Raw genomic sequence first — 57,671 nt, forward strand, 5'->3', positions numbered from 1 at the left:
TTGAAGTCCAGGCCGTAGACGGACTTCAGGCCCACCAGGCCCTGCTGCCGGGTCTGGAACTCCGGGGAGCCCCCGATCACCAGGTCCTTGGCGACGGCCTTCAGATCGGCGGCGCTGGACCGCGCGGTGAGGTGGTACTTCCGCGCCGTCTCCGCGTTGACCGCCAGGGTGTCCTTGTCCTGCGCCGACGAGGGATCCAGCAGCGTCAGCTTGGAGGCGAGCTTGGCCTTGATCGCCGCCGTGGTCTCCTCGGCGCTCTTCGGCGTCGCCTTCGGGTCGAGATAGGCCAGCAGCGCCCCGTTGTACTCGGGCAGTACGGCGACGGAACCGTTCTTCAGCAGACCGTAGGTGGTCTCGCGGCTGCCGATGTTCGGCTTGTACGTGACGTCGATCCCCTTGGCCTTGAGCGCCTCGCCGTAGATGTCGGCGAGGAGGTTGCTCTCGGGGAAGTTGTTGGAGCCGACGACCACGCCGCCGGACTTGGCGGAGCAGCCCGCGAGCAGGGCCGTCGCCATCGCGAGCGCGACCGCCGCCGCCGCGCCCCTGTTCCTCCGTATGGACCTGCTGATCTGGCTTGTTGAAGTCACTACCTGATCCAATCCACGGGCTCGACGCCGAGTCAACGGCGCGCCCGGCTCTTGTAACGCATTCTTGATGAAGGGAAACGAAGGGGAACGCGGCCCGCCCGTCAGGTACTTCTGCGTACACCGCGTGACACGGTGACCCGGGCGGCCGCCCAGAACAGCAGGAGGGTCACCAGGGCGAGCCCGGCGACCAGCGCGGCGCCGCCCACGACCTTCTCGTAGTCGCGCTGGTAGAGGCCGTCGATGATGTAGCGGCCGAGGCCGCCGAGCCCGACGTACGCCGCGATGGTGGCGGTGGAGATGATCTGCACGGCCGCCGTGCGCAGCCCGGAGAGGATCAGCGGCAGCGCGACCGGCACCTCGACCCGGAACAGCACCCGCGCCTCGGACATCCCCATGCCCCGGGCGGCGTCCACCGGGGACGGATCGACGGTGCGCACCGCCTCGTAGGTGGTGACCAGGATCGGCGGTACGGCGAGCACCACCAGCGGGATCATCACCGGCAGCAGCCCGAGCCCGATCCACAGGACCATCAGCACCAGCAGCCCGAAGCTGGGCAGCGCCCGCCCCGCGGTGGCGATCAGCGCGAGCGCGTTGCCGCCCCGGCCGTAGTGCCCGGTGACCAGGCCGACGGGCAGCCCGATCACGGCGGCGATCAGCAGGGCCTCCAGCGAGTAGCCGATGTGCTCGGCGAGCCGGGTCGGTATGCCGTCGTAGCCGTGCCAGTGGGCGCCGTCGCCGAAGAAGGCGTGGACGAGGTTGAGTACGTTCACCGGGCGCCCTTCCTCGGCATCCAGGGTGTCAGCAGTCGGCGCACGAGGACCAGCAGGGCGTCGGCCAGGACGCCCAACACCGCTGTGGTCAGTACCGAGTTAACGGCCAGGGCGGGCCGGTGGTAGGTGTTGGCGTCGTAGAGCATGTTGCCCAGGGCGCCCTGGTTGCCGATGAGCATGCCGACGCTGACCAGGGACAGGCTGGAGATGACCGCCACCCGCAGGCCCGCGATGATCGCCGGTGCGGCGATGGGGAGTTGGACCTGGAGATAGCGGCGCAGCGGGCCGAAGCCCATCGCCTCGGCGGCGGCCAGCGTCTCCTGGGGCACCGAGCGGACGCCGTCCACGATGCCGGGGACCAGCACCACCAGGCTGTAGACCGCGAGCGGGATCATCACCGTGGTCTCGCTCTGCCCGAAGTAGTCGATGAGGACGACGAAGAAGGCGAGCGAGGGGATGGAGTAGAGCACGGTGGTGAGGCCGAGCACGGGCGGGTAGATCCAGCGGAAGCGGGCGCACAGCTGGGCGATGGGCAGCGCGACGATCAGCCCGGCCAGCACCGGGATCAGCGCCTCGCGCAGATGCAGTCCGACGAGTCCGAGGTAGCTGTACTGGAGGTCGCTCGGCAGATCGAAGAAGCCGTTCATCGGGCGGCCTTCGCCTCGGCGCCGGCCCGGCCGTGCGCGGCGCGGATCGCCTCCCCGACGGCCTGCTGCGACACGACGCCCACGGCGCGCCCGTCGCCGTCCACCGCGACCGCCCACCCGGTCGGTGACAGCACGGCCCCGTCCAGGGCGGTGCGCAGCGAGTCGGTGCCGGGCCGGAACGGCCGCCCGTGGTCAAGGAGCCGGTCCCGGTCGAGGGGCGCACCGGGCTCGGCCCAGCCGAGCGGCCGGCCGTCGGCGTCGGTGACCAGGAGGTAGGGCGCGTCGGCAGCGGCGGCGAGCCGGTCGGCGTCCGCGTCGAGCGGGACGAGCGGCGCGGTCGCGAGCTCCAGTGCGTCGGACGGGAAGAAGGACAGCCGCCGGATGCCCCGGTCGGCGCCGAGGAAGTCCTCCACGAAGGCGTCGGCGGGTGCGCTGAGCAGCTCGGCCGGCGGGGCGAACTGGGCCAGCCGGCCGCCCTCGCGCAGTACGGCGACCATGGTGCCCAGCTTGATCGCCTCGTCGATGTCATGGGTGACGAAGACGATCGTCTTGCCCAACTCGTCCTGGATCCGCAGCAGTTCGTCCTGGAGCCCCTTGCGGACCACGGGGTCGACGGCGGAGAACGGCTCGTCCATCAGCAGCACCGGCGGATCCGCGGCGAGTGCGCGGGCCACCCCGACGCGCTGCTGCTGGCCACCGGAGAGCTGGTACGGATACCGCTTGGCCAGCGACGCGTCGAGGCCGACCCGCGCCATCAGTTCCGCGGCCCGCCCGCGTGCCTTCTGCTTGGTCCAGCCGAGCAGCCGGGGCACGGTGGCGATGTTGTCGAGGATGGTGCGGTGCTGGAAGAGCCCCGCGTTCTGGATGACGTAACCCATGGACCGGCGCAGGGAGTTGACCGGCTGCTGCCGGATGTCCGCGCCGTCCAAGAGGATGCTGCCCTCGGTGGGCTCCACCATCCGGTTGATCATCCGCAGGGTCGTCGTCTTGCCGCAGCCGGAGGGCCCGACGAGGACGGTGATCGCGTGGTCCGGTATCTCAAGCGACAGCCGGTCGACCGCGACCGTGCCGTCGTCGTACCGCTTCGTGACTGCATCTATCCGTATCAAAACGCCGAACACCCTCCGGGTCTGACAGCTCTCCGCCCGCCCGCGGCCACGGCACGGCCGACGACGCGCGGGCCGCTGCCGCGAGAGTCTAGACGGCAACGGCCCGGTTCATCCGGCCTGTTCGAGGCGTGTCAGCCCGCCTCGGGCTCCAGCCTCAGTGAGATCGAGTTGATGCAGTACCGCTGGTCGGTGGGGGTCGCATACCCCTCCCCCGCGAAGACATGCCCGAGGTGCGAGCCGCAGCGGGCGCAGCGCACCTCGGTGCGGACCATCCCGTGGGAGCGGTCCTCGATCAGCTCCACGGCGTCGGTGTCCTTCGGGTCGAAGAAGGACGGCCAGCCGCAGTGCGAGGCGAACTTGGTCTCCGAGGTGAACAGCTCGGCACCGCAGGCGCGGCAGGAGTAGACGCCCTTGGCCGTGGTGTCCGTGTACTCGCCGGTGAAGGCGGGCTCGGTCGCGGCCTGGCGCAGCACCGCGTACTCGTTCGGACTCAGCTCCGCACGCCACTGCTCGTCCGGCTTCTCGATGTCGTACGACATGGGTCTCAGCCCCTTACTGCTGCGACAGGCGGTCCAGGATCAGCGGGCCCAGGTCGGTCACATCGCCCGCGCCCATGGTGAGAACGAGATCACCGGGCCCGGCCATTCCCGCGATCACGGCCGGGATCTCCGCCTTGTCGTGCACCGCGGTCACCTCGGCGTTCGCGGTCCGCGCGGAGTCGATGATCAGCTCGCTGGTGACACCCGGGATCGGGTCCTCGCGGGCCGGGTAGATGTCCAGGACCACCGAGGCGTCGGCGAGCGCCAGGGCCTGGCCCATCTCCTTGCCCAGTTCCTGGGTGCGGGAGAACAGATGCGGCTGGAAGACGACGAGGATCCGGGCGTCCCCGGCGGCGGCCCGCATGGCCTCCAGGTCCGCGGTCATCTCGGTGGGGTGGTGGGCGTAGGAGTCGATCACCTGCACCCCGGCGGCCTCGCCCTTGAGCTGGAGGCGCCGCTTGACCCCGGTGTAGGCGGCGATGGCGGGCGCCAGCTCGGCGGCCGGGATGCCGAGGGCCGCGCCGGCGGCGAGCGCGGCGACGGCGTTGAGCGCGTAGTGCCGGCCGGGCACGGAGACCGCGAAGGTCAGCTCCTCGCCGTCGACCACGGCGGTGACCAGGCTCTTCAGGCCCTGCGGGACGATGGCGGTGACCCGGACATCGGCGTCCGCGGCCTCGCCGTACGTCACCGTCCGCACCGATCCGGCCAGCCGCCGGGTCAGCTCGCGGGCGCCCTCGTGGTCGGCGGAGATCACCAGGGTGCCGCCGGGCACGATCTTCCCGGCGAAGGTCTCGAAGGACTCGTAGATCTCGTCCATCGAGGCGTAGTTGGCGTGGTGGTCCAGCTCGACGTTGAGGACGATGGCGACCTCGGGCGCGTACTTGTGGAAGCTGCGGTCCGATTCGTCCGCCTCGGCGACGAAGATGTCGCCCGCGCCGTGCAGCGCGTTGGATCCGGGCGCGTCCAGGTCGCCGCCGATGGCGTACGAGGGCTTCAGGCCCAGTTCGCCGAGCGAGACGGCCAGCATCGAGGTGGTGGTCGTCTTGCCGTGCGTGCCTGCCACGGCGATCGGACGCAGCCCCTGCATCAGCGCGGCCAGCGCGTCCGAGCGGTGCACGACCGGGATGCCCAGCTCGGCGGCGCGGGCCAGCTCCGGGTTGTCCTCGCGGATCGCCGAGGAGACGACGACACAGCTGGCGTCGTCGGCGAGGTGCCCGGCGGCGTGCCCGAGGTGCACGGTGACCCCGAGCGCCCGCAGCGCCTGCGCGGTCGCCGAGTCCTTGGCGTCGCTGCCGGCGACCTCGGCACCGCGCTGCGCGAGGATCTTCGCGATCCCCGACATCCCGGCGCCGCCGATGCCGATGAAGTGCGGTCGGTCCATGGCGGCAGGAAGGCCGGGTGCCATGTGTTTCTCCCCAGAGACGGTACGAGCTGAAGCGGGGCCTAGCCTATGCGCTCGGCCCCCGCCTTCGGTGAAGCCCCTACGCCTTGCTGTGCGAGAACAGCTTCAGCACCGGCACCCCCACCTTGTGCCGGGCCCGCGAGGCCCAGTCCCGGTGGAAGAACTCCTCCACATAGTGCGGGTCGGTGAGCACGATCACCTCGTCCGCGCCCACCTCCGCCACGATCGCCTTCAGCGCGTCCAGCGGATGGTCCTCGACCAGCCGTCCGTCGGCGACGCTGCCGGAGGCCCGCAGGGCGGCGACGGAGACGTCCAGGGCCTGCCGGCCGACGCTGCGCGCGTCCTCCCCCTCCGGGGTCTCGTGCTCGCGCACCGCCTCGTCCAGCTCGCCGAGCGCGATGTCGTCGATGGCCCGCAGCAGGCGGTCCGCCTGGTCGCCGCGCGGCTGGAGAAGCACATGGAAGGCGACCGGCTCGTCGCCGTGCAACGTGGTGACGAACTCGACGTCCGCGGACGTCATTGCCTTCTCGATCATCAGAACGCTTGTGAACACCAAACGCCTCTTCTCCTCCGTGGGCCGTGGCCGGACCCCTGCGGAAACCATTTTCCCCCGCGCCTGCACGGGTACTGCGGGTCTAAGTGTGCCCGCCGAAGACCAAACGGAACGGCAGATTCCGCTGATTTCAGGGCCGACGGTAACGACCGAACAGAAATCCGTCCTCCTCCAGGAGGGACACGAGTTCGAAGCGGCGCGGCACGGCGACCGACGGCCCCCCGGCGACCCGCTGCGCGTCCCCCGCCGTGAGCGTCGGCGACAGGGTCAGACACAGTTCGTCCAGCACCTCGGCGGCGATCAGCTGGCCGAGCAGCCGGGGCCCGCCCTCGGTGAGCAGCCGGTGGTGGCCGAGCCCGGCGAGGGCGCGCACGGCGCGTTCGGGGTCGACGCCCATGCCCTCACCCGCCACGACCACCCGGGCGCCCGCCTTCTCGGCGGCGGCGACCTTCTCGGGCGCGGCCGCGGCGCCGGTCAGGATCAGCGTGGGCACCAGGGGCGAGGCGAACAGCGGGAGCGAGAAGTCCAGGTCCAGGCTCGCCGTGACGACCGCGATCGCCGGCGCGGGGCCCTGGCCTGCCGCCTCACGCGCCGCGGCGAAGTCCGCCCGGGCGCGGGCCGGGCGGTAGCCCTCCTGCCGTACCGTTTCTGCGCCGACGACCACGACATCCGCGAGCGCCCGCAGCGTGCCGAAGATCCGCATGTCGGTGGCGCTGGAGATGGGCTGGGAGTGGCCGTCGTGCTGGGCGGCGCCGTCCAGCGAGGACACCATGTTGCCGCGCAGCCAGGGGCGCTTCGCCGGGTAGGCGTAGGCGGCGGCCAGCTCGGCGAGGCTCCACTCGCGGTCGGCGCCCGCCGCGCCCCTTTCGCCCCCGCCGGAAGCCTGGGCTGGTGTTTCGTAGGTCACAGGGAACAGGCGTCGCATGTCGTGCAGTGTGACACGGCGCTTAGCATGGGTAATCGTGTCGTCCTCCACCACCGCCCCCGGATCCAGCGCCCTGACCGAAGCGGGCCCCCTCTCCCTCTGCGAGCGCGAGCCGCACGTCCCCGCGGACCGGCTGGTCGCCGAGATGGTGCCGCCGCCGCGCTTCGACTCGGTCCGCTTCTCGACGTACATACCGGACCCGAACCAGCCCAGCCAGACCGAGGCCGTCACGGTCCTGGAGGGCTTCGCGGCCGGGCTCGGCGGGGCGCACGCCTCCGGCGCGGGCCGGCGCGGCTTCCTCGGCCTCGGCCGGGCGAAGGCGCCCAAGACCCCGGCGGGCCCCCGCGGTGTCTATCTCGACGGCGGTTACGGCGTCGGCAAGACCCATCTGCTCGCCTCCCTGTGGCACGCCACCCCCGCCGAGCCCTCCCGCAAGGCGTTCGGCACCTTCGTGGAGCTGACCAACCTGGTCGGCGCCCTCGGCTTCCAGCAGACCGTGCGGACCCTGTCCGAGCACCGGCTGCTGTGCATCGACGAGTTCGAGCTGGACGACCCGGGCGACACGGTGCTCGTCTCGACGCTGCTCGGCAAGCTGGTCGAGGCCGGGGTCGCGCTCGCCGCCACCTCCAACACGCTGCCCGGCAAGCTGGGCGAGGGCCGGTTCGCGGCCGCCGACTTCCTGCGCGAGATCCAGGGACTGTCCGCCCACTTCCGAGCCCTGCGCATCGACGGCGAGGACTACCGCCACCGGGGTCTGCCCGAGGCGCCCGCGCCGTTCACCGACGAGCAGGTGACCAAGGCGGCGTACGCCACCGAGGGCGCCTCCCTCGACGACTTCCCGCGTCTGCTGGACCACCTGGCCAAGGTGCACCCGAGCCGGTACGGCGCGCTGACCGACGATCTGAAGGCGGTCTGCCTCACCGATGTGCGCCCGGTGCCGGACCAGTCGACGGCGCTGCGCCTGGTGGTGCTCGCGGACCGGCTCTACGACCGCGAGGTCCCGGTCCTGGCGTCCGGACTGCCCTTCGACAAGCTGTTCAGCGAGGAGATGCTGAACGGCGGCTACCGCAAGAAGTACTTCCGCGCGATATCCCGCCTCACGGCGCTCGCCCGGGACGCGAAGGGGCTCGTCGGTTCCTGACCGGAAGGGTCTCGTCGGTTCCCGACCAGAGGGCTCCATCCCCCCATAGGGTGAATTTCCGCCCATGGGGGGCTTTGCCGCGCTAATGTCTTTCTTGACCTTCCATTGACCATTGGTTGGCTCGGACGAGAGGCATGGATGGCCCCCTATGCAGCCCCTCATCGACAACGCCCGTAGTTTCGGCGACCGCCCCGAGGAGTTCGCCCGGCACGGCGCCGGACAGTCCCCGCAGGTCCTGTTCATCACCTGCTCCGACTCCCGGGTCGTCCCGGCCCTGATCACCGGCGCCCGCCCGGGCCAGCTGTTCGAGCTGCGCACGGCGGGCAACATCGTCCCGCCGCACACCTCCGCCCACCCCACCAGCGAGGCGGCCACCATCGAGTACGCCGTGGAGGTGCTCGGCGTCCGCGACATCGTGGTCTGCGGCCATTCGCACTGCGGCGCCGTCGGCGCGCTGGTGCGGGGCGACGACCTGACGGCCGTACCGGCCGTGCGCGACTGGCTGGCCCATGCCGCGCCCCGCCCCTCCGGCGCGCCGGAGGATCCGGAGGTCGCCGAGGCCGTGCAGTGCCATGTGCTGACCCAGCTGCTGCGGCTGCGCTCGTACCCCTGCGTGCAGCGGGGCCTCGCCGAGGGCCGACTGGGGCTGCACGGCTGGTACTACGAGGTGCACACCGGCGCGGTGCGGGCCCATCGAGCGGAGACCGACACCTTCGAATCCCTCTGATCCACCGGGCACGGATCCCGCATGGCCAAAATAGGCATATCGTGGCATTGACGGATGAATCAGACCTCTGGTGAGGAGGTCGTCATGCTCCAGGAGCTGGTGGGGGCGATCGTCGCGCTGGTCTGCGTCGCCCTGGTGTACACGGGGATGGCGGCCCGCGTGGTCAAGCAGTACGAGCGCGGGGTGCTGTTCCGGCTCGGCCGGGTCGCCGGTGAGGTACGGCCGCCGGGCCTCACGCTGATCATTCCCTTCGTGGACCGGCTGGCGAAGGTCAATATGCAGATCGTCACGCTGCCGATCCCCGCCCAGGAGGGCATCACCCGCGACAACGTCACCGTGCGCGTGGACGCGGTCGTCTACTTCCGGGTGGTCGACGCGACGAGCGCGCTGGTGAAGGTCGAGGACTACAAGTTCGCCGTCTCACAGATGGCGCAGACCTCGCTGCGTTCGATCATCGGCAAGAGCGACCTGGACGATCTGCTCTCCAACCGCGAGCAGCTCAACCAGGGCCTGGAGCTGATGATCGACAGCCCGGCCGTGGGCTGGGGCATCCAGGTGGACCGGGTCGAGATCAAGGATGTCTCGCTGCCCGACACGATGAAGCGGTCCATGGCCCGCCAGGCCGAGGCGGACCGGGAGCGCCGGGCCCGGATCATCAACGCCGACGCCGAACTCCAGGCGTCCAAGAAGCTCGCCGAGGCCGCCCAGCAGATGTCCGGCACCCCGGCCGCGCTCCAGCTGCGCCTGCTCCAGACGGTGATGGCCGTCTCCGCGGAGAAGAACTCCACCCTGGTCCTGCCGATCCCGGTGGAACTGCTGCACTTCCTGGAGCGCGGCAACCGGCCGGACACACCGCCCACCGAGGGCACGGCACACCAGACCCCGGAGCAGCCCCCCAAGGAGATCACCCCCGAGGAGACCACCCCGAACGGCGACCTGACACAAGCCCCGGATCTGAACGGCGCCCCCGGCCCCGAGATCGGCCGCCACCACCTCACGCCGAACCCCGGAGGAGGCTCGCGCAGCGACTAGCGTGCGGGCATGCGCAAGAGCTCGGTGACGGCGGCGACCGTCCTGACCGCCGCCACGGGCCGCGGAGGCGGCACCGGCGACGCGACCGGTGCAGCCTCCCCCACCGGCAGGACGGTCACGACGACCCCGGCCGCCGCCCGCCGCTTCACCTATGACGGCGCGGACGTCTCGCCCCCGATCGACCTCGCCGGAGTACCCGCGGACACCCGCGCCCCAGGGCGGTGCGGGATCTCGACGCGCCGGGCGGCACCTTCACCCACTGGCTGCTCCGAGACCCCGACGCGGGCACCCGCCGACTGCCCGCCGCACGGCGACCGCCCGCACCGCCACGTCCTCACGGTCTACGCCACCGACCGCCACCCACCCCTCTCCCCCGACGCGTCCTCCGGCGCCTCCCTCGACGACCTGCGGCGCGCCCTGGTCGGCCACAGCCTCGCCACCGGCACCCTGACCGGCCGCCACGGACGCTGAACGGACCCCGGGCTGGCGTGTCGGGTGCCCGGCGACGCACCATCGAAGGACGCCGAGCCGGAAGGGACGCCCGTGGCGAAACGAGATCTGCGGCGCCTGCTGCGCCTGTCACCGGGCGAGACCGTCGACCTGGCCGCACACGACCCGGCGGCCACCCCGGGCGCCCCCGGCGACAAACATGCCTCGCTCGCCGACGCCGAACGCATGGGCGAGGAACTGGCCGAACTCCAGGAGCGGCTGTGGGCGGCGGGCACCGCGGGCGACCGGCGCCGGGTGCTGCTGGTGCTCCAGGGGATGGACACCAGCGGCAAGGGCGGCACCGTCAAGCATGTGATCGGCCACCTCAACCCCTCGGGCTGTCGTATCCGGGCCTTCAAGGCACCCACCGCCGAGGAGCTGCGGCACGACTTCCTGTGGCGGGTGCGGCAGGCGCTCCCGCAGCCCGGCGAGATCGGCATCTTCGACCGCTCGCACTACGAGGACGTCCTGGTCGCCCGCGTCCGGCGCCTGGTGCCGGCCGCCGCGATCGGCAGCCGCTACGGCCTGATCAACGACTTCGAACGCGCCCTCACCGAGGAGGGCGTGACCGTGGTCAAGTGCTTCCTCCATCTGTCCTACGAGGAGCAGCGCCGCCGCCTGCTGCGCCGCCTCGACCGCCCGGACAAACGCTGGAAGTTCGCCCCCTCCGACATCGACGAGCGCGCCCTGTGGCCCGCCTACCAGCAGGCGTACGAGCTGGCCCTCGAACACTGCGCCGCCCCGCCCTGGTATGTGGTCCCCGCCGACCACAAGTGGTACCGGAACTGGGCCGTCGGCCGCCTTCTCCTCGAACACCTGCGGGAACTGGACCCCGAGTATCCGCAGTCCCCGTTCGATCTGGCCGAGTGCCGGGAGCGGCTGCTGAAGGAGACGTGAGCCGACCCCGGCCCGGGGTACCCGGCCGCCATGCGCAAGGTCACCGAGTCGTACTGGCTGGACACCGCACCTGGTCCCGCCCATCCCGCCCTCGCCGAGGACATCGAGGCCGACGCGGCCGTGATCGGCGCCGGGATGGCCGGGATAAGCACCGCGTACGAACTGGCCAGAGCCGGGCTGCGGGTCGTCGTACTGGAGGCCGGGCGGGTGGCGGCCGGGGTCACCGGGCACACCACGGCCAAGCTGACCGCCCAGCACACCCTGATCTACGACCGGCTGCGGCACACCCGCGGGCCCGAGGGGGCGCGGCTGTACGCCCGTTCGCAGTCCGAGGCGATCGCGCACGCGGCGGACCTGGTGGCCGAGCTGGGCATCGACTGCGAGTGGGAGACCCGGGACGCGTACACCTATGTACGGGACCCGGAGCGGGCGGACGAGGTGCGGACGGAGGCACGGGCCGCGCGGGAGGCGGGCCTGGACGCGTCGTTCACGACCGAGACAGGGCTGCCGTTCCCGGTGGCGGGCGCGGTGCGGGTGACCGGGCAGGCGCAGTACCACCCGGTGAAATACCTGCGGGCGCTCACCGAGGACCTGATCGCGCGCGGCGGCCGGGTGTACGAGGGGACCCGGGTCGTCGGCCTGGACGAGGGCGGCACCTCCGGACCCTGCCGGCTCACGACCGAGACGGGCCGTACCGTCACCGCCCGGGATGTCGTCGTCGCCACGCACTACCCGGTGTTCGACCGCGCCCTGCTGTTCGCCCGGCTGCATCCGCGCCGGGAACTGGTCGTCGCCGGGCCGCTGGGCGAGGGGCCCGACCCCGGGGGCATGTACATCACGCCCGAGGAGAACACCCGTTCGGTGCGGACAGCGCCGTACGACGGCGGGCGGCTGCTCGTGGTCACCGGGCAGCACTTCACGCCGGGGACCGGAGATCCGGGCGCCGCTCTCGACGGGCTCGCCGCGTGGGCCGAGCGGCACTTCCCCGGGGTGCGCCTCGACCGTGCCTGGGCCACCCAGGACAACGACGCCACCGACACCGTGCCACTGGTCGGCCCGCTGCACCCGGGCGCCCGGCACACCTATGTGGCCACGGGCTTCGGCGGCTGGGGCCTGAGCGGCGGCATCATGGCCGGGCTGCTGCTCACCGCGCTGATCACCGGCCGGGACAGCCCCTGGCGGGAGCTGTACGACCCCCGGCGCCTGAAGTCTGTGGTGCGCGAGGCGCCCGCGCTGCTCAGGACGCAGGCCGAGGTGGCCCGGCACTTCGTCGGCGACCGACTGAAGCCGCCGGTCGACCTCGACGAACTGGAGCCGGGCGACGGCGCGCTGGTCCGGGCCGGTGAGCAGCGGCTCGCCGTGCACCGCGACGACGCGGGCGCGCTGCACGCCGTCTCGGCCCGCTGCACCCATCTGGGCTGCCTGGTCGCCTTCAACCGCGCCGAACGCGCCTGGGAATGCCCCTGCCACGGCTCCCGATTCGATGTCGACGGGCGGGTGCTCCAGGGGCCCGCGGTACGGCCGTTGGAGCAGCGGGACCTCGAATCGACCCCGAGCGTGGCGGCGGACGACCCGGAGCGGGACGCCGAGTGAGCCCCGGGGCGCCCCTGAGCCGACCGCCGCGCGGGTGACCGTACCGCCGCGCCACGGGACATATCGCCATACAAACGATCAAACAGTCCTACGTTCGTACGGTGATCCCACTAGTACGCCGTATGACCGCCGTTTGTGCTCTGGGCGCGGCTCTCGCCGCCTGCGGAACCGCGGGCCCCACGGGCAGCACCCGCCCGGCCCCGGCCAAGTCCCCCGTCTCCGCCTCCCCGTCCGCCACCCGCCCGCCCGTGCTCTCCCCGGGCCCCGGCGGCATCACCCCGGTCTTCGAACACGGCCCGCGCGACAAGGGCAAGATCGTGGCGTTGACCTTCGACGCCGACATGACCGCCGACGAGGGGCCCCGCGCCGCCTCCGGCGAGCACTTCGACAACCCCGGTCTGATCGGCGCCCTGCGAACGCTGAAGGTGCCCGCGACCATCTTCATGACCGGCCGGTGGGCCGAGGAGTACCCGGACGAGGCCCGCAGTCTCGGGGACGACCCGCGGTTCGAGGTCGCCAACCACTCCTACAGCCACTACGCGTTCACCCCGAGCTGCTACGGACTGCCGACCATGGACGCGGAACACGGCCGCGCGGACGTCGAGCGGGCGTACACCGCCTTCCGCAAGGCGGGCCTGCGCAACGCGCTGCCGTACCTCCGTTTCCCCGGCGGCTGTTACGACCAGCAGACGCTGCGCGCGTTCAGCGGGCTCGGGGTGACCGCGATCCAGTGGGACGTGGTGAGCGGGGACGCGTTCGCCACGGACGCCGACGCGGTGACCAAGCAGGTGCTGGACGGGGTGCGGCCCGGCTCGGTGGTCATCATGCACTGCACCCGCAGCGCCGCCCCGACCACCGAGCAGGTCGTCCGTACCGTCGTACCGGAGCTGCGCAAGCGCGGCTACACGTTCGTGAAGGTCTCCCAGATGATCGCCGCGAGCCAGGGCCACCGCTGACGCTCAGGGTGTTCTGCGGGCGGTGAGCGCGCAGGCCGCGGCGAAGGCCGCGGCCGCGAGCAGGGCCGCCCCGGCGAGCGGCAGCAGCGGCACCGGCACCCGGCCGGACTGCGAACCGGTGACCAGGCCGCTGACCGCGGCCTGCGCCGGGGAGCCCGCGAGCACCGTCGCCATCAGCGCGCCCAGCAGCATCGCGGGCACCGCGCGCCCGGCGGAGCGCAGCAGCGGCCAGTGGGTGAGGGCGCCCACGGCCGCGCCGAGCAGCGCGCAGGCGTACGCGGCCGCAAGACCGGCCGCGCCGGCGCCCAGGCGATCCACCCTGACCCGGGCGCCGTTGCTCGCCGGGTCGCTGATCAGGGTGACGACGAGCGTCGCCGCCGTACCGAGGACGGCCGCGGCGAGCAGCGCCGTCAGCAGACACGCGAGGTGCGCCCGCGCGGGTCCGTGCGGCGCGGCCACGACGGCACGGGCGGCGGGCGGCTCCCCGGTGACACAGATCCGCACCAGCCAGGCGGCCACCGGCAGCAGCCCGGCGGCCGCGTACCCGAGCGAGTCCAGCACCGGCTGCCCGCCCTGCACCCCGACCCCCAGGAACGCGGCGTACAGGATCACCGGAGCCAGCCACCGCTGCGAGCGCAGCAGCAGTTCGACGTGATAACGCAGGAGTGCGCTCATACCCGGCTCCGGGGGTCGAGGGGTGGCCCGGCGGTGCCGGCGGGTGGTGCGACGCTGACGACATGCCAGGGCGGGCTGGTCGCGAGCAGGGTGCGCAGCAGGACGTCGGAGTGGGAGGCGGGGACGGTCAGCCGGTGGCGGCCGGGACCTGTCTCCTCGGCGGTGGTGACGAGCCGTGCCGCGTCGGGCGGCAGCTGCCCGCCGCCTTGTACGACGATGACGGCGAGCGCCCCGGCAGCCGGACCGCCGCCACCCGCACCGGACTTGAGCCCGCCTTCGATCACGGTGTACGTCGCGTCCGGCGCCCCCGCGAGCCGTCGCGGGTCGTGGTCCACGAAGACGACGGCGCCGCCCGCGGCGGTCCGCTCGGCCACCGCCCGCTCCAGCTCGTCCCGCGCGTCCGCGTCGAGCCCGGTCCACGCCTCGTCCAGGACCAGCAGCTCGGGATCGGCGAGCAGCGCCTGTGCGACGGCGATCTTCTGGCTGCTGCCCTTGGACAGCCGCGCCATCGGCGTGCCGGCGTACGCGGCCGCCCCGAACCGCTCCAGCCAGGCCCCGGCGGCGCGGGCGGCGGAGGCGCGGGACAGGCCGTGGACGGTGCCGAGCCGGGTCAGGTATCCGGCGGCCGTGAAGGGCAGCGCGGACGGGAACCGCTCCGGCACATAGGCGGTGCGGGGGCGGCCGGTGATCCGGCCCTCGGTGGGCGCGTCGAGCCGGGCGAGCAGGCGCAGCAGGGTCGATTTCCCGGTGCCGTTCGCCCCCTCTATCCGGGTCAGGGTGCCGGGGGCGATGGTGAGGTCGACGCCTCGTAACACCCAGGGGCCGCGGACGCCGTAGCGGCGGCCCACGGCGGTCAGTCGCAGGTCACGGTGCATGGGGCCATTCTTCTTCAGGCGTCATGCCGGGCGGGGAGGGTCCTCGCGATGTGGGACGCGCGCCGGTCGTACGCCGGTCGCACGCTGTAGGACGTGCATTCCGGGGCGCGCGTTGATCGGGACGCGGGCGGCTTCGTAGGGTGGCCCCTCGTGAGCGATGTTCCGATCCCCGCCGAGAGCCCCCTTCCGTCCCCGCGCGACGAGGCCCCGCAGTACGTGCTGCCCCTCGTCGTCCGCCTCGAACGCGATGCGCCGCCCGCCCGCACCGACGCCCTGGAGACGTCCGCGCGGGCGGTTCTGACGCTGCTCGGCGACGAACGGGCCCTCGGCGAGGGTGAGTGGGCCGAGGCCGTACGGAACTGGGAGGACGCCCGGATCCGCAAGGTGGTCCGGCGGGCCCGGGGCGCGGAGTGGCGGCGCGCCGGGACGCTGCCCGGGATCACGGTGACCGGCAGATCCGCGGAGGTACGGGTCTTCCCGCCGATCCCTCTGGACGGCTGGCCCAAGGACCTGGCCAAGCTCCAGGTCTCCGGCACCGAACTGGCCGACCCCGAGCCCCCGTCCGACCCCGACCGCACCGCCCCCGTCCTGTGGCTCAACCCGGACCTCGCGATGTCCGCGGGCAAGACCATGGCCCAGACCGGCCACGCCGCCCAACTCGCCTGGTGGGCCCTGCCCGACACGGCCCGCACCGCCTGGCGCGCCGCCGGCTACCCCCTCTCCGTCCGCACCGCCACCCCCGCCGAATGGACCCGCCTCACCCACAGCGGACTGCCGCTGGTCCGCGACGCCGGTTTCACGGAGATCGCTCCAGGTTCGTGCACGGTGGTGGCGGATCATCCGGCGTTGCGCTGACATGGGGACCACGACCGGGTCGTCGAAGGCCGAGGCACCGCGGGCCGAGGCGTCCAAGACCGTCGGCACCCCCCTGGAACTCCCCGCGTTCCGGCGGTTCGTGGTGGCGCATCTCATTTCGGTGAGCGGGTCCGCGATGGCGCCGCTGGCGCTCGCGTACGCGGTGATCGAGGGGGGCGGCGGGGCCGGGTCACTGGGGGTCGTGCTCGCGGTGAACACCGTCCCCACGATCCTGTTCCTGCTCATGGGGGGCCTGTTCGCGGATCGTTGGTCGCGCAGCCGGATCCTGTTCGTGGGGAATCTGGTGGCGGCGGGCGCGCAGGGGGTACTGGCCGGCACCGTGGCCACGGGTCATGCGACGACGGTGTCGATCGCGGCGTGCGGTTTCGTGTCGGGGACGGCGGCGTCGTTCATCGTGCCGGCCACCCAGGGTGCCGTCGCGCAGATCGTCCCCGCGGAACACCTCCAGCAGGCCAACGCGCTACTCAGGCTGCCGAGCAACGCGGTGAAGGTGCTGGGCCCGGTCGTCGGCGGCTTCGTCGTCGCGCTGAGCGGCGCGGCCTGGGCGCTGGCCTGGGACGCCTGCACGTTCGCCGTGGCGGCCGTCCTGCTGCTGGGCCTGCGCCTGGCCGCACCGCCCGGCTCGGCCGGCGGTGTCCTGGCCGACCTGCGGGCCGGCTGGACGGGGTTTTGGTCGCGTACCTGGCTGTGGACCTACACCGCCGCCGGAACCGTCCTCGTCGCCGCGTGGCTGGCCGGCTTCCAGCTGCTCGGCCCGCTCGTCGCCGCCCGCCGGTACGCCGGGGCACGCGACTGGGGCCTGGTCCAGGCGGCCTTCTCCTGCGGGCTGCTGGCGGGGACCCTGGTGTGTCTGCGCTGGAAGCCGTACCGGCTGCTCGCGGTCGCGGTCGTCGCGGGCGGCGGGCTCGCGCTGCCGCCGGCGGCCATGGCCTGGGGCCTGCCGCTGCCGCTCGTCCTCGTGGCCGCCTTCCTTGCGGGGGTCGGGCTCGATGTCGCGATCGTCGCCTGGACCACCGCGTTCCAGCAGCATGTGCCCGCGGCGGAGCAGGGCCGTATGAGCGCGTTCAACGGTGTCGGCGAACGGCTCGCCATCCCCCTCGGCTATCTCATCACCGCCCTCGCGGTGCACGCGTGGAGCAGCCAGGGCGTGCTCCTGGCCTGCGCCGCGCTGATCGTCGCGGCGACCGTGCTCAACCTCTGCGTCCCGGATCTGCACCGCGTCAACCGCGTCCGTCGGGAAGCCGACCCGGCCTGAGGCCCGGCGAGGAGCTTCGCGTGCGGCCCGGCCGGAAACCCGGTTCGAAGCCCGGCCAGAAACCCGGCGCGAACCTCAAATGTTGCTCTGAAGGCGGCCGGGAGGGGGTTCGGGGCGGGCCGCCGGGGTCATGTACGACGCGTACGCCGGGGGGCGAGGAGGGGGACAGGTCATGGGGAGACTGGGGACGGGGATCGGCTGGCGGCCGGAGATCGCCGAGGCCGTGGAGCGGATGCCCGGGATCGACTGGGTGGAGGTGGTGGCGGAGAACTTCTGCCCCGGCCATCTCCCCGAGTCGCTGGAGCGGTTGCGGGCGCGCGGGGTGACCGTGGTGCCGCACGGTGTCTCCCTCGGGCTCGGCGGCGCGCAGCGACCGGACGCCGGCCGGCTCACGGCACTCGCCGAACGCGCTCAGGCGCTCGGGTCGCCGCTGGTCACCGAGCACATCGCGTTCGTCCGGGCGGGTGGCACGCTCACCGCGTCGCCGCTGCTGGAGGCGGGCCATCTGCTGCCCGTGCCACGCACCCGGGACGCGCTCGACGTGCTCTGTGAGAACGTGCGCATCGCCCAGGACGCGCTGCCGGTGCCGCTCGCCGTGGAGAACATCGCCGCGCTGTTCTCCTGGCCGGACGAGGAGCTGACCGAGGGGCAGTTCCTGTACGAGCTGGCCGAGCGGACCGGCGTACGGCTGCTGATCGACGTGGCCAACCTGCACACCAACCACGTCAACCGCGGCGAGGACCCGGCCGAGGCGCTGGCCGGGCTGCCGCTGGAGGCGATCGCCTACGTCCATGTCGCGGGCGGCGTCGAGCGCGACGGCGTGTGGCACGACAGCCACGCGCACCCGGTGCCGGACGCGGTGCTCGGCATCCTGGCCGACCTCGCCGCCCGGGCCGCCCCGCCCGGCGTCCTGCTGGAACGCGACGAGAACTTCCCCGAACCGGCCGAGCTGGAGCGGGAGTTGGCGGCGATCCGGAAGGTGGTGGAGGGCGGCCGACGGGAGGACGTGGAGGTGCGGCCCGTCCCGCCGGTGCGCACGGACCCGGGCGACACCGAGGGCGCCCGTCAGCGGCTCGGGGTCGCGCAGACCGCCGTACTGTCCTCGCTGGTGGCCAGGACGCCCGTGCCCGAGGGGTTCGACCGGGTACGGCTGGGCGTGCAGGCGCGGGCGCTCGCGGCGAAGCGGGCGGACGTGGTGGCGAAGGTGGCGCCCGAGCTGCCGGTGCTGCTGGGGGCGTCGTACCGGGAGGCGTTCCTGGAGTACGCGCGGGCACGGCCGATGCGTGGCGGGTACCGGCGGGACGCGCTGGACTTCGCCGGGTTCCTGCTGGACGGAGAGCGGACGGACCTCCCGAGGCGGGAGCTGCGGGAGTGGTGGCTGGACCGCTCCGGCCCGGCGCCACGCGGGCGGGTGGCGCGGGCGGCGCGGAGGGTGCTGCCGGGGCGCGCCCGAAGCACCGCCCGTACGCGCCTGAGGCACCCCGTCCGCATCGCCTGAAGCGCGCCGTCCGCATGTGAAAATTCCTGGCGGCCGCCCCCTCCGCTGACATACAAAGCACCTCATGTTCTGGCTCCTCCTCCTGCTCCTCGCCTGGGCGTTCACCGGCACGGCCTGCGTTCGTCTCTGTCTCGCGGCGATGCGCGCCGCGGCCACGGACCCGGGCCCGGACCCCGGAGGAGTGGTCGAAGACCATGATCTGACCCTGTACGAGGCCGCGTTCCTGTCCGGCGGACCCCAGCGCGTCGCCGATGTCACCCTCCTGTCGATGGCCCGCCAGCGGCGCCTGCACCTCGCCCACACCGGCTGGGCCACCGTCGTCGACCCGCTCGGCCGGGACGAGATCGAGCGGTCCGTCATAGGGGCGATCGGCCCCGAGGGCCAGTCCCGCATCGCGCCTGTGCGGACCCGCGCCGCCCACACCGACGCCGTCCGGCGCCTCGCCGACCGCCTCGTGCGCAGTGGCCTCGCCGTCCCGGACGCCGCGGGCCCCACCATCGGCGCGGCCGTGCGCCAGGTCCGCGCCGCCGCGCTCGCCGTGGCGACCCTCGCCGTCGCCGCGCTGCTGATACCGATCCAGGCCGACACCTCACGGCTGATGGTCGGCCTGTGGTTCCTGCTGCCGTTCACGCTGTCGCTGAGCTGTCTGGCCATCGCCCGCTTCGAGGTGCACCCGTACTCGCCATGGGCCTCCCCCGCCGGGCAGCGCGTGCTGGGCGCGCTGCTGCGGCGCCGCCCCGGTGACGAGCCGTCGTTCCTCACCTCCGTCGCGCTGCGCGGCATCCGCGCGATCGGCGAACCGGAGCTGCGCGCGGCCTTCACCCACCGCGACGCGCCACACCGGGAGTAGGGGGCGCATCGGGGCACGCACGCCGACACCCGTCGGGCGGTGCTTGCCTTCCCCGGCGGGGGAACGAAACATCCCTGGTGTCCGCCTCGGTGACCGAAGGGATGCTGGATGAAAGCCGTCGCCCTCTGCTCGGCCGCCGCCTCGCTGCTGCTGACCGCCCTGGCCACCGCCCCGGTGGACGCCACGCCGAGCATCCCCGCCCCGCCGAGCCTCCCCGGTGTGCCGTTCCCCTCCGGCGCCGCCGAACTCCGCGGCACCATCGTCGCCGCCCTCCGCGCCCGCGCCACCGGCCTGCGCTACGGCACCTGTGACCCCGCCGAGGTGCCGCCGGTCGCCCACTCCCCCGCCGGACTGCGCTGCGGCACCGTCTCCGTGCCCCTCGACTACGCCCACCCCGACGGCAAGCAGATCGCACTCACCGTCAGCCGGACCCCCGCCACCGGGAAGGACGGCAAGCGGACGGTCCCCCGGCAGGGCGCCCTCGTCTACGACCCCGGCGGCCCCGGCGCCTCCGGCATGTACTTCGCGCTGGCCGGCACCCTGCCCGTCTGGAAGCGGATCGCCGCCGCGTACGACCTGGTCGGCTACGCCCCGCGCGGGGTGGGCCGCTCCGCGCCGCTGTCCTGCGAGGACCCGAAGCAGTTCGGCAAGGCGCCCACCCCGGCTTCGACGCGGCCCTCGGAGTCGTACAAACGCGAGCGCGTGGCGGAGGCGAAGGCGTACGCCCGCGGCTGCGCCCGGCGTTCGGGCCCCGGGCTGCGCTTCTACAACTCCCTGAACAACGCGCGGGACCTGGACGTCCTGCGGGCCGCGCTGGGCGAGGACCGGCTGACGTTCCTGGGCGCGTCGTACGGCACGTACTACGGCTCGCTGTACGCGGCGATGTTCCCCTCCCATGTGCGCCGGATGGTGCTGGACGCGGCGGTGAACCCGGATCCGGGGCAGATCTGGTACCGCGGCAACCTCGACCAGTCGGCCGCGTTCGAGAAGCGCTGGGCGGACGTGCGGGACTGGATCGCCCGGCACGACGCCGTGTACCGGCTCGGCGCCACGCCACAGAAGGTGCAGGGGAGTTACGACACCGCCGCCGCGCGGCTCGCCCTCGGACCGGCGGGCGGGAAGGTCGGGCCGGGCCAGTTGCAGAACGCGTTCCTGACGGCCGGGTACTACGACTCCGCCTGGCCGAGCCGGGCCGCCGCCCTCTCCGCCTATCTGCACGGCGACCCGAAACCGCTGGTCGCACTGGCCGCGCCGGACCCCGCGTCGGCGGCCGCGGCGGAGAACGGCACCGCCGTGTACACGGCCGTCGAGTGCAATGACGCGCCTTGGCCGACGAGTTGGGCGGTGTGGGACCGGGACAACACCCGGCTGGCCCGCATCGCGCCCTTCGAGACCTGGGACAACGCGTGGATGAACCTGCCCTGCGCGTACTGGCCCGCGCCCCGGCAGCGGCCCCTGGACGTCCGCACCGCGCCCGGCGCGCTGCCCCCGGTGCTGATCCTGGCGGCCGAACGGGACGCGGCCGCGCCGTACTCGGGGGCCCTGGAGATGAACCGGCGGCTGGCCGGCTCCCTGCTGGTGACCGAGCGCGGCGCGGGCACGCACGGCATCGGCGGCGGCCCCAACAAATGCGTCAACGCCTATATGGACGACTATCTGCTGACGGGCCGCCTCCCGGTGCGGAACGCGTCCTGCGCGCCCCGCGCCGAACCCGTCCCCGGCCGGGGACGGACGGCGGGCTGAGCCTTACGCCAGCCCCGCCACCAGGTCCGCCACGTCCTTGCGGCGGCCCGTGTAGAACGGGACCTCCTCGCGGACGTGCATCCGGGCCTCGGAGCCGCGCAGATGGCGCATGAGGTCGACGATGCGGTACAGGTCGTTCGCCTCGAAGGCGAGGATCCACTCGTAGTCGCCCAGCGAGAACGAGGCGACCGTGTTGGCGCGCACGTCCGGGTAACCGCGCGCCATCTTGCCGTGGTCGGCGAGCATCCGGCGGCGGTCCTCGTCGGGCAGCAGGTACCAGTCGTACGAGCGCACGAAGGGGTAGACGCTCACATAGTCGCGGGGCGTCTCGTCGGCGAGGAACGCCGGGATGTGCGAGCGGTTGAACTCGGCCGGGCGGTGCAGCGCCATGTTGGACCACACCGGCTCCAGCGTGCGGCCCAGCTTGGTGCGGCGGAAGAGGCTGTACGCCTCCTGGAGCTGGTCGCTGGTCTCCGCGTGCCACCAGATCATCACGTCGGCGTCGGCCCGCATACCGGACAGGTCGTACGTGCCGCGGATCGTCACGTCCTTGGCGGCGAGCTGGTCGAACAGCTCCTGGACCTCGTCGGCGTAGCCCGCGCGGTCGGCCGGCAGCACGTCCTTCAGCTTGAAGACCGACCACAGGGTGTAGCGGATGACATCGTTCAGGTCCTTGGCCAGCTTGCCCTTGTTGGGGATCCTGCCGGACTCGGTGGTGGGGGCGTCGTCACTCATGGTTCCTATTCTCCTGCTCCGCCGTGAAGGCTCTGCACCGGGTGGGCCGTCAGCTCCTCGACCCCGCGCAGATCACCGGACAGCTGATCGACGGCCGCGTTCGCGCTCGCGACACACGCGGGGATGCCCACGCCGTCGTACTGCGCGCCGCAGACCGCGAGGCCCGGAAGCTTGGCGATGTGCCCGCGGATCCGGGCCACCCGGCCGTGGTGCCCGACCGGGTACTGCGGCAGTCCGTCGGTCCAGCGGGTGACCCGGGTCTCGACCGGCGCGGCCTCGATGCCGACGGCCTCGCAAAGGTCGTGCCGGGAGACCTCCACCAGGTCGGCGTCGTCCCGGCCGAGGACCGCCGTCTCGCCGTACCGCCCCACCGAGGTGCGCAGCACGACCGTGTCCGGGTCCTGCTCGGCGATCCAGCCCCACTTCTGGGAGGCGAACGTGGCGGCCTTGATGGTGCGTCCGTCGAACGGCGGCACCAGGAAGCCGCTGCCCTCGGGCAGGGACACCTCGGCGCGCCGGTAGGCGAGGGTGATCAGGGCCATCGAGGCGTACTCGACGGCGGCCAGTTCGGCGGCGGCCGCCGGGGACTCGGGGCGCAGCAGCCGGGCGGCGGCCGGGGCGGGTACGGCGACCACCACGGCGTCGGCGTGCAGTTGCCGCCCGGCCGCGGTGATCCGCCAGCCGCCCGAGGGGTCCCGGCGCAGCTCGGTGACGGCTGCCCCGGTGCGGATCTCGCCGCCGCGCGCCCGGACGGACTCGGCGACCGCGAGCGGCAGGGTGCCCACGCCGCCCTCGATGCCCATGAACACGGGCCCGGTCTGCTGCGCGGCCGCGGCCCTGGCCTGGATCTCGCGGACGCCCTCGGTCAGGGAGGCGTGCGCGCGGGCGGCCTGGAAGAGCTGGGGGACGGCGGAGCGCATCGAGATGCGGTACGCGTCGCCCGCGTACACCCCGCCGAGCAGGGGTTCGACGAGGCGGTCCACGACCTCGCGGCCGAGGCGCGCCGCCACGTACTCCCCCACCGCCACGTCGTCGCCGACCTCGGTGCGGGGCAGGACGGCGTCCTGTTCGATGCGGGCCAGGCCGTCCTCGGACAGGACACCGGCGAGGGCGGCGGCGGTGCCGGGGACGCCCATCACATGGCCCTTGGGCATGGGGCGCAGCGCGCCGCGGGTCCAGATCGCGGCGCTCGCGATCGCCGGGGGCCGGAGCCGGCCGTCGAGGCCGACCTCGCGGGCGAGGGCCACGGCCTCGGGGCGGCGGGCGAGCATCGACTCGGCGCCGAGGTCGACCCGGACGCCCGCGATCTCGCCGGGCAGCAGCTTGCCGCCGACCCGCTCGGACGCTTCGAGGACCGTCACCCGCGCGCCGCGCTCCAGCAGCCGGTGGGCGGCGGCCAGACCGGCGACACCGGCTCCGATGACGACGGCGTGCCCCGAACTCGTACCCGTTGCGCTCATGGTCCCCACTCTCTCAGACCCCACTGACAGCGCTGATAGGGCCGTAGGTCCCGCGCGCCGCGTCGCGACCCGGACCCTCTAGCGTGTCCTCATGAGCATGCATCAGGGGCGGGAGCGGCTGGTCGTCGTCGGCGGGGACGCGGCGGGCATGTCGGCGGCGTCGCAGGCGCGGCGGCTGAAGGGGCCGGAGGAGCTGGAGATCGTGGCGTTCGAGCGCGGTCACTTCACCTCGTTCTCGGCGTGCGGCATCCCCTACTGGGTGGGCGGCGCGGTCCCCGAGCGGGACGACCTGATCGCCCGCACGCCCGAGGAGCACCGCGCCCGGGACATCGACCTGCGGCTGCGTACCGAGGTCACCGAGCTCGACGTGGCGGGGCGACGGGTACGCGCGCGGGACGTGGAGTCCGGCGCCGAGTCCTGGACGTCGTACGACAAGCTGGTGATCGCCACGGGGGCCCGGCCGGTCCGCCCGGAGCTGCCCGGCGCGGACGCCCCCGGGGTGCACGGCGTGCAGACCCTGGACGACGGGCAGGCGCTGATCGACACGCTGACCCGGGCGAAGGGCCGCCGCGCGGTGGTCGTGGGCGCCGGATACATCGGCGTGGAGATGGCCGAGGCGCTGATCGACCGTGGCTTCGAGGTGACGGTCGTCAACCGCGGCGAGCAGCCCATGTCCACCCTCGATGCGGACATGGGCCGCCTGGTGCACCGCGCCATGGAGGGCCTCGGCATCACCATGGTGAACGGCACCGAGGTCACCGAGATCCTCACCGGCGAGGACGGCCGGGTCCGCGCGGTGGCCACCCGGCACGCCGAGTACCCGGCCGACGTGGTGGTCCTCGGTATCGGCGTCCTTCCCGAGACCGCCCTCGCGCGCGCCGCCGGGCTGCCGCTGGGCGCCCATGGCGGGCTGCTCACCGACCTGGCCATGCGGGTGCGCGGCCACGACAACATCTGGGCGGGCGGCGACTGTGTGGAGGTGCTGAACCTGGTCTCGGGGCAGGAGCAGTACGTCCCGCTGGGCACCCACGCCAACAAGCACGGCCAGGTCATCGGCACCAACGCGGGCGGCGGCTACGCGACCTTCCCGGGTGTGGTCGGTACGGCGGTCAGCAAGGTCTGCGACCTGGAGATCGCCCGCACCGGTCTGCGCGAGAAGGACGCGCGCCGGGTGGGCCTGGAGTTCGAGGCGGTCACCATCGAGTCCACCAGCCGGGCCGGCTACTACCCGGGTGCCTCCCCGATGACCGTCAAGATGCTCGCCGAGCGCCGCACCGGGCGGCTCCTCGGTGTGCAGATCGTGGGGCGGGAGGGCGCGGCCAAGCGGGTGGACATCGCGGCGGTGGCGCTGACCGCGCGGCTGACGGTGGAGCAGATGACCGCCCTGGACCTCGGCTACGCGCCGCCGTTCTCGCCGGTGTGGGACCCGGTCCTGGTGGCCGCGCGCAAGGCGGCACGGAAGGTGCGCGAAAGCTGACCGGCGCGCGACCGTTCGGCGGGAGCGGTCGATTGACCGCGGGCTCGCCGGGCACTACTCCTTCGTGGTCATCCCCGTCCATGACATCAATCCGGTGCGCCGCACCCCCTGGGTGACGTACGCGCTGATCGCCGCGAACGTCCTGGTGTTCCTGGCCACGCCCGGCATGCCCGGCTCCCTGACCGGCGGCGAGAACCTGGCGCAGCTGTGCCATCTGGAGGCCTTCATGGACCGCTTCGCGGCGGTCCCCAGCGAGCTGATCCACGGCCGGGTCCCGCGGCTGGTGCCGACGGGCCAGGTGGGCGTCGGCCCGCACGGCCCCGGCTGTGTGGTGGCCCCGCGCGGCTTTTACAAGTCGCCGCCGCTGTCGGTGTTCACGGCGATGTTCGTGCACGGCAGCTGGCTGCATCTGCTGGGCAACATGCTGTTCCTGCTGATCTTCGGCAACAACGTCGAGGACCGGATGGGCCACATCCGCTACGCCGTCTTCTACCTCGTCTGCGGCTACGCGGCCGGATACGGCTTCGCGCTGCTCAACGCCGGTTCGGGTGACCCGCTGATCGGCGCGTCGGGCGCGATCGCCGGGGTCCTCGGCGCCTACATCGTGCTGTGGCCCAGTGCCCGGGTCTGGGTGCTGGTGCCGTTCCTGGTGTTCCTGCCGCTGCGGCTGCCGGCCTGGCTGGTGCTGGGCTTCTGGTTCGTGCTCCAGGCCGTGTACTCGTCCGGGCAGGGGGTGTCCGACGCCGGAACGGTGGCGTACGTCGCCCATGTGATCGGCTTCCTGGTGGGCCTGCTCATCGCCCTGCCGCTGAAGCCCGGCACCCCGCCCCCGCCGGAGCCGCCCGGCCTGCTGTTCGGCAGGCGCGCGCGGCCCTCCCACCCCAACTGGTGAGCGTCAGCGGGCGCTCGCACCGTGGACGTACTCCACCAGGCGGGTCAGCGCGTCCGGGTCGGTCTTGGGCATCACGCCGTGGCCGAGGTTGAAGACATGGCCCTCCAGACCCGCGGCGGCGTCCAGCACCTCCTGGGCCTTGGCCTCGACGACGTCCTTGCCCGCGAACAGCACGGTCGGGTCCAGGTTGCCCTGGAGCGCCTTGCCGGGGCCGACCCGGCGGACGGCCTCGTCCAGCGGGACGCGCCAGTCGACGCCGACGACGTCCGCGCCGGCCTCGCCCATCAGGCCGAGCAGCTCGCCGGTGCCCACGCCGAAGTGGATGCGCGGCACACCGTGCTCCGCGACCGCGTCGAAGACCTTGGCCGAGGCGGGCAGCACCGAGCGCCGGTAGTCGGCGGGGGCGAGGGCGCCGGCCCAGGAGTCGAACAGCTGCACCGCGGAGGCGCCGGCCTCGATCTGGACCTTCAGGAAGGCGGCCGTGATGTCGGCGAGGCGGTCGAGCAGGTCGGCCCACAGCTGGGGGTCGCCGTACATCATCGCCTTGGCGTTCTCGTACGTGCGCGAGGGGCCGCCCTCGACCAGGTAGCTGGCCAGCGTGAAGGGGGCGCCCGCGAAGCCGATCAGCGGGGTGGCGCCCAGCTCGCGGGTGAGCATCCCGATGGCCTCGGTGACATACGGGATGTCCTCGGGGGTCAGGTCGCGCAGCCGGGCCAGGTCGGCGCGGGTGCGGATGGGCTGCTCGACGACCGGGCCGACGCCGGGCTTGATGTCCAGGTCGACGCCGATGGCCTTGAGCGGGACGACGATGTCGCTGTAGTAGATCGCCGCGTCCACGCCGTGCCGGCGTACCGGCTGAAGGGTGATCTCGGTGACCAGCTCGGGCCGCGCGCAGGACTCCAGCATCGGAATGCCCTCGCGCACCTTGCGGTACTCGGGCAGCGAGCGGCCGGCCTGGCGCATGAACCACACGGGGGTGTGCGGCACGGGTTCGCGCCTGCACGCCTTGAGGAAGGCGCTGTCGTACGTCGCGGTCGGCTGCTTGCCCGAAGGGGCGTCGTTGGCGGTCACGGGAAAAGTCTCGCATGCGGTGTGGACGGGCCGTGCACAGGCGGCGAGCAAGCGCACGTCGCGGGGTGTCTTGCCTGCGCAGAGGCCCGATTCCCCTTACTCTTCCCCGCATGGCTGCGGCTCACGGACACAGGTCGGAAGGCGCTGACGGATTGGGCGACGTGAAGGACACCGAGGAGGCGGACCGGCACCCGGGTGCCGCGGGTCCGCCGGCGTTCCGGGCCGCGGTCGAAGCCCTGCGCGGCTGCCGGCTTCGCCCGCAGATCGAGGTGGAGCCGACCCCCGCGCCGCAGCGGCTCGCGCCGTACGCGTACGCGCTGGAGGCGGTGGTGGTCGACGGCGAGCAGGAGCTGGCCGACGGCCGCCTGGTGCTGCTGCACGATCCGGCCGGCCACGACGCCTGGCGGGGCACGTTCCGGCTGGTGACGCTGGTACGGGCGGAGCTGGAGCCGGAGATGGCGGCCGATCCGCTGCTGCCGGAGGTGTGCTGGTCCTGGCTGACCGGGGCGCTGGGGGCGCGCGGCCTCGGCTACGGCGAGCCGAGCGGCACCGTCACGCGCGCGAGTTCGCACTACTTCGGCGGTCTCGCCGACCGGCCCGCCGCCTCGCAGATCGAGATCCGGGCCTCCTGGACGCCGCGCGAGGGCCGCGGCGGGGTGCCGGACACGGCCGCCCATCTGATCTCCTGGTGCGATCTGCTGGCCCAGGTCGGGGGGCTGCCGCCGGCCGGTCCTGGGGACACCTCGGTGGTGACGCTGCCGCAGCGCAGGGGTCCGCAGTCCCGGTGAAGTGACGGCGCGTGACGGGCGCCGCCATCCTCCGGGGCGCCTTATTGACCATCTCTTTGTCGATACGGCCACATTGTGAACTCGAATCGCATCCGCTCGGACCGATTCGATCTTCGGGTGATCGAGCGCATGTCCGAATTGCACGGATTGTTACTCACTAGATCGTGATCACTCTCTAAAGGCGGACACGTTTGCTGCCGAAGACGACTGTGACCTTGAAAGCACGGTTCGTCCCGGCTTCTTCCCCACAAGCCGGCCCCGTCCCCCCACCCAGGAGGCCTGGTGTCCGTTCTCCTTGAGCAACCCGCAAGCCTGGTCGCCTACCGCCCGAACAAGCCGACCGCCATGGTGGTCGTGGCCGACCCGCGCGTGCGTTCCACCGTCACCCGCCATCTGTGGGCGCTCGGTGTGCGCGATGTGATCGAGGCCTCGTCCATCGCGGAGGCTCGTCCCCGCATCGGCAACCCCCGCGACATCTGCGTCGCCGACGTCCACCTGCCCGACGGCTCCGGCCTGACCCTGCTCTCCGAGACCCGCGCCGCGGGCTGGCCCAACGGTCTTGCCCTCTCCGCCGCCGACGACATCGGCGCGGTGCGCAACGCCCTGGCCGGCGGGGTCAAGGGCTACGTCGTCACCGGCACCCGTACCAACATCGGGCTCCCCGCCCGGCCCGGTGCCGCCCCCCTCGGCGGCGCCGCGCGCATGCACCGCCGCCCCCCGGGTGCCCCGAGCCACCCGGGCGGCTACCGCGAACTGTCCGGACGCGAGGTCGAGGTGCTGCGCCTGGTCGCGGAGGGCCAGTCGAACAAGGCGATCGGCGTGTCCATGGGCCTGTCCGCCCTCACCGTGAAGAGCCACCTCGCCCGCATCGCCCGCAAGCTGGGCACCGGCGACCGGGCCGGCATGGTCGCCGTCGCCCTGCGCACCGGAATCATCCACTGACCCTTCCGCTACTCCCCTCCCCACCGACCCCTTCCGGAAAACGGCCGTTTCACTCCTCTGAACCGGCGATTTCACCAGGCTGACTGGTTTACGACCCCTCGGTGCCCGTCGACGGAACGTTCCGGCGACGGGTGCTGTCCACGCATGGATACCCTTGACAGGTGACCGACGCCCAAGACACCGCAGCAGACAGCACCCGGCGCAGCAATGGAGACACCTCTCCCGACGACGCCGGATCTTCTGTGACGGAGGCGCCGACACCCCTTCTCGAACCCCGCGAGGGCATTCCGCCCGTGGTCGCCGACGAGGCGGCGCTCGCCGAGGTGGTCGCCGCCTTCGCCGCCGGCTCCGGGCCGGTCGCCGTGGACGCAGAGCGCGCCTCCGGGTATCGCTACGGCCAGCGCGCGTATCTGGTGCAGCTGCGCCGCGAGGGCGCCGGCACCGCACTGATCGACCCCGTCGGCTGCCCCGACCTGTCCGCGCTCGGCGAGGCGCTGTCCGGCGTGGAGTGGGTGCTGCACGCGGCCACCCAGGACCTGCCGTGTCTGCGCGAGATAGGCATGCTCCCCACCCGGCTGTTCGACACCGAGCTGGCCGGCCGGCTCGCCGGGTTCCCCCGGGTGGGCCTCGGCGCCATGGTGGAGAACGTCCTCGGTTTCGTCCTGGAGAAGGGGCACTCCGCCGTCGACTGGTCCACCCGCCCGCTGCCCGAGCCCTGGCTGCGCTATGCCGCGCTGGACGTCGAACTCCTCGTGGACCTGCGTGACGCCCTGGAGAAGGAGCTGGACCGCCAGGGCAAGCTGGAGTGGGCCCTCCAGGAGTTCGACGCGATCGCGAGCGCCCCGCCGGCCGAGCCCCGCAAGGAGCCCTGGCGCCGTACGTCCGGGATGCACAAGGTACGGCGCCGCCGTCAGCTGGCCGTCGTACGGGAGCTGTGGGAGACGCGGGACCGTATCGCGCAGCGGCGCGATGTGTCGCCGGGCAAGGTGCTGCCGGACGCGGCGATCGTGGAGGCGGCGCTGGCCGTGCCGGGCAATGTGCACGCGCTGGCCGCGCTGACCGGGTTCGGGCACCGGACCGGGCGCCGGCAGCTGGAGCAGTGGCAGGCGGCGGTGGACCGGGCGAAGGCGCTGCCGGAGTCCGAACTGCCGCAGCCGGGACAGCCGGTGACGGGTCCGCCGCCGCCCCGGGCGTGGGCCGACAAGGACCCCTCGGCGGCGGCGCGGCTCTCCGCGGCGCGGGCCGCGGTGACGACGCTGGCCGAGCAGCTGTCCATGCCGCAGGAGAACCTGATCTCCCCGGACACGGTCCGCCGGCTCTGCTGGCAGCCGCCCGCCGCGGTCGACGCGGGATCCGTCTCGACGGCGCTCGCCGGATACGGCGCGCGTCCCTGGCAGGTGGAACTGGTGACGCCGGTCCTGGTGACCGCGCTGTCGGGAAAGGACGCCTGAGCGCCGCGGCCGGTCGGCGAGGTGCGCGGACGGTCGGCGAAGTACGGCGGCTGCGGGTCTTCGTGGGTTGCTCGCGCGGTTCCCCGCGCTCTTCGGGGCGCGTCCGGGGTCGTAATCGCGCCAAGATGGCGGCTGTCGGTGTGACCTTCGCCGCTCCCCGACGGTGGACTGGGCAACTACATTACTCGCAAGTAGCATGGGCTTAAGCAAGCGCTCAGCGTCCCGCACCATGGAGGAGAGCCATCGTGCCTCGTACCGTCAGGGACGTCGTCTTCGTCGACGGCGTCCGCACCCCGTTCGGCAAAGCGGGCCCGAAGGGCATCTACCACGAGACTCGCGCCGACGACCTCGTCGTCAAGGCGATCCGGGAGCTGCTGCGCCGCAACCCCGGGCTGGACCCGAAGAAGATCGACGAGGTCGCCATCGCCGCGACCACGCAGATCGGTGACCAGGGTCTGACCCTCGGCCGCACGGCCGGCATCCTCGCCGGACTGCCGCAGTCGGTGCCGGGTTACTCCATCGACCGCATGTGCGCCGGTGGTCTGACCGCCGTCACCTCCGTCGCCGGCTCCATCGCCTTCGGCGCGTACGACGCCGTCATCGCCGGTGGTGTCGAGCACATGGGCCGCCACCCGATGGGTGAGGCCGTCGACCCCAACCCGCGTTTCGTCAGCGAGAAGCTGGTGGACGAGTCGGCCCTGTTCATGGGCATGACCGCGGAGAACCTGCACGACCGCTACCCGAGCCTCACCAAGCTGCGTGCCGACCAGTACGCGGTGCGCTCGCAGGAGAAGGCCGCCAAGGCGTACGCCGACGGCAAGATCCAGCAGGACCTGGTGCCGATCTCGGTGCGCCGCACCACCCCCGTCGGCGGCGAGACCGGCTGGGGCCTGGTCACCGCCGACGAGCCGATGCGCCCGGGGACCACCCTGGAGGGCCTCGCCAACCTGAAGACGTCGTTCCGCGTCCACGGTCGCGTCACCGCCGGTAACTCGGCCGGTCTGAACGACGGTGCCACCGCGTCGATCGTCGCCAGCGAGGACTTCGCCCGCGAGCACGGCCTCCCGGTCAAGATGCGCCTGGTCTCCTACGCCTTCGCCGGCGTGGAGCCCGAGGTCATGGGCTACGGCCCGATCCCGGCCACCGAGAAGGCGCTCGCCAAGGCGGGCCTGTCCATCTCGGACATCGGCCTGTTCGAGATCAACGAGGCCTTCGCCGTCCAGGTCCTGGCCTTCCTCGAGCACTACGGCATCGCGGACGACGACGCGCGCGTCAACCAGTACGGCGGCGCCATCGCCTTCGGCCACCCGCTCGCCTCCTCCGGCATCCGTCTGATGACCCAGCTGGCCCGCCAGTTCGAGGAGCAGCCGCACGTCCGCTACGGCCTGACCACCATGTGTGTCGGCTTCGGCATGGGCGCGACGGTCATCTGGGAGAACCCGCACTTCGAGGGGGACAAGTGAGCACCACCGAGCTTCTGAAGCAGGCTTCGGGCCTGTTCCCCGACGAGGTCGTCACCAGTGCGCACGTACGCCACTTCGACCTCCCCTTCGGCGCCGGCCGCTTCGCGCTGATCACGCTGGACAACGGCCTGGACCACACCAAGCCGACCACCTTCGGACCGGCCTCGCTCGCCAACCTGAACGCGGCGATCGACCAGGTCGAGCAGGAGGCGGCCGAGGGCGCGATCGCCGGTATCGGCATCACCGGCAAGCCGTTCATCTTCGCCGTCGGCGCCGACCTCAAGGGCGTCGAGCTGCTGAAGGAGCACGAGCACGCGCTCGCCATCGGCAAGGGCGGCCACGAGGTCTTCAAGCGCCTCTCGGGCCTCGCCGTGCCGACCTTCGCCTACTACAACGGCGCGGCCATGGGCGGCGGTGTCGAGGTCGGTCTGCACTGCACCTACCGCACCGTCTCCAAGGCGATCCCGGCGTTCTCGCTGCCCGAGGTCTTCCTCGGTCTGGTCCCCGGCTGGGGCGGCTGCACCCTGCTGCCGAACCTGATCGGCGCCGACAAGGCCGTCTCGGTCATCATCGAGAACTCGCTGAACCAGAACAAGCAGCTCAAGGGCAAGCAGGTCTTCGAACTGGGCATCGCCGACGCCCTGTTCGAGGGTGCCGACTTCCTGGAGCAGTCGCTGCTGTGGACCGCCCAGGTCCTCAAGGGCGACATCACCGTCGAGCGCCCGGAGATCGACCGCGGCGAGGCCTGGGACCAGGCCGTCGCCAAGGGCCGCTTCATCGCCGACTCCAAGGTGCACGGCGCCGCCCCGGCCGCATACCGCGCCCTGGAGATCATCGAGGCCGCCAGGAACGGCGACCTCCAGCAGGGTTACGACGCCGAGGACCAGGCGCTCGCCGACCTGATCATGGGCGGCGAACTGCGCGCCGGCATCTACTCGTTCAACCTGGTGCAGAAGCGCGGCAAGCGCCCCGTCGGCGCCCCGGACAAGAGCCTGGCCCGCCCGGTCACCAAGGTCGGCGTCGTCGGCGCCGGTCTGATGGCCAGCCAGCTCGCGCTGCTCTTCCTGCGCCGTCTGGAGGTGCCGGTCGTGCTGACCGACATCGACCAGGAGCGTGTCGACAAGGGTGTGGGCTATGTCCACGGCGAGATCGACAAGCTGCTCGGCAAGGGCCGTATCCACCAGGACAAGGCCAACCGCCTCAAGGCGCTGGTCACCGGTGTCCTGGACAAGGCCGAGGGCTTCGCGGACGCGGACTTCATCATCGAAGCCGTGTTCGAGGAGATGAGCGTCAAGCAGAAGGTGTTCGCGGAGGTCGAGGCGGTCGCCCCGGCGCACGCGGTCCTCGCGACCAACACCTCCTCGCTGTCGGTGTCGGAGATGGCCGCCAAGCTCCAGCACCCCGAGCGGGTCGTGGGCTTCCACTTCTTCAACCCGGTCGCGATCCTGCCGCTGCTGGAGATCGTGCGCGGCGAGCAGACCGACGACGCCTCCCTGGCCACCGCCTTCGCGGTGGCCAAGAAGCTGAAGAAGACCGCGGTGCTGGTCAAGGACGCCCCGGCGTTCGTCGTGAACCGCATCCTGACCCGCTTCATGGGCGAGATCCAGAACGTCATCGACGAGGGCACCCCGGTCGAGGTCGCCGAGAAGGCGGTCGAGCCGCTGGGCCTGCCGATGTCCCCGCTGGTCCTGCTCGAACTGGTGGGCCCGGCGATCGGCCTGCACGTCTCGGAGACCCTCAACCGGGCCTTCCCGGACCGCTTCACGGTCTCCCCGAACCTGAAGGCCGTGGTCGAGGCCGGCAAGCGCGGCTTCTACGTCTACGACAGCGGCAAGCCGGAGCTGGACCCCGAGGTCGCGGCGCTCCTCAAGCAGGGCGATGTCGTCCTGACCGAGGACCAGGTGCGCGACCGCGTCCTGGACGCGGTGGCGCAGGAGATCGGGCTGATGCTGGACGAGGGCGTCGTCGCCGAGGCGCAGGACATCGACCTGTGCCTGATCACGGGCGCCGGCTGGCCCTTCCACCTGGGCGGCATCACGCCGTACCTGGACCGCGAGGGCGTCTCGGAGCGCGTGAACGGCAAGCCGTTCCTGGCCCCGGGCGTGGCGAGCGTCCCGGCGTAACCCCGGCAGCGTGAACGCGAAGGGCCCCCGCCTCGGCGGGGGCCCTTTCGTATGCGTTCGTCCGCGCTCGATACGGTCGTACCGCTCTCGACCCGCTCAGACCGCTCGCCACGCCTCCAGTGCGAGGCCCGGTTCGGCCTTGCGGCGGGTCAGGAGGAGTTGGCCGATCGACGGGGAGAGGGTCGCCGCGACCACCCGGCCGTCCTGGTCGGTTGTGAGGCACACCCGGGCGTCCACCGTCAGCCGGGGGCCCGACTCGGTCCACCAGGCGCCCGCGGACTCCAGTTCGGTCGGGTAGGCGGCGAAGGCGACGCGGCCGGCGGCGGAGCGCTGGGCCAGCAGGGTGCAGTCATGGCCGTCGAGGTCGCAGCGGACGGCGCCGACCGGGCCGTGGCCGGCGGCCGTCAGCAGGGTGACCGGTCTGCCGCCGGGCCGCCAGGCGCGTAGTTCGCCGTCGGTGCCGGTGTAGTAGAGCGTCGTGTTCTCGGCGGACGTGGCGAGGGCGTACAGGGTCCCTGGGCGGACCGGGGCCTTCAGGGTCTCCTGGAGTACCGGCTGGGCGCCGGGGGCCTCCTGACGCCAGTACAGAACGCCCTCGGGGCCCGCCGCGTACAGCTCGACCCTGCCGGACTCCCCCGTCACCGCGGCGAGTCCGTCCTGGACGCCCTTTCCGCCGAGGTCCCGCCAGGGCTCCCAGCCGCCCTTCTCCTTCTGCGCGAGCATGCTGACGCCGCCACCCTTGTTGCGCACGAAGACATGGGCGCGGCCCTGGGCGTCCACGGCGACGGCGGGCTGTCCGGTGCGGTCGCCCTTCTTGTCGGGGTGGCCGACCGGGCTCCAGTCCAGGGCGGCGAGGTGGGCGCGGTAGTGGGTGGAGTGCACGAGGCCCGACTCGCCCTTGCCGGTGGGCCGCCAGGACACCAGGTGGGTGTAGCCGTCCGCGCCCTGGCCGAGGGCCGGGACGGGGTGCAGTCTCTGTTCGCCGCCGACCTTGCGCGGACCGGTCCAGGGGCCGCCGGGGGTGCTCTCCGCCCGGCACAGGACGGCGTCGCCCGCCGACTGGTAGACGCTGAGCCGGCCGTCGCGGCCGCGCAGGAGCCAGTCTCCGTTCACCCGGTCACTTTAAGCCGGAACCCTGTGCGTCCGGCGAGCGGGCACCATGGCAGGCATGACGAACGATCTGCCTCTGCTCATCGTCGACGGCGCCAATGTGGTCGGCTCGGTGCCCGACGGCTGGTGGCGCGACCGGCGCGGGGCCGCCGAACGGCTGCGCGACCGCCTGGTGGCGTACGCCGCCTCCGGTACGGCGGAGCTGCCCGGGCCGCTCGAACTGGTGCTGGTGGTCGAGGGCGCCGCGCGCGGGGTGGCGTCCGTGCCGGGGGTGCGGGTGGCGGAGGCGCCCGGCAGCGGGGACGACCGGATCGTGGAGCTGGCCGGGGAGGCGGCGGGCCGTACCTGTCTGGTCGTCACCGCGGACCGCGAGCTGCGGCGCCGGGTGACGGCGCTGGGGGCGGGGGTGACCGGGCCGCGCGCGGTGCTCGGCTGAGCCGGGCCCGCCGCGGGGCCCCGCGTCACCGGGCCGGTCACGAGATCGGCGGCGCGGGCTCCGGCTCCGACGGCTGCTCGGGGTGGGCGAGCCGGCTGTGCGAGCGGCCGTAGAGGAAGTAGACGGCGAAGCCGATCACCATCCAGATGGCGAACCGCAGCCAGGTCTCGGCGGGCAGATTGAGCATCAGCCAGAGCGTGGCGCACACGGAGACGATCGGAACGACCGGAACCCAGGGGGTACGGAAGGCGCGGGGCAGGTCGGGGCGCGTCTTGCGCAGAATGATCACGCTGATCGCCACGACCACGAAGGCGAACAATGTGCCGATATTGACCAGTTCGGCAAGCTCGCTGAGGCTGGTGAAACCGGCGACGATCGCGATGATCACTCCGAGCAGGATGGTCGGCCGGTGCGGGGTCCGGAACCGGGGGTGCACCCGGGAGAAGAAGCGCGGCAGCAGCCCGTCGCGGCTCATCGCGAAGAACACCCGGGTCTGGCCGAGCAGCAGGATCAGGCACACGGTGGTCAGTCCGATGGCGGCGCCGAAGCTGATCACGCCCGCGTACCAGGGGTGCCCGATGGATTTGAAGGCGTCGGCGAGCGGGGCGTCCACGGACAGCTGGGTGTAGTTCTGCATGCCGGTGACGACGACGGAGACGGCCACGTAGAGCACGGTGCAGATGATCAGCGAGCCGAGGATGCCGCGCGGCACGTCCCGCTGCGGGTTGCGGGTCTCCTCGGCGGCGGTGGCCACGATGTCGAAGCCGATGAAGGCGAAGAACACCACCGAGGCGGCGGTGAAGATGCCCATCACGCCGAAGTTGGCGGGCGCCCAGCCGAACATCAGCTGTACCAGCGGCGCCTTGAGGCTGGCACCGGCGGGCACCGGCTGGGCCGGCGGGACGAAGGGGTGGTAGTTGCGGGACTGCACGAAGAACGCGCCCGCGATGATCACAATGAGCACGACGGCCACTTTGATCGCGACGACCAGCGAGGTGATCCGGGCCGAGAGCTTCATGCCGAGGACGAGGATCGCGGTCAGGACGAGCACCAGGAGCGCGGCGAGGATGTCGAAGCCGAAGCCGTGGGCGCCGTCGCGTCCGGAGAGGTACCCCGGCAGGTGCCAGCCCGCGTTGTCGAGCAGCGAGCGCATGTAGCCGGACCAGCCGACCGCGACCACCGCGGTGCCGAGCGCGAACTCCAGGACCAGGTCCCAGCCGATGATCCAGGCGGGCAGCTCGCCCAGGGAGGCGTAGCTGAAGGTGTACGCCGAGCCCGCCACCGGGACCGTGGACGCGAATTCGGCGTAGCACAGGGCGGCGAGGGCGCAGACCACGCCGGCGGCGACGAAGGCCAGGGCGACCGCGGGTCCGGCGTTGTTCTTCGCGACCTGTCCGGTCAGAACGAAGATACCGGTACCAATGATCACGCCAACGCCGAAAACGGTCAGATCGAGCGCGGAGAGCGACTTCTTGAGCGCATGCTCCGGTTCCTCGGTGTCCCGGATCGATTGCTCGACGTTCTTCGTCCGGAAGAGCGAGCTGCCCACGTTGCTGCCTCCCACGCTTGTCGTCCTCGACCTGGTCGACTTGATCGAGAGGACCGGGACGCGAGTGCCCCGTGACAGGCAGGCTTACGCACGCGGGCCGGTTCCGCCACCGCAAGGAGGGGCGGAACCGGCCCGGTTGGGAGCGCCGGTCCTAGTCGCGCGCGGTTTCCACGGAGTCCACCGGGTCCGCCGTACGGTCGAACCGGCCGTCCAGCCTGGCGACCAGACCGGTCACCTGGCGGGCGATGTCGGGCGCGGTGAGCCCGATCTCGGTGAGCACCTCGGCGCGCGAGGCGTGGTCGAGGAAGCGCGGCGGGATGCCGAAGTCGCGCAGCGGTACGTCGACGCCCGCGTCGCGCAGCGCCTGCGCGACGGTGGAGCCGACGCCGCCGACCCGGCTGTTGTCCTCGACGGTGACGACGACCCGGTGCCGCTCGGCCAGCGGGGCCATCGCCTCGTCCACGGGCTTGACCCAGCGCGGGTCGACCACGGTGGTGGAGATGCCCTGCTTGTCGAGCAGGCCGGCGATCTCCAGGCACATCGGGGCGAGGGCGCCGACGGAGACCAGGAGGACGTCGGGCCGTTCGGTGCCCGCCTCGCGCAGCACGTCCATGCCGCCGACCCGGCCGACGGCGGGGACGGCGGGGCCGACCGCGCCCTTGGAGAAGCGCACCACGGTCGGCGCGTCCTCGACGGCGACGGCCTCGCGCAGCTGGGCGCGCACCTGGTCGGCGTCGCGCGGCGCGGCCATCCTGAGGCCCGGGACGACCTGGAGGATCGACATGTCCCACATGCCGTTGTGGGAGGCGCCGTCGGTGCCGGTGACGCCGGCCCGGTCGAGTACGAAGGTGACGCCGCACTTGTGCAGCGCCACGTCCATCAGGACCTGGTCGAAGGCGCGGTTGAGGAAGGTGGCGTAGACGGCGAAGACGGGGTGGACGCCCCCGTGGGCGAGGCCCGCGGCGGAGACGGCGCCGTGCTGCTCCGCGATGCCGACGTCGTACACCCGTTCGGGGAAGCGTTTGGCGAACTTGTCGAGGCCCACCGGCTGGAGCATGGCCGCGGTGATGGCGACGAGGTCCTCGCGCTCCTCGCCGAGCTTGACCATCTCCTCGCCGAACACGGAGGTCCAGTCGGCGCCGGACGCGGCGATCGGCAGGCCGGTGTCGGGGTGGATCTTGCCGACGGCGTGGAAGCGGTCGGCCTCGTCCTGGAGCGCGGGCTGGTAGCCGCGGCCCTTCTCGGTGAGGCAGTGCACGATGACCGGGCCGCCGAACCGCTTGGCGCGGGCCAGCGCGGACTCCAGGGCCTCGATGTCATGGCCGTCGATCGGGCCGACGTACTTCAGGCCCAGGTCCTCGAACATGCCCTGCGGGGCGATGAAGTCCTTCAGGCCCTTCTTGGCGCCATGCAGGGTCTCGTACAGCTGGCGGCCGACGACGGGGGTCTTCTCCAGCACCTCGCGGGTGCGGGCGAGGAAGCGCTCGTAGCCGTCGGTGGTGCGCAGCGTGGCCAGGTGGTTGGCGAGGCCGCCGATGGTGGGGGCGTACGACCGCTCGTTGTCGTTGACGACGATGACGAGGGGGCGGTCCTTGGCGGCGGCGATGTTGTTGAGCGCCTCCCAGGCCATGCCGCCGGTCAGCGCGCCGTCACCGATGACGGCGGCGACGTGGCTGTCGCGCTTCATGAGCTGGTTGGCCTTGGCGATGCCGTCGGCCCAGCCGAGCACCGTGGAGGCGTGGCTGTTCTCGATGACGTCGTGCGCGGACTCGGCCTGTGCGGGGTAGCCGGAGAGGCCGCCCTTCATCTTCAGCCGGGAGAAGTCCTGCCGGCCGGTGAGGAGCTTGTGCACATAGGACTGGTGGCCGGTGTCGAAGAGCACCTTGTCCTTGGGGGACTCGAACACCCGGTGCAGGGCGATGGTGAGCTCGACCACGCCGAGGTTCGGGCCGAGGTGTCCGCCGGTCTTGGAGACCTCCTCCACGAGGAAGGTCCTGATCTCCCCTGCCAGCTGGTCCAGCTCCTCCAGGCTGAGCCGGTCCAGATCGCGCGGTCCCGTGATGCGGGTCAGCAGCGGCACCCGTGCCTCCTTGCAATAGAGCTGATCGAGCTTGCCGGGCTCGCCAGAGTCTAACTTTCCGACGGCGCCCGGCATGAACGTGCCCGGCACCTTGGGGTGCCGGGCACGTGGAGTTCGCCGAAGCGGGGTGCGTCAGGCGCGTCCGGCCGTCTTCTGCGTCTTACGGGTGATCGCGTCGATCACCACGGTCGCGAGCAGCACACCACCGGTGATCATGTACTGCACGGGCGACGCGATGCCTTCGAGCGCGAGGCCGTACTGGATCGAGACGATCACCAGCACACCGAGCAGCGCGTTCCAGGTGCGGCCGCGGCCGCCGAAGAGCGAGGTGCCGCCGATGACCGCCGCGGCGATCGCGTTCATCAGCAGGTCACCACTGCCGGCGCCCTGGTTGGCCGCGGCGATCTTGGAGGCCATCATCAGACCGCCGATCGCGGCGAAGGTGCCGGAGATCGCGAAGACCGAGATGCGGACCATGTTGATGTTGATACCGGCGCGGCGGGACGCCTCGACGCTGCCGCCGAGCGCGAACACCTTGCGGCCGTAGGCCGTGCGGCGCAGCGCGAAGTCCGTGATCACCAGCATGGCGAGGAAGATCACGACGGCCAGCGGCAGGCCCTTGTACTGGTTGTACACGGCCGCGGCGGCGAAGGAGACGATCGCGAGCAGCACCGTACGGAGAATGGTTTCGCTCAGCGGCCGCGACGGGACGCCGGCGGCCTCGCGGCGCCGGTTGCCGAAGTAGGACGAGAGGAAGAACAGCACGGTGGCGACGAGCGCGAGACCGTAGGCGGCGGCGACGTCGGAGAAGTAGTAGCTGGTCAGCTTGGCGACCAGGCCCTGGTCGTCCAGGTTGATGGTGCCGCTGTCGCCCAGGATCTGGAGCATGAAGCCGTTCCAGAAGAGCAGACCGGCCAGGGTGACGGCGAACGCCGGGACACCGATCTTCGCGAAGAAGAAGCCGTGCAGCGCGCCCGCGACGGTGCCCACCAGGATGGACAGCACCAGGGCGAGCCAGGCGGACATGCCGTGGGTGACGGTCAGCACCGCGTAGGAGGCGCCCGCGACACCGGAGACCGAGCCGACCGAGAGGTCGATCTCGCCGAGCAGCAGCACGAAGACGATGCCGACGGCGATCATGCCGGTGCCGACCATGTCGACGGAGATGTCGGAGAGGTTGCCCGCGGTGAGGAAGTTGGAGTTCAGGCTCTGGAAGATGATCCAGATGACCGCGAGGCCGATGATGACCGGAACCGAGCCGAGGTCACCGGCCTTCATCTTCCGCTTGAACTCGGTGAGGTAGCCCGCGAAGCCCTGCTCGCGCACGAGCAGCCGGGGGTCTACGGCGGTGACGGTGCCGGCCGCCGCCTCGGGGTTCTCCACGACGGCGTCCTGGGGAGTGTGGTCCTCGGGAGGCGTGGAGGTCTTGTCCAGACTCACTTCTGGACCTCCTTGGTGCTACGCGCCGCACGCCGGGTGACGGCGTTGTCGGTGGCGCCGGTGATGGCGGAGATGATCTCTTCCTGAGAGGTCGAGGCGACGTCGAACACGCCGTTGTTGCGGCCGAGGCGCAGCACCGCCACCTTGTCGGCGACGGCCTTGACGTCGGCCATGTTGTGGCTGATGAGGATGACGGCGTGGCCGCGCTCGCGCAGCCGCTCCACCAGGTCGAGCACCTGTGCGGTCTGCTCGACGCCGAGGGCCGCGGTGGGCTCGTCCAGGATGACCAGCTTGGGCTCGCCGAGCATGGAACGGGCGATGGCCACCACCTGGCGCTGACCGCCGGAGAGGGAGGCGATCGGGATGCGGACGCTGGGGATGCGGATCGACAGCTGGTCGAGCAGATCGCGGGAGCGGCGCTCCATCTCCACCTCGTCCAGGACGCCGCGCTTGCGCAGCTCCCGGCCCAGGTAGAGGTTGCCGACCACGTCGATGTTGTCGCACAGCGCGAGGTCCTGGTAGACCGTCGCGATGCCCAGACCCTGGGCGTCGTTGGGCCGGTTGACCTGGACGGCCCGGCCTTCCCATTCGATGACGCCCTCGTCGATGGGATGCACGCCGGCGATCGTCTTGACCAGCGTGGACTTTCCGGCGCCGTTGTCGCCCACCAGGGCGACCACCTCACCGGCGTGGACCTCAAGCTCTACGTCGGTGAGCGCCTGGACGGCACCGAACCGCTTGGAGACCCCGCGCAACGCCAGCACGGGCGTAGCGGACACGTGAACCATCTCCTTCGCCGCCTGACCCGGCGGGAGGTTGTGCAGAAAGTTTGGGGGGGTTCCGTCCGGCGCCCCGCGCCGAGCTTGCGGGGCTGTATGTGTCGCGGAGCGCCGGAGGACAGTGGGACGCCTTCGCCCCTCACGAAAGGGGCTCCTCGGGGGGTTACGGGGGTGAACTCCCCGAGGAGGAAGGCGCGTTGCGGCGGATTACTCCAGGCCGAGCTTGGCGCAGGCGGCCTTGTACTGCGAGGTGCAGATGTCGGCGGCCGTGTAGACGCCGTCCTTGATGACGGTGTCCTTGATGTTGTCCTTGGTCAGCGCGGTGACCGGGAGGATGACGGTCGGGACCTGCTTGGTGGTCGGGCTGTCGACCTTGTCCTTGGCGATGGAGTCGAGCGACTTGCCCTGGGCGAGCGCGACGGCCATCTCGGCGGCCGCGGCGGCCTCCGGGGCGTAGGGCTTGTAGACGCTCATGTACTGGTCGCCGCTGACGATGCGCTGCACACCCGCGAGCTCGGCGTCCTGGCCGGTGACCGGGACGGAGATGCCGGCGGCCTTGAGGGCGGTGATGATACCGCCGGCCATGCCGTCGTTGGCGGAGTAGACGCCGACGATGTTCTTCTTGCCGAGCGCGGAGATCGCGGCCGCCATGTTGGAGTTGGCGTTCTCCGGCTTCCAGTCCTTGGTGTCGTACTGCTTGCCGATGTTCACCTTGCCGTCGAGCACCTCGTGGGCGCCCTTCTTGAACTGCGCGGCGTTCGGGTCCGTGATGGAGCCGTTCATCATCACGATCTTGCCGGACTTGGCCTTGGAGCCCAGGGCCTTCAGCAGGGCCTCGCCCTGGGTCTTGCCGACGGTCTCGTTGTCGAACGAGGTGTAGGCGCTGATCGGGCCCTCGGCCAGCCGGTCGTAGGCGACGACCGGGATGCCCGCGTCCTTGGCCTTCTGCACCGAGCTCTTGATCGCCGCCGTGTCCACGGCGTCCACGATGAGGACGTCCACCTTGTTGGTGATCATCGTGTCGACCTGCTGGTTCTGCGTGCTGGCGTCCTGCTTGGCATTGGCGTAGACGATCTGGCCCTTGCCGTTCGTCAGCTCCTTGACCTTCTTCTCGATCAAGGGGCGGTCGAACTTCTCGTAACGGGCCGTCTGGTTCTCCGGAAGGAGCAGACCGACCTTGATGGCATCGCCCTTCTTGGCGCTGCCGGAGGACTTGCTTCCGCCGCCGGACTCCTTGGCACTGCCACAGGCGGCGAGCGAGACGGCCATGGCACCAGCGGCAACGGCGAAGGCCGCGCGACGCATACGCGTGTTCACTTCTCAAACCTCCCTGACGAGGCCGCGTCGTTGCGGCCGAGGTGGCTGGAAGTCAACTCGGCCACACGTGCGACGTCAAGAAGTAAATCCTTAACGAGATGGCAACGGTGCCATTCCTTCTCTAAGTGAAGGCAGGTGCGGACACGGCCGGAGCACCGGTGGCGGATCCGTCCAGAAGGGCCGAATCGCCCATCTCGCTCAGGGCGAGGGCGAGTGCGCCCAGCACCTCGGCGCGGCCGCCAAGTGCCCCGGGAAGCACGGTGAGTTGGCGGGCGGCGCTGGGGATCGCGTAGCGGCTGACGGACTCCCGGATGGGCCCGAGGACCAGCTCGCCGGCCTCCGCGAGATCGCCGCCGAGGACCACCCGGCTGGGGTTGAGAAGATTGCAGAGGTTGGCCACGCCGCTCCCGATGTGACGGCCGACATCGGCGACCACCCGGCGGCATCCCGGGTCGCCCTCCCTGGCGAGCCGTACGACGCCCTCCATGGTCAGGTCGGAGCCGTGGCTGGGCTGGAGCAGCGGGAGGACGTAGCGGGCCGCCGCGAAGGTCTCCAGGCAGCCGCGGTTGCCGCAGCGGCAGACCGGGCCGGACTCGTCCAGGGTGATGTGACCGATCTCGCCCGCGGTGCCGCCCGGCCCGCGGTAGATCTTGCCGTCGATGACCAGGCCCGCGCCGACGCCGCTGGCGACCTTGATGTACGCGAGGTCGCGCACGCCCTTGCCGCTGCCCCAGACCAGTTCGCCGAGGGCGCCGAGGTTCGCGTCGTTGTCCACGTGGACGGGCACGCCGAGGCGTTGTTCCAGTTCCTCGGCCGGCTTGGTGCCGCCCCAGCCGGGCAGGATGGCGCTGTGTCCGAGGGTCCCGGACTCCAGGTCGATGGGGCCCGGCACGCCGAGGCCCACGCCCGCGACCTTGGAGCGGTCCACGCCGGTGGCCACGATCAGCCTGCTGACCAGCTCTTCGGCCCGGTCGAAGCCCTGGGCGGCGGAGGCGTCCACGTCCAGTGGCTCGGCCTCCTCGGCCAGCACCTGGTGGGCGAGGTTGCCGACCGCGACCCGCAGATGCTGGTGCCCGAAGTCGACGCCGATCACAATGCCCGCGTCCCCGCTGAGGCTGACGCTGCGGGCCCGGCGCCCGCCCGCCGAGGTGGGCGTGACCTCGACCGTCCCGCCGTCCTTCAGCTCCCGCACGATGTTGGAGACCGTGGCGGCGGACAGGCCGGTCGTCCGCGCGATCTCCGCCTGCGTGAGCGAACCGGCAAGCCGGACGGCCCGTACCACCCGCTCCAGGTTGGCTCGGTGCAGTGACGACTGCGACCCTGGAGTCTCCACGACGACCTCCTGAGCGCGGGGCCGCTTCGGCGAGGCCCCGTGTATGTCCAACTAGTGAACTCTAAGCTGAGCCGTTCGGGGCGACTCACGTCAAGAGGTTGAGCCAGATCCGGGATACACCGCAGCGGCGCACGCCGCCCGGGGATCCGGTACGGCGTGCGCCTGTACGACTACGAGATGTCACCCCCGGGTGAGGGGGCGCCCTACTTCAGCGCCCCCGCGGTGAGCCCCTGCACCACCTGCCGCTGGAAGATGATGTACGCCCCGAGCACCGGCAGCATGGCCATCACCAGGCCCGCGAACAGGCCCGACCAGTCGCCCTTGTAGCCCTGGCTGACCGCGAGCTGGACCAGGCCCTGGGTGAGTACCTTCTTGTCGGGGTCGGTGTTGAGGACCGTGGGCAGCATGTACTGGTTCCACTGGCCCAGGAAGTTGAAGATGCCCACGCTGATCAGGCCGGGCTTGGCCATGGGCAGCATGATCTGGAAGAACGTACGCGTGTGCGAAGCTCCGTCCACGAACGCCGCTTCCGCCACCGAGGTCGGCAGGGTGCGGAAGAACGCCGTGAGGAAGAAGACGGTGAAGGGCAGCGAGTACGCGATGTAGACCAGGATCAGCCCGTGGATGGTGTTCAGCAGGCCCATGTTGTTCACGACGTAGAACAGCGGGACCAGCGCCAGCATGATCGGGAAGCTCATGCCGCCGATGAACAGGTAGTAGATGAAGCGGTTGCCCGGGAAGTCGAAGCGGGCGAGCACGTAGGCGGCCATCGAGCCGAGCACCAGGGTCCCGATGAGTGAACCGCCCACCACCAGGACGGTGTTGAGGAAGTAGCCGCTCATGTTGGCCTCGGTCCAGGCCCTGGCCCAGTTCCCGAAGTGCAGCCGGTCCGGCAGCGCCCAGGGCGAGCCGAAGATGGAGCCGTCGTCCTTGAAGGACGTCATCACCGCCCACAGCAGCGGCGTGACCACCATGATCGCCCAGATGACCAGCACGCCGTGGGAGAAGACGTTGAGGACGGTGCCCTCCCTTTTGCGGCGGCCCGGCTTCGAAACCGGCACATCCACCTTGGAGACGCTCGCACCGGGCTCGGCCGGCGGCGGGGCGGGGGTCTCGGTCGTCTTCATCGCTTCAGAACTCCAGCCGCTCGCGACGGCCCAGCCGCATCACGATCGCCGCGAAGGCGAGCGTGACGACCAGCAGGGCGACGCCGATGGTGGTGGCGTAGGCGGCCTGACCGTCCCGGAACGCCTTCTGGTACACGTACAGGACCAGCACGGTGGTCGAGTAGTCGGGCCCGCCCGGACCGGTCGTCATGATCTGTACGACCGCGAACGACTCGGCGCCGAGCGCGAGGATGCCCATGTAGACCCAGCCGGACTGCACGGTGTCCCACAGCAGGGGCAGGGTGATGCGGAAGAAGGTGGTGGCGCGGCCCGCGCCGTCGATCAGCGCGGCCTCGTACAGCTCGGCCGGGATCGAGGCCATGCCCGCGGAGAAGAGGACCACGAAGAAGCCGGTGGTGGACCAGACGAGCACCGCCATCACACACCACAGGGCGAGGCTCGGATCACCCAGCCACAACGGCTGCACATGATCGAGCCCGATCCCGCGCAGGAGCGAATTGATCGCTCCGCTGTCCGGGTTGTAGGCGAACTGGAAGAGGAGCGCGACGATCGCGATGGACAAGACCTGCGGAAAGAAATAAACGATCTTGTAGAAGGAGGAGCCCCGCACACCTGTGATCGCGGGGCCGCCCCTTCTGCGTCGTCCGCCCACATTGATCATGAAGGCGAAGAAAAGCGCCAGACTGATCGTCACGATCGGCAGCACCAGAGCGAAGAGCAGGCTGTGCTGCAACGACTTCCAGAAGACGTCGTCGTGCAGCATCCTCTTGTAATTGTCGAGGCCGACCATCTTGAATTCGGGGCTCAGCCCGGTCCAGTCCGTGAACGAGTAGTAGATGGACTGGATGAAGGGCCACACCACGAACAGCGCGTACAGTCCCAGGGGTACGACCAGGAACCCCACGATGAACCGGTACTTGCCGTGCTGCATCGTTACTCCGGTGCGCTCGGGGGTGCTGGTTACTGGTGCTTGTAGTGCTTGATGGTGGTGTCCTTGGCCGCCTCGTCGGCGAAGCCCTGGATCTTCTTTATGGCCTCCGCCGGGGTGAGCCGGCCCGCCATCATCTCGCCGAGGGCGCCCACGCCGATCTTCTCCTTCTGCAACTGGACGTACCAGTCCTGGAGACGCGGGTTCACCACATTGGTGCCGGCCAGCTTCAGCGCCGCCACGCCGGACTTCAGGCCCGGGGTCAGCTCGATGCCGTCGGTGCCGCCGTTGTAGGCGGAGAGCGACTTCACCTTGGAGGTGAAGTTCTTCGAGGACGCCTCGGAGAGCATGATGCGCAGCTGCTCCATGCCGCCCTCGGGGTTCGCCGCCTTGGAGGGCACGATGAACGGCTCACCGCCGGACGCCCAGATGGTGCCGAAGGGCATCTTGTCGCTGCTGTCGATGCCGGAGGGCGCCGAGACCGCGAGGTTGAAGTCGGCGGGGATGACGTTCGCCGACTCGTTCTCCACCCAGGAGCCGTTCGGGATGAACAGGGCCTCGCCCTTGGCCCACGCCGTCTGCGACTGGATGTGGTCGAGACCCGGGGTGCCCTTGAGGATGTAGCCCTTCTTGAACAGCTCGTAGTACGCCTCGAAGCACGCCTTGACGGCCGGGTGCTTCCAGGCGTTCGGCTCCAGGTTGTCGATGGCGTTGAGGACCTCGACGCCGCCGACCTTGCCGATCATCGGGTAGAGCGAGAAGGGGATGTAGTACGGGTACTTGCCCGCGTACGTCCAGCCCGCCATGCCCTTCTTCTTGGCCTTCGCGCAGACCTGGAGCATCTCGTCCCAGGTCTTCGGGTACTCGGCGTCCAGTGAGTCGAGCGCCTTCTGCGAGTACCAGACGCCGTAGACCGTGTACGCGTAGTACATGATCCACACCGGGTTGCCGTCGAACTGGCCCATCTCCACGATGCCGGGGCGCAGCGTGTCGCGGACCTTCTTGCTCGGGTCGTCGTACGACGGCGCGTCGAGCAGCGGGGTGAGGTCGGACAGCTGGTTCTTGCCGACCAGGACGCCCATGTCCATCTGCTCGGCGCCGGAGTTGTCGATGAGGTCCGGCGGGTTGCCCTCGTTGAAGCGGGGCTGGAGCGTGGACTGGATCTTCTGGGTGGCGGAGAACTTCACCTGGGCCTTCGGGAAGTCCTTCTGGTAGATCTTGACCGCGTCCTGCGCGTACTCCTTGCCGAAACCGCCGTCGAAGAGGACGAACTCCATCTTGGCGGTGTCGTTCACGCCGAGCGGATTCTTGGCGGTCTTCTTTCCGGCCTTCGCCTTGCTCTGGCCGTCGCCGCCGCTGCTCGCGCAGGCGGACAGCAGGCTCATCCCCGGAACGGCGACCAGGCCGAGTGCGGCGGACCGCCTGATCAGTTCTCGGCGGCCGACACCCTCACGATCGTGATGCGCAGTGGATCCCATGCTCAAGTCCTCGCCTTCTCCAGGACTCAGGCGGTGAACCGGATCCTGCCCGGCACCGCGGTCGGGTCAAGCTGGGTGGTGCAGGAAGTGCTACGTGCATGAACTGCCGGGATTGCTCTTGTACCGGGCGCCGACAGGTATAGTCCACTTCCCGCCAGCGGAGCAAGATCGAATGCAGGGTTGGCCGTGGGTCTTTTCCGAGTTGAGACCTCGCCGACATGGGAGCGGGCTGTGTACGGCCCCGGGGAAATGCGCGCGACATCAACCCCTGAATGACACGCCCAACACCCTTGACATCACCCCTCACTTGACCACCTACTTGGTTCCTGTGTACCGCCTATGACAACGTTGTCGGCAACGGCGCGGGGAGGAAATCCGTCCATGCAGCGGAGAACTCGGCACAGATGGGGCCCGGCGGCCGTGCTCACGGCCGCCTTCGTGATGGCCGTGGGCGCGCAGGGCGCCGCGGTCGCGCTGCCCGCCAAGGCCCCGGTGGGCGACCGGGAGTTCGTATCCTCGTTCGAGGCGGGTGATCCCGCTCCGGACTGGCTGAACACGGTCGACACCGGCGCGGACGGCACCCCGCGCGCCTCGGGCGTGGACGGCGGCTACAGCACCGGCATACCGGGCAATGTGAACGACCATGTCACCGAGGTCCGGGCGAGCGGCGAGAACGCCGGCGCGGGCGAGGTGAAGGAGAACCTGGCCGACGGCGAGTCCGGCACCAAGTGGCTGACCTTCCAGCCCACCGGCTGGGCGGAGTTCGACCTGGACAAGCCGGTCGAGGTGCGGACGTACGCGCTGACCTCGGCGAACGACGCAGCCGAACGCGACCCGCGGGACTGGAAGCTGCTCGGCTCCACCGACGGCAAGGACTGGAAGACCCTCGACACGCGGGCGGGCGAGACCTTCTCGGAGCGGTTCCAGACCAAGTCGTACGGCCTTCAGCAGGCGGCGGAGTACCAGCACTTCCGGCTTGAGGTGACGAAGAACAACGGCGCCCCGGACATCCTCCAGCTCGCGGACGTGCAGTTCGCCACGGGCGGGGGCGGCGGGCCCGTACCGCAGGACATGCTGACGCTGGTGGACAAGGGCCCGACCGCCTCGCCGACGGCCAAGGCGCGGGTCGGGTTCACCGGGACGCGGGCGCTGCGGTACGCGGGGCGGCACACGGCGAGCGGGCGCGCGTACTCGTACAACAAGGTGTTCGACGTCAATGTGAAGGTCGGCCGCGACACGCAGTTGTCGTACCGGATCTTCCCGTCGATGGCCGACGGTGACCGGGACTACGACGCGACCAATGTGTCCCTGGACCTCGCCTTCACCGACGGCACCTACCTCAGTGACCTCGGCGCGCTGGACCAGCACGGGTTCCCCCTGTCGCCGCGCGGGCAGGGCGACGCCAAGTCGCTGTACGTCAATCAGTGGAACGACGTGGTCGCGCGGATCGGCTCGGTCGCGGCGGGCAGGACGGTCGACCGGATTCTCGTCGGGTACGACTCCCCCACCGGGCCGGCGAAGTTCCGCGGCTGGATCGACGATGTGTCACTGAAGCCGGTCGCGCCGGAGAAACCGAAGGCGCATCTGTCCGACTACGCGCTGACCACGCGCGGCACGAACTCCAGCGGCAGTTTCTCGCGCGGCAACAACTTTCCCGCGACCGCGCTGCCGCATGGTTTCAACTTCTGGACGCCGGTGACCAACGCGTCGTCGCTGAGCTGGCTCTACGAGTACGCACATGCGAACAACGACGCCAATCTGCCGACGATCCAGGCGTTCAGCGCGAGCCATGAGCCGAGCCCGTGGATGGGTGACCGGCAGACCTTCCAGGTGATGCCGTCGGCCGCGGCGGGCACCCCGGACACCGGCCGGGAGGCGCGGGCGCTGGCGTTCCGGCACGAGAACGAGACGGCACGGCCGTACTACTACGGCGTACGGTTCGAGAACGGGCTCAAGGCGGAGATGGCGCCGACCGATCACGCGGCGGTGATGCGCTTCACCTACCCGGGCTCCGACGCGAGTGTGCTCTTCGACAATGTCACCGAGCAGGCGGGGCTGACGCTGGACAAGGAGCACGGGGTCGTCACCGGCTACTCGGACGTCAAGTCGGGCCTGTCGACGGGCGCGACCCGGCTGTTCGTGTACGGCGTGTTCGACAAGCCGGTCACGGACGGCTCGGCGAGCGGGGTGAAGGGCTATCTGCGCTTCGCGGCCGGCGCCGACCACCGGGTCACGCTGCGGCTCGCGACCTCGCTGATCAGCGTCGACCAGGCGAAGGACAATCTGCGCCAGGAGATCCCCGGCGGCACCTCCTTCGACACCGTCAAGGCGCGGGCGCAGCGCACCTGGGACAAGCTGCTCGGCAAGGTCGAGGTGCAGGGCGCGACACCGGACCAGCTGACCACGCTGTACTCCAGCATGTACCGGCTGTACCTGTACCCCAACTCGGGCTACGAGAAGGTGGACGGGAAGGACCGGTACGCGTCGCCGTTCTCGCCGATGCAGAGCCAGGACACCCCGACGCACACCGGCGCGAAGATCGTGGACGGCACGGTGTACGTCAACAACGGCTTCTGGGACACCTATCGGACGACATGGCCGGCGTACTCGTTCCTGACGCCCTCTCAGGCGGGCGCGATGGTCGACGGGTTCGTGCAGCAGTACAAGGACGGCGGCTGGACCTCGCGGTGGTCCTCCCCCGGCTACGCGGACCTGATGACCGGCACCTCCTCGGACGTGGCGTTCGCCGACGCCTATGTCAAGGGCGTGAAGTTCGACGCGAAGGCGGCGTACGAGGCGGCGCTGAAGAACGCGACCGTCGTACCGCCGAGTTCGGGCGTGGGCCGCAAGGGCATGAGCACGTCCCCCTTCCTCGGCTACACCGGCACCGACACCGCCGAGGGGCTGTCCTGGGCGATGGAGGGGTACGTCAACGACTACGGCATCGCCCAGATGGGGGCGGCGCTGTACAAGAAGACGGGCGAGAAGCACTACAAGGAGGAGTCCGACTACTTCCTCAACCGCGCCCGCGACTACGTGAACCTCTTCGACCCGAAGGCCGGTTTCTTCCAGGGCAAGGACGCCAAGGGCAACTGGCGGGTGGATTCGTCGCGTTACGACCCCCGGGTGTGGGGTTACGACTACACGGAGACCAACGGCTGGGGCTACGCCTTCTCCGTGCCGCAGGACACCCGGGGCCTGGCCGATCTGTACGGCGGCAGGCAGCAACTCGCCGATAAGCTTGACCAGTTCTTCGCCACCCCGGAGACCGCGTCCCCCGAGTACGTCGGCTCCTACGGCGGGGTCATCCATGAGATGACCGAGGCGCGGGACGTGCGCATGGGCATGCTCGGGCAGTCCAACCAGGTCGCGCACCATGTCTCGTACATGTACGACGCGGCGGGGCAGCCGTGGAAGACACAGGCGGCGGTGCGGCAGATCCTGTCCCGGCTCTACCTCGGCAGCGAGATCGGTCAGGGGTATCACGGTGACGAGGACAACGGCGAGCAGTCGGGGTGGTTCCTCTTCTCCGCGCTCGGCTTCTACCCCCTGGTCATGGGCAGCGGCGACTACTCCATCGGCTCCCCGCTGTTCAAGAAGGCCACCGTGCATCTGGAGAACGGCCGTGATCTGGTGGTCCGGGCGCCGGGCAACAGCGCGAAGAACGTGTATGTGCAGAGCGTGACCTTCGACGGCCGTCCCTGGACGTCGACTTCACTGCCGCAGTCGCTGCTCGCCAAGGGCGGGGAGCTGACCTTCACCATGGGGCCGCGGCCCTCGGCGTGGGGCTCCGGGAAGAACGCCGGGCCGGTCTCGATCACCCAGGACGACAAGGTGCCCGCGCCCCGGTCGGACCTGCTGCGCGGGGAGGGCGCCCTGTTCGACAACACGTCGGCGACGGACGAGACGTTCACCTCCGTCGATCTGCCGGTGAGCGGGTCCGGGAAGCCGGTGCAGTACACGCTGACGTCGGCGGACCACACCACCGCGCCGACCGGCTGGACCCTCCAGGGCTCGGCCGACGGCACGACCTGGCGGACGCTGGACCACCGCTCCGGCGAGACCTTCCCGTGGGACCGGCAGACCCGGGCGTTCACCATCGCGGCGCCGGGGTCGTACGCCAAGTACCGGTTGGTGCTGGGTGGTTCGGCGACGCTGGCGGAGGTGGAGCTGCTGGGGTGAGGTGAGCGGCCGGCACGGCCGCCCCCCTCCTTGACCAAGTGATGTACACGTAGTTGTCAACCCAAGAACTGGTCAAGATTGAGTCATGTGTGCTTCTATTGCGCCGCTCAATCGATCATGTGCGGCTCACCGCGTACCGGGGCGTATGCCTCACCGGTACGCGGTGAGCCGCTGCTTTGGGAGTACACACGTGAAATCCACCTGGCACGCCGGCGGCATAGCCATGCTGACCGCGGGAGCGGTCCTGCTGTCCACGCCGAACGCCGCCGTGGCCGCGGACCGGCGGAGTTCCGCGGACGCCGACGCGGAACAGACCGTCTCCGGGCTGCTGGAGGCGGTGGACCGGCTCAAGGCCCATCCGGTCGGGGAGGCCGAGACCGTCCAGGCGGCGCAGACGGCGGCCCGGATGCAGGACCGCCGGGTCGAGGTCCTCCAGATGCGCACGGAGACCGACACGGTCTTCGCCAACCCGGACGGCACCCTCACCCGTGAGAGCGCCGCGGCTCCCGTCAGGATGGTCAAGGACGGGCGCTGGGTGGATGTCGACGTCGACTTCGAGCGCGCGGCCGACGGCGGCGTCGTCGCCAAGGCGCACCCGGAAGGGCTGCGGCTCGCCGGAGGGGGCGGCACGCCCGCGCGCTCGCTGAAGCGCGCGGCGGCCACGCCGCGGGACGAGGCACGCGATCTGATCACGCTGGGCAGCGGCGACGAGAAGATCTCCCTTCAGTGGAAGGGCGGCCTGCCCGCTCCCCGCCTCTCCTCGAACACCGCCACGTACGAGGACGCGGTGCCGGGCGGTGATCTGGTGGTCGAGGCCACCCGCACCGGCTTCGAGCAGTACCTCACGCTGCGCCGGGCTCCGCAGGACGGCGCTCCGCTGGTGCTTCCGATCGTGCTTCCCGGGGGCATGACCGCGAAGGCCGGTTCCGGTGGCGGTGTCGACTTCGTCGACGGCTCCGGCGAGACGGTGGCGGTGATGCCCGCCCCGATGATGTGGGACGACCAGGTCGACCAGCGGTCAGGGGAGCACGTCAACCGCAAGAAGGTCGCCATGGAGGTGACCCAGTCCGGCGACACCGCACAGCTCACCCTGCGCCCGGACGCCGAGTGGCTCGCCGATCCCCGGACCCGGTACCCGGTGACCGTCGACCCGGCCACGGACGCCCTCGACGTCCTCTTCGACACCTTCGTCCAGGGCGGCGACACCACCGACCAGTCCGCGAACACCGATCTGAAGATCGGCTGGCCCGGAGACCAGGAGGGGAACACCAGGCGCGTCGCGCGTTCCTTCCTGACCTTCCGCACCGCGAACTTCGCCGACGCGCTGGTCTCCAAGGCCGCCCTGAAGCTGTGGAACTACCACTCCTGGTCCTGCGAGAAGCGCGGCTGGGAGGTGTGGGCCGCGGGCGCCGCCGACAAGAACACCCGGTGGACCAAGCAGCCGCCGATGACGGAGAAGGCCGCGAGTTCCACCGAGACCAGGTCCGCCGCCTGCGGCGACGAGGGGTGGGTGACGGCCGACATCACGAAACTGGCGCAGACCTGGTCCTCCGCCAAGGCGGAGACCGGCTCCGTGGCGCTCAAGGCCGCCGACGAGTCGGACACCTACGGCTGGAAGCGCTTCCACTCCGCGAACGCCGCCGACGGCAAGAGGATCCCCACCCTGGAGGTGACGTACAACTACCGTCCCTACAACGGGCTGAACCTCCAGGCCGGTGCGCCGTTCATCTCCTCGGGCGGCATCTTCAAGGTGAACAGCACGACGCCGGTCCTGCGGTTCTCCACCGTGGACACCAACGGCGAGGACGAGGTCACCGGCACCTACGAGATCACCGACACCGCCACCGGCCAGGTCGTCGCGACCGTCAACGCGGCCCCGGTCCCGGCCAACAGCACGTCACAGGTCAAGGTCCCCGCGGGCAAGCTCGTCACGGGCCGGACCTACAGCTTCCGCACCACCTCCTACGACGGCACCCATTACGCGAACGGCTGGTCCGACCCGGTTCGCTTCACCGTCGACACGTCCTGGAAGCCGACGGCGGCCGAGAACGCCCTCGGGCTGGCGAACACCTACTCCGACGCCGCCGACATCACCGCCGCCACGTCCTCGGACTCCTCCTACGCCTCGATCGCGGTCACCGAGGAGAACGTCGTCTCCGTCCCGTGGGACGGCAGGAACAACGCCATCGACGTACGCAACGCGCTCATGCCCAACCGGCTCACGATCCCCGAGGCCGGGTCCAAGGGCACCCAGGTCGGAGGGAACGTCGTCTACACGTCCTCCGGCCCGGTCGACACCGTCGTACAGCCCACGGTGGACGGCGGCTCGCGCACGCTGAACATCATCAAGGACGGCTCCGCGCCGCACGACTACACCACCGGCTTCACCATCCCCGCCGGGATGAAGGCCGTGACCCACGACGACGGCTCGGTCTCGCTGTACGCGGAGGGCGACGAGAACGCGGAGAAGGCGCCCTCGTCGGACGCCGCCGCCTTCTTCGACGCCCCCTGGGCGAAGGACGCCCACGGCAACGACGTGCCCACCAGCTACAAGGTCGTGGGCAACACGCTCGTCCAGCACGTCGAATTCGGCGCGGACAGCGCGTTTCCCATCGTGATCGATCCTTCCTGGTGGTCCACCACCAAGAAGATCGTCATGTGCGCCGCGACGGTCGCGGGCTTCATCTTCACCTTCACCCCGGCGGGCAGCTCCGCGCGCGTCGCGACCGCCGTGAAGCTGGTGAAGCGGATCGGGGTCAAGAAGACCGCGAAGCTCATCCAGACCTACGCCAAGCGACGCAAGCTGACGTCGGCGCACCGCAAGGCGGTCACGGCACTGCTGGGCATCGCCGCCATCAAGAAGTCCTGCAAGTTCTGAACCGGAGCACCAGTTGATCGCCATAGCAGCAGCACTCGCAGAGATCGTGCTGATCCTCGTACAGCGTTGGCGCGCACCGTCCGGCGGCCCCGTGGCCACACCCTGGCCCCACCTGGCCGCGGCGCTGGGCGCGGGCCTGGTGGGGTGGCTGGTCATCGGCCGGCCCGACCCCGCATGGGACGAGGTGTCCCTGGCCGTGATCACCGGAGTGATCCTCGGCTCCGAGGCCGCGCGGTCGGCGAGGGTCCTGTCCGGCAAGGAGTGGGCGGGCTGGGCGACGGCCTGCGGCAGCGGAGCGGCCTCAGCCACCTGGCTGCTGGCCACCCCGCTGCCCTTCATGTGAGGGCCCCTCACGTCAGGGCGAACTCGCACCACGCGATCTTGCCGGGGTTCCGCTCCCCAACGCCCCACTTGTCGGACAGCGCCGACACCAGGAGCAGGCCGCGGCCGCCCTCGTCCAGGCCGGGGTGCGCGACCTGCGGGACGCCCGTTCCGCTGTCGTGGACCTCGACCCGGACGACCGTGCCGTCCCGGCGCAGCCGCAGCAGGAAGCCCCGGCCCGGCGGGACCCCGTGCACGACCGCGTTCGTCGCCAACTCGCTCACACAGAGCAAGACGTCCGCGCTCCGCTCCCAATCGGTCAGCCCCCAGTACGACAACGACCACTCCGCGAACCGTCTGGCAGCGGGGACGGAGCGGCGGGCCCGCGCGTAGAACTGGTCGCGCTGACGCAGGAGTTCAATCTGCTCGTTCACGGGGCGAATGTCGCGCAGCGTGACTAGTCTGCGGCAGTAAGCGATCCCGTACAGATTGTTTGTACGGGATTGTGCGGGGTGGCGTACGGGTGGCACGGGGAGTTCAACAGGCATGACGCCTACACGGAGGAAGAACCAGTCGGCCATGAAGATGCTCGGCCGTCAACTGGGCACGGCGCGCCGGGCGGCGGGCATGAGCCAACCCGCACTGGCCGCGGCGCTGAATGTCAACGACGAGACGATCGCGTCGATCGAACAGGGCCGACGGCCCCTGAAGTTGGACATCGCCGAGAGGTGTGACGAGCTTCTGGGCACCAAGGGGACATTGGCGGCGGGGGTGACGAACCTGCCGGAGATCGATCAGTTCCCGCTCTGGGCGGAGGAGTACATGGATCAGGAGAAGGTCGCCGTCGCATTGTCCTGGTACGACAACGCGGTCATCCCTGGTCTGTTGCAGACCGAGGCGTACGCCCGCGCGGTTCTACAGAATCGCGTCCCGGCGTACGACGAGGAGAGCCTGGAGAGGACGCTACGGCTGCGACTCGATCGCCAGGAGATCCTCAAACGCAAGTGTCCGCCGACGCTGAGCTTCGTGGTGTGGGAGCCCGCGCTGCTCCTGCGGATCGGCACTGCGGAGACCCGGAGGAAGCAGCTGCGGTACCTGCGCGAGGTGGCCGAACTCCCTTGCGTGTCACTCCAAGTGTTGCAGTCCGAGAGCCCCCTGCACGCGGGTTTGGACGGCCCCTTCGCTCTCCTCGAAACCCCGGATCACCAGCACCTCGCGTACACCGAATCGCAGCGCGGCAGCCAGTTGGTCTCCGACCCCGAAGAGGTGTCTCGCCTGGCGCGCAAATATGCGATGCTGCGGACACAGGCCCTGAACATCCAGTACTCCAAGGGCCTGCTCGACCGCCTGCTAGGAGAGCAATGAGCGCGGAAGCACTTCAGTGGTTCAAGTCGACCTACAGTGGGAGCGAAGGCGGCGCCTGCCTCGAAGTGGCCGTCACCTGGCGCAAGTCGAGCTACAGCGGCGACGAAGGTGGCCAGTGCGTCGAAGTCGCCTCCTGCGCTCACTCCATCCTGGTTCGTGACTCGAAGCAGGACCCCTCCGAGGCTCCCACCCTCCGTGTCAGCCCCCTCACCTGGGCCGCCTTCACCTCCTCGGTCCGGTGAACAGCGGACGCGCCGTCCTCGCCGTCGAGGCCTCAAGAGAACTTCTTGATCGTCCACTAGGAGAACAATGAGCGCGGAAGCACTTCAGTGGTTCAAGTCGACGTACAGCAGCGACGAAGGCGATGCCTGCCTCGAAGTCGCTGTCTCCTGGCGCAAGTCGAGCCACAGCAGCAGCGAGGGCGGCCAGTGCGTCGAGGTCGCCTCCTGTGCCCATTCCATCCTCGTCCGGGATTCCAAGCAGGACCCCTCCCACGCTCCCACCCTGCATGTCAGCCCCCTCACCTGGGCCGTCTTCACCTCCGCCGTGCGATGAACAGCGGACGCGCCGTCGTCAGCGGCGGCGGTGCCACCCTGGCGGCCGATCCCGACCGGAACGTCGCCGTGGCCCCATGACGAACGATCTCCGTGTGCGGGCCGCCCTGCCCTCCGACGCCCCCGCCCTGGCCGAGCTGCGCTGGGCGTTCAAGCGGGAGGACCACGAGGCGCCGCCGGACACCGCCCGGCCCCTGGCGGAGGCCGAGCGGTGGATCCGTGAGCGGCTCGGCGGCGGGCGGTGGCTGGCCTGGGTGGCGGAGGCCGGGGGCGAGATCCGCGGCCATGTCTTCCTCGCGCTGGTGGAGCGGGTGCCGGAACCTTTCGCCGACAACGACTCGCTCGGCTATGTGACCAACTTCTTCGTCGAACCGCCGTACCGGAACCAGGGGGCGGGTACCGCGCTCCTGGACGCGCTGACGTCGTACGCGCGCGGCGCGAGGCTGGAGACGCTGATCGTCTGGCCGTCGGAGCGCAGCGATCCTCTCTACCGGCGCTCCGGCTTCCAGCCCTCGGCGGAACTGCTGGAACTGCCCCTCCTGACCACCGACGGTTCCACCCCCTAGAACACCTGTCCAATCTATGGACGGACCATGGCCACACAGCGGACCCCGGTGCTACAAATGCGGCATGTCGGACACCGTTGCTCGATTCAGACGCCTGCTGTGGCGCTCTGTGGTCGGCGGCAGGCAGTGGAGCGTCGCCAAGCAGGTCTTTCTGCTTCAGGCGGCTCTCGTGGTGCTGCTGGTGCTCAGTGGCGTCCTCGCCCTGTTCCTCCAGTCCGAGCGGGACACCACGGCCGAGGCCCGGCGGCGTTCCGTGGCCGTGGCGGAGACCTTCGCGCACTCCCCCGGGGTCCTTCAGGCGCTGGCGGCCCCCAAGCCCTCCAAGGTGCTCCAGCCGATGACCGAGGCCGGGCGCAAGGCGGCCGGGGTCGACTTCATCGTCGTCATGGACACGCACGGCATCCGCTATACACACCCGATACCGAGCAAGATCGGCCAGCGGTTCGTGGGGACCATAGGGCCGTCCCTCGCCGGGCGGACGTACACGGAGAGCGTGCACGGTCCGCTGGGCCGGGAGATGCAGGCCACCGTGCCGATCGAGGACCCGCGCGGCAAGGTGGTCGCCCTCGTCTCCGCCGGGCTCAAGGTCAAGCACGTCACCAGCGAGGTGGACCGGCAGATCCCGATCATCCTGACCGCCGGGGCGGGCGCGTTCGTCGTGTCCACCGGCGGCACCGCGCTGGTCGG

The 57,671-nt window shown here is 71.0% G+C and carries 52 protein-coding genes (2 of these 52 only partly in view); 28 read left to right on the plus strand and 24 right to left on the minus strand.

What is annotated here, in order from left to right; all coding sequences use genetic code 11:
* The 8 genes from HEP81_RS09545 to HEP81_RS09580 form a co-directional block, all read right to left on the minus strand.
* Nucleotides 1-587 carry the 5' portion of an ABC transporter substrate-binding protein gene (locus HEP81_RS09545; RefSeq protein WP_037655435.1) on the minus strand. 334 nt of this gene lie to the left of the window's left edge, so 587 of the gene's 921 nt are visible here — the first part of the coding sequence; the start codon lies at nt 585-587; its stop codon lies off the left edge, out of view.
* Between the two features lie 101 nt (nt 588-688).
* A complete protein-coding gene (locus HEP81_RS09550) occupies nt 689-1,357 on the minus strand; it encodes an ABC transporter permease (protein WP_037655434.1) in 669 nt (222 codons plus the stop codon).
* Complete coding sequence (locus HEP81_RS09555; protein WP_037655432.1) at nt 1,354-2,004, minus strand: ABC transporter permease; 651 nt, start codon at nt 2,002-2,004, stop codon at nt 1,354-1,356. Before HEP81_RS09555 ends, HEP81_RS09550 begins: the two co-directional genes overlap by 4 nt.
* On the minus strand, nt 2,001-3,113 hold the full coding sequence (locus tag HEP81_RS09560) for an ABC transporter ATP-binding protein (protein WP_037655430.1): 1,113 nt from the start codon (nt 3,111-3,113) through the stop codon (nt 2,001-2,003). The genes HEP81_RS09555 and HEP81_RS09560 overlap by 4 nt, the downstream gene beginning before the upstream one ends.
* A gap of 131 nt (nt 3,114-3,244) precedes the next feature.
* A complete protein-coding gene (gene msrB, locus HEP81_RS09565; RefSeq protein WP_037655428.1) occupies nt 3,245-3,652 on the minus strand; it encodes a peptide-methionine (R)-S-oxide reductase MsrB in 408 nt (135 codons plus the stop codon).
* Between the two features lie 13 nt (nt 3,653-3,665).
* Nucleotides 3,666-5,057, minus strand: a complete 1,392-nt coding sequence (gene murC / locus HEP81_RS09570) for a UDP-N-acetylmuramate--L-alanine ligase (RefSeq protein WP_037655426.1) — start codon at nt 5,055-5,057, stop codon at nt 3,666-3,668.
* 76 nt (nt 5,058-5,133) lie between these two features.
* Nucleotides 5,134-5,607 carry an indole-3-glycerol phosphate synthase gene (locus HEP81_RS09575; protein ID WP_172636825.1) on the minus strand — a complete coding sequence of 158 codons (474 nt, stop codon included), beginning with the start codon at nt 5,605-5,607 and terminating at the stop codon, nt 5,134-5,136.
* A gap of 130 nt (nt 5,608-5,737) precedes the next feature.
* Nucleotides 5,738-6,532 carry a pyrimidine reductase family protein gene (locus HEP81_RS09580; protein ID WP_037655423.1) on the minus strand — a complete coding sequence of 265 codons (795 nt, stop codon included), beginning with the start codon at nt 6,530-6,532 and terminating at the stop codon, nt 5,738-5,740.
* A 37-nt stretch (nt 6,533-6,569) separates the two neighbouring features.
* Between HEP81_RS09580 and zapE the strand changes: the two genes are divergently transcribed.
* The 7 genes from zapE (at nt 6,570) to HEP81_RS09615 (ending at nt 13,367) form a co-directional block, all read left to right on the plus strand.
* Entirely contained in the window at nt 6,570-7,673 is a 1,104-nt protein-coding gene (gene zapE, locus HEP81_RS09585; RefSeq protein WP_037655421.1) for a cell division protein ZapE, read from the plus strand.
* A gap of 148 nt (nt 7,674-7,821) precedes the next feature.
* A complete protein-coding gene (locus tag HEP81_RS09590) occupies nt 7,822-8,400 on the plus strand; it encodes a carbonic anhydrase (RefSeq protein ID WP_037655419.1) in 579 nt (192 codons plus the stop codon).
* Between the two features lie 84 nt (nt 8,401-8,484).
* Nucleotides 8,485-9,432, plus strand: a complete 948-nt coding sequence (locus HEP81_RS09595) for a slipin family protein (RefSeq protein WP_243279792.1) — start codon at nt 8,485-8,487, stop codon at nt 9,430-9,432.
* Nucleotides 9,433-9,441: 9 nt separating this feature from the next.
* On the plus strand, nt 9,442-9,903 hold the full coding sequence (locus HEP81_RS09600; RefSeq protein WP_051850150.1) for a YbhB/YbcL family Raf kinase inhibitor-like protein: 462 nt from the start codon (nt 9,442-9,444) through the stop codon (nt 9,901-9,903).
* 72 nt (nt 9,904-9,975) lie between these two features.
* Nucleotides 9,976-10,818, plus strand: a complete 843-nt coding sequence (locus HEP81_RS09605) for a PPK2 family polyphosphate kinase (protein WP_037655416.1) — start codon at nt 9,976-9,978, stop codon at nt 10,816-10,818.
* A 30-nt stretch (nt 10,819-10,848) separates the two neighbouring features.
* Entirely contained in the window at nt 10,849-12,411 is a 1,563-nt protein-coding gene (locus HEP81_RS09610; RefSeq protein WP_037655414.1) for an FAD-dependent oxidoreductase, read from the plus strand.
* A gap of 101 nt (nt 12,412-12,512) precedes the next feature.
* Nucleotides 12,513-13,367 carry a polysaccharide deacetylase family protein gene (locus tag HEP81_RS09615; RefSeq protein ID WP_037655410.1) on the plus strand — a complete coding sequence of 285 codons (855 nt, stop codon included), beginning with the start codon at nt 12,513-12,515 and terminating at the stop codon, nt 13,365-13,367.
* 3 nt (nt 13,368-13,370) lie between these two features.
* Here the strand turns inward: HEP81_RS09615 and HEP81_RS09620 are convergent, their stop codons facing one another.
* Both HEP81_RS09620 and HEP81_RS09625 read right to left on the minus strand, forming a co-directional pair.
* On the minus strand, nt 13,371-14,042 hold the full coding sequence (locus HEP81_RS09620) for a hypothetical protein (protein ID WP_037655409.1): 672 nt from the start codon (nt 14,040-14,042) through the stop codon (nt 13,371-13,373).
* Nucleotides 14,039-14,917: an ABC transporter ATP-binding protein gene (locus HEP81_RS09625; RefSeq protein ID WP_037655407.1), complete on the minus strand. Its 879-nt coding sequence runs from the start codon at nt 14,915-14,917 to the stop codon at nt 14,039-14,041. The genes HEP81_RS09620 and HEP81_RS09625 overlap by 4 nt, the downstream gene beginning before the upstream one ends.
* Nucleotides 14,918-15,067: 150 nt before the next feature.
* Here HEP81_RS09625 and HEP81_RS09630 point away from each other — a divergent pair, with 150 nt between their 5' ends.
* From HEP81_RS09630 to HEP81_RS09650, 5 genes are all read left to right on the plus strand, one after another.
* Nucleotides 15,068-15,772, plus strand: coding sequence for a peptidyl-tRNA hydrolase (locus HEP81_RS09630; RefSeq protein WP_037655405.1), 705 nt, complete (start codon nt 15,068-15,070; stop codon nt 15,770-15,772).
* A 1-nt stretch (nt 15,773) separates the two neighbouring features.
* Entirely contained in the window at nt 15,774-17,048 is a 1,275-nt protein-coding gene (locus tag HEP81_RS09635; RefSeq protein ID WP_078967358.1) for an MFS transporter, read from the plus strand.
* A 172-nt stretch (nt 17,049-17,220) separates the two neighbouring features.
* Entirely contained in the window at nt 17,221-18,546 is a 1,326-nt protein-coding gene (locus tag HEP81_RS09640) for an MbnB/TglH/ChrH family RiPP precursor modification enzyme (RefSeq protein ID WP_051850149.1), read from the plus strand.
* A gap of 64 nt (nt 18,547-18,610) precedes the next feature.
* Nucleotides 18,611-19,396: a TIGR04222 domain-containing membrane protein gene (locus HEP81_RS09645; protein WP_037655404.1), complete on the plus strand. Its 786-nt coding sequence runs from the start codon at nt 18,611-18,613 to the stop codon at nt 19,394-19,396.
* 108 nt (nt 19,397-19,504) lie between these two features.
* Complete coding sequence (locus tag HEP81_RS09650) at nt 19,505-21,139, plus strand: alpha/beta hydrolase (protein ID WP_037655402.1); 1,635 nt, start codon at nt 19,505-19,507, stop codon at nt 21,137-21,139.
* 3 nt (nt 21,140-21,142) lie between these two features.
* Here the strand turns inward: HEP81_RS09650 and hemQ are convergent, their stop codons facing one another.
* Both hemQ and hemG read right to left on the minus strand, forming a co-directional pair.
* On the minus strand, nt 21,143-21,874 hold the full coding sequence (hemQ, locus tag HEP81_RS09655; RefSeq protein ID WP_037655401.1) for a hydrogen peroxide-dependent heme synthase: 732 nt from the start codon (nt 21,872-21,874) through the stop codon (nt 21,143-21,145).
* Between the two features lie 5 nt (nt 21,875-21,879).
* Nucleotides 21,880-23,334, minus strand: coding sequence for a protoporphyrinogen oxidase (gene hemG / locus HEP81_RS09660; protein ID WP_037655398.1), 1,455 nt, complete (start codon nt 23,332-23,334; stop codon nt 21,880-21,882).
* 91 nt (nt 23,335-23,425) lie between these two features.
* Here hemG and HEP81_RS09665 point away from each other — a divergent pair, with 91 nt between their 5' ends.
* Nucleotides 23,426-24,811, plus strand: a complete 1,386-nt coding sequence (locus tag HEP81_RS09665; RefSeq protein ID WP_037655396.1) for an FAD-dependent oxidoreductase — start codon at nt 23,426-23,428, stop codon at nt 24,809-24,811.
* 64 nt (nt 24,812-24,875) lie between these two features.
* Nucleotides 24,876-25,703, plus strand: coding sequence for a rhomboid family intramembrane serine protease (locus HEP81_RS09670; RefSeq protein WP_037655394.1), 828 nt, complete (start codon nt 24,876-24,878; stop codon nt 25,701-25,703).
* 3 nt (nt 25,704-25,706) lie between these two features.
* Here the strand turns inward: HEP81_RS09670 and hemE are convergent, their stop codons facing one another.
* Nucleotides 25,707-26,774, minus strand: coding sequence for a uroporphyrinogen decarboxylase (gene hemE, locus HEP81_RS09675; protein ID WP_037655393.1), 1,068 nt, complete (start codon nt 26,772-26,774; stop codon nt 25,707-25,709).
* A gap of 110 nt (nt 26,775-26,884) precedes the next feature.
* Between hemE and HEP81_RS09680 the strand changes: the two genes are divergently transcribed.
* The 5 genes from HEP81_RS09680 (at nt 26,885) to HEP81_RS09700 (ending at nt 33,541) form a co-directional block, all read left to right on the plus strand.
* Nucleotides 26,885-27,562: a DUF3000 domain-containing protein gene (locus HEP81_RS09680; RefSeq protein WP_078967357.1), complete on the plus strand. Its 678-nt coding sequence runs from the start codon at nt 26,885-26,887 to the stop codon at nt 27,560-27,562.
* Between the two features lie 282 nt (nt 27,563-27,844).
* The gene (locus HEP81_RS09685; protein WP_037655387.1) at nt 27,845-28,504 is read left to right on the plus strand and encodes a response regulator transcription factor; all 660 of its coding nucleotides are present in this window, start codon (nt 27,845-27,847) and stop codon (nt 28,502-28,504) included.
* Nucleotides 28,505-28,665: 161 nt separating this feature from the next.
* Complete coding sequence (locus tag HEP81_RS09690; protein WP_037655386.1) at nt 28,666-29,955, plus strand: ribonuclease D; 1,290 nt, start codon at nt 28,666-28,668, stop codon at nt 29,953-29,955.
* Between the two features lie 245 nt (nt 29,956-30,200).
* On the plus strand, nt 30,201-31,418 hold the full coding sequence (locus tag HEP81_RS09695) for a thiolase family protein (RefSeq protein ID WP_037655383.1): 1,218 nt from the start codon (nt 30,201-30,203) through the stop codon (nt 31,416-31,418).
* Nucleotides 31,415-33,541 carry a 3-hydroxyacyl-CoA dehydrogenase NAD-binding domain-containing protein gene (locus HEP81_RS09700; protein WP_037655382.1) on the plus strand — a complete coding sequence of 709 codons (2,127 nt, stop codon included), beginning with the start codon at nt 31,415-31,417 and terminating at the stop codon, nt 33,539-33,541. The genes HEP81_RS09695 and HEP81_RS09700 overlap by 4 nt, the downstream gene beginning before the upstream one ends.
* 96 nt (nt 33,542-33,637) lie before the next feature.
* Here HEP81_RS09700 and HEP81_RS09705 read toward each other — a convergent pair whose 3' ends face one another.
* Nucleotides 33,638-34,654 carry a DUF8189 domain-containing protein gene (locus HEP81_RS09705; RefSeq protein WP_037655380.1) on the minus strand — a complete coding sequence of 339 codons (1,017 nt, stop codon included), beginning with the start codon at nt 34,652-34,654 and terminating at the stop codon, nt 33,638-33,640.
* 55 nt (nt 34,655-34,709) lie between these two features.
* Between HEP81_RS09705 and HEP81_RS09710 the strand changes: the two genes are divergently transcribed.
* Nucleotides 34,710-35,087: a PIN domain-containing protein gene (locus HEP81_RS09710; protein WP_037655534.1), complete on the plus strand. Its 378-nt coding sequence runs from the start codon at nt 34,710-34,712 to the stop codon at nt 35,085-35,087.
* Between the two features lie 37 nt (nt 35,088-35,124).
* Here HEP81_RS09710 and HEP81_RS09715 read toward each other — a convergent pair whose 3' ends face one another.
* From HEP81_RS09715 to ngcE, 9 genes are all read right to left on the minus strand, one after another.
* Nucleotides 35,125-36,636 (minus strand): amino acid permease, encoded by a 1,512-nt coding sequence (locus HEP81_RS09715; RefSeq protein ID WP_037655532.1) that lies wholly within the window; start codon nt 36,634-36,636, stop codon nt 35,125-35,127.
* Between the two features lie 151 nt (nt 36,637-36,787).
* Nucleotides 36,788-38,716: a 1-deoxy-D-xylulose-5-phosphate synthase gene (gene dxs / locus HEP81_RS09720; protein ID WP_037655379.1), complete on the minus strand. Its 1,929-nt coding sequence runs from the start codon at nt 38,714-38,716 to the stop codon at nt 36,788-36,790.
* A gap of 132 nt (nt 38,717-38,848) precedes the next feature.
* Nucleotides 38,849-40,156 (minus strand): sugar ABC transporter permease, encoded by a 1,308-nt coding sequence (locus HEP81_RS09725; RefSeq protein WP_037655378.1) that lies wholly within the window; start codon nt 40,154-40,156, stop codon nt 38,849-38,851.
* Nucleotides 40,153-40,944, minus strand: coding sequence for an ATP-binding cassette domain-containing protein (locus tag HEP81_RS09730; RefSeq protein ID WP_037655376.1), 792 nt, complete (start codon nt 40,942-40,944; stop codon nt 40,153-40,155). The genes HEP81_RS09725 and HEP81_RS09730 overlap by 4 nt, the downstream gene beginning before the upstream one ends.
* 198 nt (nt 40,945-41,142) lie before the next feature.
* A complete protein-coding gene (locus tag HEP81_RS09735) occupies nt 41,143-42,240 on the minus strand; it encodes a substrate-binding domain-containing protein (RefSeq protein ID WP_037655374.1) in 1,098 nt (365 codons plus the stop codon).
* A gap of 133 nt (nt 42,241-42,373) precedes the next feature.
* Complete coding sequence (locus HEP81_RS09740) at nt 42,374-43,585, minus strand: ROK family transcriptional regulator (RefSeq protein WP_037655372.1); 1,212 nt, start codon at nt 43,583-43,585, stop codon at nt 42,374-42,376.
* Nucleotides 43,586-43,788: 203 nt separating this feature from the next.
* Complete coding sequence (locus tag HEP81_RS09745; protein WP_037655371.1) at nt 43,789-44,712, minus strand: carbohydrate ABC transporter permease; 924 nt, start codon at nt 44,710-44,712, stop codon at nt 43,789-43,791.
* A gap of 4 nt (nt 44,713-44,716) precedes the next feature.
* Nucleotides 44,717-45,643 carry a carbohydrate ABC transporter permease gene (locus HEP81_RS09750; protein ID WP_037655369.1) on the minus strand — a complete coding sequence of 309 codons (927 nt, stop codon included), beginning with the start codon at nt 45,641-45,643 and terminating at the stop codon, nt 44,717-44,719.
* A gap of 29 nt (nt 45,644-45,672) precedes the next feature.
* A complete protein-coding gene (gene ngcE, locus HEP81_RS09755; protein WP_037655368.1) occupies nt 45,673-47,118 on the minus strand; it encodes an N-acetylglucosamine/diacetylchitobiose ABC transporter substrate-binding protein in 1,446 nt (481 codons plus the stop codon).
* 381 nt (nt 47,119-47,499) lie between these two features.
* On the opposite strand from ngcE, the gene HEP81_RS09760 reads away from it, so the two are divergent.
* From HEP81_RS09760 to HEP81_RS09770, 3 genes are all read left to right on the plus strand, one after another.
* Nucleotides 47,500-51,300 carry a GH92 family glycosyl hydrolase gene (locus tag HEP81_RS09760; protein ID WP_190275974.1) on the plus strand — a complete coding sequence of 1,267 codons (3,801 nt, stop codon included), beginning with the start codon at nt 47,500-47,502 and terminating at the stop codon, nt 51,298-51,300.
* A gap of 190 nt (nt 51,301-51,490) precedes the next feature.
* Nucleotides 51,491-54,178 carry a DNRLRE domain-containing protein gene (locus tag HEP81_RS09765; protein WP_243279353.1) on the plus strand — a complete coding sequence of 896 codons (2,688 nt, stop codon included), beginning with the start codon at nt 51,491-51,493 and terminating at the stop codon, nt 54,176-54,178.
* A gap of 13 nt (nt 54,179-54,191) precedes the next feature.
* Entirely contained in the window at nt 54,192-54,521 is a 330-nt protein-coding gene (locus tag HEP81_RS09770; protein ID WP_125207601.1) for a hypothetical protein, read from the plus strand.
* Nucleotides 54,522-54,528: 7 nt separating this feature from the next.
* Here HEP81_RS09770 and HEP81_RS09775 read toward each other — a convergent pair whose 3' ends face one another.
* The gene (locus HEP81_RS09775; protein ID WP_037655365.1) at nt 54,529-54,933 is read right to left on the minus strand and encodes an ATP-binding protein; all 405 of its coding nucleotides are present in this window, start codon (nt 54,931-54,933) and stop codon (nt 54,529-54,531) included.
* 145 nt (nt 54,934-55,078) lie between these two features.
* On the opposite strand from HEP81_RS09775, the gene HEP81_RS09780 reads away from it, so the two are divergent.
* From HEP81_RS09780 to HEP81_RS09800, 5 genes are all read left to right on the plus strand, one after another.
* Nucleotides 55,079-55,864 carry a helix-turn-helix domain-containing protein gene (locus tag HEP81_RS09780; protein WP_078967356.1) on the plus strand — a complete coding sequence of 262 codons (786 nt, stop codon included), beginning with the start codon at nt 55,079-55,081 and terminating at the stop codon, nt 55,862-55,864.
* Nucleotides 55,861-56,106: a DUF397 domain-containing protein gene (locus HEP81_RS09785; RefSeq protein WP_037655363.1), complete on the plus strand. Its 246-nt coding sequence runs from the start codon at nt 55,861-55,863 to the stop codon at nt 56,104-56,106. Before HEP81_RS09780 ends, HEP81_RS09785 begins: the two co-directional genes overlap by 4 nt.
* A gap of 67 nt (nt 56,107-56,173) precedes the next feature.
* A complete protein-coding gene (locus HEP81_RS09790) occupies nt 56,174-56,419 on the plus strand; it encodes a DUF397 domain-containing protein (RefSeq protein WP_037655362.1) in 246 nt (81 codons plus the stop codon).
* Between the two features lie 76 nt (nt 56,420-56,495).
* The gene (locus tag HEP81_RS09795) at nt 56,496-56,984 is read left to right on the plus strand and encodes a GNAT family N-acetyltransferase (RefSeq protein WP_037655360.1); all 489 of its coding nucleotides are present in this window, start codon (nt 56,496-56,498) and stop codon (nt 56,982-56,984) included.
* 64 nt (nt 56,985-57,048) lie between these two features.
* Nucleotides 57,049-57,671: the 5' end (the start) of a SpoIIE family protein phosphatase gene (locus tag HEP81_RS09800; protein WP_078967355.1), read on the plus strand. Its footprint extends 2,098 nt past the window's final position; the window shows 623 of its 2,721 coding nt (coding positions 1-623); its start codon is at nt 57,049-57,051; the stop codon falls past the right edge of the window.

This window comes from Streptomyces griseofuscus (assembly GCF_014673495.1).
Classification (GTDB): domain Bacteria; phylum Actinomycetota; class Actinomycetes; order Streptomycetales; family Streptomycetaceae; genus Streptomyces; species Streptomyces murinus.

What these genes read in the sequence shown, in the direction of transcription:
- HEP81_RS09555 (WP_037655432.1), bottom strand. Translation starts at nt 2,004, where the DNA reads ATGAACGGCTTCTTCGATCTGCCGAGCGACCTCCAGTACAGCTACCTC.
- msrB (WP_037655428.1), bottom strand. Translation starts at nt 3,652, where the DNA reads ATGTCGTACGACATCGAGAAGCCGGACGAGCAGTGGCGTGCGGAGCTG.
- murC (WP_037655426.1), bottom strand. Translation starts at nt 5,057, where the DNA reads ATGGCACCCGGCCTTCCTGCCGCCATGGACCGACCGCACTTCATCGGC.
- HEP81_RS09580 (WP_037655423.1), bottom strand. Translation starts at nt 6,532, where the DNA reads ATGCGACGCCTGTTCCCTGTGACCTACGAAACACCAGCCCAGGCTTCC.
- HEP81_RS09590 (WP_037655419.1), top strand. Translation starts at nt 7,822, where the DNA reads ATGCAGCCCCTCATCGACAACGCCCGTAGTTTCGGCGACCGCCCCGAG.
- HEP81_RS09595 (WP_243279792.1), top strand. Translation starts at nt 8,485, where the DNA reads ATGCTCCAGGAGCTGGTGGGGGCGATCGTCGCGCTGGTCTGCGTCGCC.
- HEP81_RS09600 (WP_051850150.1), top strand. Translation starts at nt 9,442, where the DNA reads ATGCGCAAGAGCTCGGTGACGGCGGCGACCGTCCTGACCGCCGCCACG.
- HEP81_RS09610 (WP_037655414.1), top strand. Translation starts at nt 10,849, where the DNA reads ATGCGCAAGGTCACCGAGTCGTACTGGCTGGACACCGCACCTGGTCCC.
- HEP81_RS09620 (WP_037655409.1), bottom strand. Translation starts at nt 14,042, where the DNA reads ATGAGCGCACTCCTGCGTTATCACGTCGAACTGCTGCTGCGCTCGCAG.
- HEP81_RS09625 (WP_037655407.1), bottom strand. Translation starts at nt 14,917, where the DNA reads ATGCACCGTGACCTGCGACTGACCGCCGTGGGCCGCCGCTACGGCGTC.
- HEP81_RS09635 (WP_078967358.1), top strand. Translation starts at nt 15,774, where the DNA reads ATGGGGACCACGACCGGGTCGTCGAAGGCCGAGGCACCGCGGGCCGAG.
- HEP81_RS09640 (WP_051850149.1), top strand. Translation starts at nt 17,221, where the DNA reads ATGGGGAGACTGGGGACGGGGATCGGCTGGCGGCCGGAGATCGCCGAG.
- HEP81_RS09645 (WP_037655404.1), top strand. Translation starts at nt 18,611, where the DNA reads ATGTTCTGGCTCCTCCTCCTGCTCCTCGCCTGGGCGTTCACCGGCACG.
- HEP81_RS09650 (WP_037655402.1), top strand. Translation starts at nt 19,505, where the DNA reads ATGAAAGCCGTCGCCCTCTGCTCGGCCGCCGCCTCGCTGCTGCTGACC.
- hemQ (WP_037655401.1), bottom strand. Translation starts at nt 21,874, where the DNA reads ATGAGTGACGACGCCCCCACCACCGAGTCCGGCAGGATCCCCAACAAG.
- hemG (WP_037655398.1), bottom strand. Translation starts at nt 23,334, where the DNA reads ATGAGCGCAACGGGTACGAGTTCGGGGCACGCCGTCGTCATCGGAGCC.
- HEP81_RS09665 (WP_037655396.1), top strand. Translation starts at nt 23,426, where the DNA reads ATGAGCATGCATCAGGGGCGGGAGCGGCTGGTCGTCGTCGGCGGGGAC.
- HEP81_RS09680 (WP_078967357.1), top strand. Translation starts at nt 26,885, where the DNA reads ATGGCTGCGGCTCACGGACACAGGTCGGAAGGCGCTGACGGATTGGGC.
- HEP81_RS09710 (WP_037655534.1), top strand. Translation starts at nt 34,710, where the DNA reads ATGACGAACGATCTGCCTCTGCTCATCGTCGACGGCGCCAATGTGGTC.
- HEP81_RS09730 (WP_037655376.1), bottom strand. Translation starts at nt 40,944, where the DNA reads ATGGTTCACGTGTCCGCTACGCCCGTGCTGGCGTTGCGCGGGGTCTCC.
- HEP81_RS09735 (WP_037655374.1), bottom strand. Translation starts at nt 42,240, where the DNA reads ATGCGTCGCGCGGCCTTCGCCGTTGCCGCTGGTGCCATGGCCGTCTCG.
- HEP81_RS09745 (WP_037655371.1), bottom strand. Translation starts at nt 44,712, where the DNA reads ATGAAGACGACCGAGACCCCCGCCCCGCCGCCGGCCGAGCCCGGTGCG.
- HEP81_RS09750 (WP_037655369.1), bottom strand. Translation starts at nt 45,643, where the DNA reads ATGCAGCACGGCAAGTACCGGTTCATCGTGGGGTTCCTGGTCGTACCC.
- ngcE (WP_037655368.1), bottom strand. Translation starts at nt 47,118, where the DNA reads ATGGGATCCACTGCGCATCACGATCGTGAGGGTGTCGGCCGCCGAGAA.
- HEP81_RS09760 (WP_190275974.1), top strand. Translation starts at nt 47,500, where the DNA reads ATGCAGCGGAGAACTCGGCACAGATGGGGCCCGGCGGCCGTGCTCACG.
- HEP81_RS09780 (WP_078967356.1), top strand. Translation starts at nt 55,079, where the DNA reads ATGAAGATGCTCGGCCGTCAACTGGGCACGGCGCGCCGGGCGGCGGGC.
- HEP81_RS09785 (WP_037655363.1), top strand. Translation starts at nt 55,861, where the DNA reads ATGAGCGCGGAAGCACTTCAGTGGTTCAAGTCGACCTACAGTGGGAGC.
- HEP81_RS09790 (WP_037655362.1), top strand. Translation starts at nt 56,174, where the DNA reads ATGAGCGCGGAAGCACTTCAGTGGTTCAAGTCGACGTACAGCAGCGAC.
- HEP81_RS09795 (WP_037655360.1), top strand. Translation starts at nt 56,496, where the DNA reads ATGACGAACGATCTCCGTGTGCGGGCCGCCCTGCCCTCCGACGCCCCC.